Raw genomic sequence first — 57,671 nt, forward strand, 5'->3', positions numbered from 1 at the left:
ACTGCTAATTATTTTATAAACACATTTAAGAGCAAAGAATACGGACTAAAAATACTTTTAGATTTAGAAACTTATGCAAATAACAACCCTGAAGTATTAAAAGCCATAGCCTATAAGTATCAAGAATTAAAATTACACAAAGAAGCTGTTGGTATTTATAAAAAATTGATGGTAATTAGACCTAAACATGCTCAGTCTTTTAGAGATCTTGCAAATGCATTTACACATGCAAATGAATACAAAAATGCTTGGAAAATATATCTTTACTATCTCAGAAAAGGATTCGAGATTAAGGAAAATGGAATAGGAGAGATTTTTAATACCGAAATGCAAGCAATATATGTTCAAAGAAAACAGAAAGATAATATTAAAGAAAAATTGGCTTTTAAAAACAATGATTCTTTGATTAAAAATGATATTCGATTGGTGTTTGAATGGAATACTTCCGAAGCAGAGTTTATATTCGAGTTTGTAAATCCAAACAAGCAGTCTTTTAAAGTAAACCACACATTGTCTGAAAATAGCCAACAAATATTAGATGAAAAATTAATGGGCTATAACTCTAAAGAGTTTTTAATTGAAGAAGTTGGAAACGGTGATTGGCTAATAAATCTTACATATTTAGGAAATAAAAAATATATACCCACATTTTTAAAAGCAACTACTTATTATAATTGGGGAAAATCAAATCAAAGAGAAGAGATTAAAGTATACGAATTAACTTTAAAAAATGTTAAAGCGAAACTACTAAGTCTTAATGCTGGTATGCTTTATAACTAGTCTTAAGATATAAAAATCCCAATTAAATAGACTCGAAAATTTCATTAGAAAAACATATTATTATTTTATCTTTTAGTGTTTATATTGACTAAAATAGCAAACAGTAAAATAAATCAATATTTGATTAAAAACGAAAGTGAACTCAAAAACTAGCTAACTAAAAACCTACCTAATGGATACTATCGGATTATTTAATATGCATCTACATCAATAATAAAACGAATTGGTCTAAAATCTTTTACAGCTTCAAACGTATTTTTAATTTTACTTAATTGATTTTTTGCACTTACTAGGTTTTGTTTTGGCGGAATTTTAATAACAATATTTTTAATATACTGATTTCTAATTCTTGAAACAGCTGGTGCAGTTGGTCCTAAAACATGTTCTCCAAAAGAATTATAAAGCGCTTTAAATAACCAATTAACTCCGCTATCAACTTTGTTGTAATCTCTATGTTTTAGTGTAATTTTTATCAACCTGTAATAGGGCGGATATTTATATTGCCAACGTTCTTGCAACTGTTCTTTATACATTTCTGTATAATTTGTAGTTGAAACTTGTTGTAATATTTGATGAAATGGATTGTAGGTTTGTATGGCGACATTTCCTTGTTTTTTACTTCTTCCTGCCCTACCGGAAACTTGCACCATCATTTGATATGCTCGCTCATGCGCTCTAAAATCAGGAAAATTCAACATCGTATCAGCATTTAGAACACCAACCAAAGAAACATTCTCAAAATCTAGACCTTTTGAAAGCATTTGTGTCCCTACTAAAACATCAATTTCTCTTGCTTCAAAAGCACCAATTATTTTTTGATATCCATATTTTCCACGAGTGGTATCTAAATCCATTCTTCCGATTTTAAAATCTGGAAATAATTTTTTTAATTCTAACTCAATTTGTTCAGTTCCAAAACCTTTATTATCTAAAGTATTACTTCCACAAGCACCACAACTATTAGGCATTGCTCTTTGATAATTGCAATAATGACAACGTAACTCGTATTTAAATTTATGGAAAGTTAAGGAAACATCACAATTTGGGCATTGAGGGGAAATTCCACAAGTTTTGCATTCAACAACTGGTGAAAATCCTCGTCTATTTTGAAACAAAATAACTTGTTCTTTTTGATCTAAAGCTTCTTGAATTAATTTTAACAACCTATCGGAAAAATGACCATTCATTTCCTTTTTTCTCTGCTTCTCTTTAACATCAATCAATTCAATTTTGGGCAATTGAACATTTCCATAACGTCTTTTGATTTCTACAAAACCATATTTATTTTGCTGTGCATTAAAGTAACTCTCCAAAGAGGGAGTTGCCGAACCTAACAATATTTTTGCTTTGTGAATTTTTGCCAAAACAATTGCAGCATCACGTGCGTTATATCTTGGTGAAGGTTCAAATTGCTTATAAGAAGTTTCATGCTCTTCATCCACTAAAATTAATCCTAAATTAGAAAATGGTAAAAATATTGAAGACCTCGCACCTAAAATAATTCTGGCTTTTGTTTTGTTTCCTAAAACATTATTCCAAACTTCCACCCGCTCATTCATGGAATATTTTGAGTGAAAAACCGAAATTTGTTCTCCAAAATAAAACTGTAAACGTGATATAATCTGAGTAGTTAAAGCAATTTCTGGCAATAAAAACAATACTTGTTTACCCTCATCTAAAACCTCTTGTATTAACTTTGTATAAACCTCTGTTTTACCAGAGCTTGTAATTCCATGTAATAAAGTTACGTCTCTATCTTTGAAAGATTCTTTAATCTCTAAAAGCGCTTTTTCTTGAAATTCGTTCAATAATTTCAGAGAATTTGTATCACCTTTAAATTGAATTCTATCCGTTTGAATATTATAGAATTCAAAAATATTTTTATCTACCAAAGATTTTAAAATCATTGAAGAAACAGCTGCTTTTTCCTCTAAGTCTTTAGCCTTTATTGGATTTTTGGTTGATGATAATTGAAAAAATGTTAAAACCGCTTCTCGTTGTTTTTTTGCTCTTGATAATTCTTGTAATAATTTAGCTAAAGAATCATCCGAGTTATAATTTGAATGCAAACGAACATATTTCTCCAACTTTGGTTTATATTGTTCGTAAATTTCTTCCTTTATTGTAATAGCCGATTTTTTAATCAATTCATTTACAATTGGCATTACATTTTTCTTACCTAAAATATCGGCAACTTGATGAATAGTTAATTGCGATTGATGTTGCAAGGCCTCATAGATTAGAAACTCATCATCAGTCAAAGCTGAGTCCTCTAAAAATCTCTCATTTTTGTAAATAACAGTTTCACTTTCTAATAAAAAAGCAGATGGCAAAGAGGCTCTATAAACATCACCTAAAGAACACATGTAATAATTGGCAATCCATTGCCAATGTTTTAATTGTAATTCATTTACCAATGGAATTTTATCTAAAATTTGATGAATTTCTTTCGCTTCATATAGCGCAGGTGCAATTTGATGAATATTAAAAACTAACCCCGTATATATTTTTGTTTTACCAAAAGAAACTGCTACACGCATTCCTGTTTGAAGAAAATTAGCTTCTTCTTCAGTTACAGAATAAGTGAACGTTTTCTGAAGTGGAATCGGTAATATGATATCTATAAAATTAATTTTATTAAAATTTAATGTTAAAAAGTTCAAAATTAATTAAAAATGATTATATTTATATCATAATTTTAATTAATCCCCCAGAAAATTATGACTACATTAAATTGGAAGGATAGAGGAACATTCTATTCAGTATCAAACAAAAAAATTTTTGTCATTGATGAAGGTACGTCAAAAGACGTATTAGTAATCTTACACGGTTACCCAACTTCATCATTTGATTATGAAAAAATTTTACCAGAATTAAGTAAACATTACAGAGTAATAATTCATGATCACCCAGGTTTTGGTTTTTCTGACAAACCTGATTCTTTAACTTACTCTCTCATAGATCAAGCTGATTTTGCTTTACAATTATGGTATAAAATGGGTTTGAAAGAAGTCACCATTTTAGCTCATGATTATGGCACTTCTGTAGCAAAAGAAATTTTAGCTCGAAAAAACCACAACCAAATTACTATTAAAATTAAAAAAGTATTTCTATGCAATAGCAGTAAGAGACTTGAGTACTTTCATTTAAGAAACATGGACCAACTTTTAAAAAATAAAAGATTGGGGAGTTTTATTGCGCAACTCGAAGCTAATGGAGTTCGTAAAATTAAGAAAAAAATAACTATTGAAAATCAACCTAAAAATGATATTCAAAAAGTTTGGAATAATCTAAATTCAGATGAAGGCAAGAAAGAAGTTCACTTATTAAGTAATTTTATAAATCAACATTACACATTTTGGCATAGATGGGCGCAAGCTTTAAAAGAATCTAAAATACCAATAAAAATAATTTGGGAAAGAAATGACCCTTCAGCGGTTAAAGAAATTGCCATAGTTTTAGCAACAGAGAACGGTAATCATAATTTAGAATGGTTGGAAAACACCCGACATTATTCTATATTAGATACCCCAAAGCATTGGTTAAAGCTTGTTTTTAAATTTAATTGTGCTGCGATGTATTAATGATATTTAGAATGACGAACAATGATGAATTTATTTCTTCTTTAGATTGGCAAAAAAAAGGTTTTTTAATACCGGTTCATAATAAAAATATTTTTACAATTGATACAGGTGGCGAACATGAAAATTGTTTGGTAATTCTTCATGGATATTTAACATCGTCTTATGATTATAGAAAGGTTTTACCTGAATTATGCAAACATTACAGAGTTATCATTCAAGATTTAATTGGGTTTGGTTTCTCTGACAAAATAGAAAACAAATATTTTACAATTACGGAACAAACTGATTATGTTTTGGAATTATGGAACATATTAGAATTAAGAAACTTTACTTTAGTTTCTCATGATTACGGGAATCTAATTACTAAAGAAATTTTAGCAAGAAAAAACTCTTACAGCACAAAAATTGAAATAAATAAGATATATTTTTCTAACGGAAGCGCGCCAATAAATCACCATGATTATTCAGAAATACATAAACCTGATGAAGATGATGTTTCTAAAGAAATGATTTCTATGCTAACGTCTTTTGGCGTCTATAAAAAAATAATGAAAGAGAGTTTTTACGATGAAAATAAAATTACGGACGAAGAACTGAGGGAAATGTGGACTCAACTTCACTATAACAATGGTAGAAATATTATTAATTTTGTCTATAATTACGTAAGGGAACGTAAAATATTCTGGGGTAGATGGGTTAACGCATTAAAAGAAACGGAAATACCAATTGAACTTGTTTGGGGAAGAGAAGATAAAATTACAGATCATTGTTTACCCAATTTACGGGATAACAAATTTGCTAATCAGAATATTTCTTGGATAGAAAATACTGCTCATTTCCCAATGTTAGAAAGTCCAGAAAAATGGTTGCAAAGCATTTTAAAAGCATAAGAATTTAATTTGTTTTAATTTTACTATTCGTTAATGATTATTAAAAAAGTAAAAATGAATAGTTTAAATTGGCAAAATAAAGGAGAAATTATATCTGTTAATAACAGAAATATATTTGTTATAGACACTATAAATATTAATTTAAATACAATAGAAAATCAAAAGAAAACGCTTGTTATTCTTCATGGGTATCCAACTTCTTCTTTCGATTATTATAAAGTTTTACCAGAATTAAGTAAACATTATAGAGTTGTTATTCACGATCATTTAGGTTTTGGATTTTCGGATAAACCTTTAAAATACTCCTATTCTTTAATTGAGCAAGCAGATATTGCACTTCAATTATGGAAGCAATTGAGTTTAACAAATGTTACTTTGCTCGCTCACGATTATGGAACAAGTATTGCCACAGAAATCTTAGCAAGACAAAACAAAAAACAAATTAATTTACAAATTGATGAACTCATTCTATGCAATGGGTCTATGCATATTGAGTTGTCTAAACTACGTACAATTCAAAAATTGTTAAAAAATAAAATTACTGGTAAATGGGTTGCAAAATTAACAAACTATACTATTTTCAAGAAAAATATGCGCAATGTTTATTTTGACAAAACAAAAGCTACAGAAGCAGAACTTAAAGAAATGTGGTTACAATTAGAGCAAAACAACGGCCGAAAAATAATTCACTTTTTATCCAATTACATCAACGAGCGCTATTATTTTTGGCATAGATGGATTGGTGCTTTAAAAGAAACTAATATAAAAACTAAGATTATTTGGGCAAAAAATGATCCGGTTGCTGTAGCTGCAATTGCAAATTTACTAGCTACAGAAATTGCAAATAATAATTTATATTGGATTAAAAATTGTGGACATTTCCCAATGTTGGAAAAACCAGAAGAATGGATTGAAAAAATTTTATCTGACTAAATACTTCCAAAAATTAATTCAGAACTATTTCATGTTTAAACCTATAAATTAAATCGAACTTACTTTAGTAAAAATTCCTAAACCTATAATTCATCATCAATCATTTCGAATTACAAAATGGTTATGAATAGCTCATGAAATTTCTTAAAAAAAACATTTTTTTCTAAGATTTTAATCCAATCCTCAAAATTACATAAAAAACTAATCTTCCGGCTCAGAATCAGCATTCGTCTTTATATCTATTTCTCCTTTGCGATCCTTAATCTTACGCGATCCTTCATACAACTCATATTTTACAAACTTACAATCTAAGTCTGCATTTTTCAATGCAATTCGTTTTGATGTTCTTAAACCTACCGATTTTAAAGCATCTGTATCTGAGGTAATTAACCATGCTGTTGAATTTGGATAATTATGTTTTAGTGTATCCCCGATTTTTTTATAAAATTCTTCAACATCTATGTTTAAACGTTCTCCATATGGTGGATTAAACAAGATAGTTGTATTACCAAAAACTTCTTTTGTTGAGTTAAAAAAGTTAACATGATGTACGCCAATAAACTCATCTAAATTAGCATTTTCTACATTGGCTTTTGCTTTTTCTACTGCTGAAGGTGCTTTGTCAAATCCCATGATTTTAAAATGAGATGAACGTATTTTCTTTAACAGTGATTCTTGAATTGTAAAATACAAATCCTCATCATAGTCTTTCCAATTTTCAAAAGCAAACAATTTTCTGTTGATATTTGCAGGAATATTATTTGCTATCATTGCTGCTTCAATTAAAATAGTTCCCGAACCACACATAGGATCAATAAAATTTTCGTCACCTGTATAGCCAGATAACAAAACCATACCTGCAGCCAAGACTTCATTAATTGGTGCTATATTAGTTGCTGTTCTATAACCACGTTTGTGCAAAGAATCTCCAGAAGAATCTAAAGAGACAGTTAACCACTCTTTTTGAAGGTGAATATGAATCTTTACATCTGGATATTTTAAATCTACATTTGGCCTTTTGTGATATTTATGCCTAAAATAATCTGCAATTGCATCTTTAGATTTTAAAGAAATATAATGTGAGTTTGATGTAAAATTCTTGGAATTTACAACAGCACCAATGGCAAAAGTACCTTCTGCATCCAAAAAATTTTCCCATTTAATTTTCTGAATCGCTTCATATAAATCTTCCTCATCATAAACCTTACAAACTTTTATAGGTTTTAAAATTCGAACAGCGGTTCTTAAGGCAATATTTGCTTTATACATAAAACCTTTATCGCCTCTAAAAGAAACGCTTCTTACCGCTTCTTTTATATCTTGCGCTCCTAAATTTTTAAGCTCTTCCGCTAAAACACTTTCCAATCCAAAAAGTGTTGTTGCTGTCATTTTAAAATCTCTTTCCATACTTGTAAAATTGACCACAAAAATACTATTTAAAAATAGGTTTTATACTAATTACGAAATTCATTTTTATAAACGTTAGATTTGGTTACTTTTACATCCTTAAATTACTTATGAAAACAAAAGATTGGTTTACAGATTGGTTTAATACTTCATACTATCATACATTATACAAAGATAGAAATGATGTAGAAGCGCAGTTATTTATGAAAAATATAACTGCTTTTTTAGCATTACCAAAGACCACTCATATTTTAGATTTACCTTGCGGAAAAGGACGTCATGCTGTATTTTTAAATTCTCTAGGCTACAAAGTTACTGGAGCTGATTTAGCAGAAAACAGTATTCAAATTGCTCAAAAATTTGAAAATAATTCTTTAAAATTTAAAGTACATGACATGCGTCAACCTTTAAAAAATCAATATGATGCCATCTTTAATTTATTTACTAGCTTTGGGTACTTTGAGGAAGACAAGGAAGACCTTTTAATTCTTGAAAATATTAAAAACGGATTAAACAAAGACGGTTTTTTTGTTTTCGATTTTTTAAATGCTGATTTTGTAAAAGCAACTTTAGTTGCCAAAGAAACTAAAATTATTGATAATATTACATTTCATATTACACGAGAAATAAAAGATGGTTTTATCCTAAAAAATATTACTTTTTTTGCGGATAATAAAGATCACGTTTATACAGAGAGCGTAAAATATTTAGATATAAATAAAATGAAAGCTTATTTTGAAAAAGTAGGTTTTAGAATCACCAATATTTTTGGAGATTATAATTTATCTAATTTTAACGTTGAAACTTCAAACAGATTAATATTGGTTGCAAAGTGAATTACATCTTACTAATTTTTCCTGTTTTAGTTGGTTCTATGTTGGTTTTTGTAATAAAACCGAGCAATAGAATCGTGCGGCTTTTGCTCGCTTTTAGCGGTGCATACCTTTTATCTGTCACTATTTTACATTTATTACCAGATGTATATTCTGAATCACAAAATCACAAAAGAATAGGCGTATTTATTTTAATAGGGATTATTTTACAATCTGTTTTGGAGTCTTTTTCTAAAGGTGCGGAACATGGTCATATTCATATTCATTCTGATGGAAAACGGTTTCCAACCTTGCTGTTTATAAGCTTATGTATACATGCTTTTTCTGAAGGATTGCCAATTCATAATACTGATTATAATTTATTATGGGCAATCGTTGTTCATAAAATACCCATTGCAATAGTCTTAACTACCTTTTTAATTCATACAAAACATACAAAAAAAACTGTTTTTATTTTTCTGTTCTTCTTTGGCTTAATGAGTCCTTTAGGAGTTTTAGTCGGTAATAAATTTCAGTTTTTTACAATTTATGGAACAGAAATTACTGCTTTCATTATTGGTGTTTTCTTGCATATTTCTACAATTATTCTTTTTGAGAGCTCTGAAAACCACAAATTTAATTTACAAAAGTTTACTGCTATTCTTTTCGGGATTATATTAACCATCCTTACTTTGTAATTTTTTTTATTGATAAACTTAAAAATAAAGAATGTGATACTACTTTTTTTGAAAAGTATTTTTGTTTAATAAAAACTCATTAATAGTTGTTAGAAAACATGCTCAATAAGTATCCGTAACTTCTATAAATAAGTTGAATTAATGGGTTATAAATAAGAACTAAAAACTTTAATTAGCCACTTCATTAATAAATTTAATTCGCATTAAACGAAGCTCATCTTCATCATAATCACCATCAAATTCATTTAAAGCTTCTTGTATACTATCAGTCTCAGCTTCCATAAAGTACTCATGAATCTCTTCTTGTTGATCCTCATCTAACAAATCATCGATTGCATAATCTATGTTCAGTTTTGTCCCAGAGAAAATAATAACTTCCATCTCTTTAATTAGCTCCTTCATATCCAAACCCTTGGACTTAGATATATCTTCTAAAGGTAATTTTCTGTCAGTATTTTGAATAATGTATAGCTTTAGTCCAGAATTTATACCTGTACTTTTCACAATTAAATCATCAGGTCTCAAAACTTCATTATCTTCTACATATTTCGAAATTAATTTGACAAAATCTTTTCCAAATTTTCTGGCCTTACCTTCTCCTACACCATGCACTTTGGAGAGCTCTTCTAGATTAACTGGATATTTTAGAGCCATATCGTCTAGAGAGGGATCTTGAAAAACTGCAAACGGAGGAACATCCGATTTTGTAGCCACTTTCTTTCTTAAATCCTTTAACAATTTCACAAGTTTCTCATCTGAAGAACCTCCTGCCAATTTTGCTTTAATTAATATCGAATTATCATTTTCTTCATTATACAAATGATCTTCCGTCATCATAAAAGAAGAAGGATTATTAATATAATCGATTCCTACTTCGGTTAATTTTACAACTCCATACTGTTCTATCTCTTTCTTGATAAAATTTACTACTAAAACTTGACGTATTAGTGCCATCCAATAAGAAGCTACTTTGTCTTTACCAATTCCGAAGAATGGTTGTAAGTGAGTTTTATGAGAAGTAAGCAAAGCATTTTCTTTACCAATTATAGTGTTTACAACTTCTTTAGACTTATATTGTTGTAAAGTATCTTTTATTACTTTTAAAAGTTTTATTACATCCTCTTGAGCTTCATGTTTTTTCTTTGGATTTCTCGAATTATCGTCCATATCAGCGCCATTGCCGTTTATAGCATCAAACTCTTCACCAAAATAATGTAACAAATATTTACGCCTGTTCATTGAAGTTTCTGCGTATCCTACAACCTCTTGTAACAACGCATGCCCAATTTCTTGCTCAGCGACGGGCTTACTCGCCATAAATTTTTCTAGCTTTTCTATATCCTTGTATGCATAAAAAGCCAAACAATATCCTTCTCCGTCATCCCTACCTGCTCTACCCGTTTCTTGATAATAGCTTTCTAAACTTTTTGGTATATCATGATGTATTACAAAACGCACATCTGGTTTGTCTATTCCCATTCCAAACGCAATAGTTGCAACAACAACATCACAATCTTCCATCAAGAACATATCTTGATGTCTAACTCTTGTTTTAGCATCTAACCCTGCATGATAAGGTACAGCCTTAATACCATTAACTTGTAAAATTTGAGCAATCTCTTCAACCTTTTTCCTACTTAAACAATAGATAATTCCAGATTTTCCGTCTCTTTGTTTTACAAAACGAATGATATCTTTTTCAACTTCTTTTGTTTTTGGTCTCACTTCATAAAACAAATTGGCCCTATTAAAAGAAGCTTTAAATCTGTTTGCATCTGTTATTCCTAACGTTTTTAAAATATCTTCTTGTACTTTTTCTGTTGCTGTTGCTGTTAAACAAATAACAGGAACGTTATCTATCGCTTTAATAATATGCTTTAAATTTCTGTATTCTGGTCTAAAGTCATGACCCCATTCAGAAATACAATGCGCTTCATCTATGGCCACGAAAGAAATTGTTTGAGTTCTTAAAAAAGTAACATATTCTTCTTTTATTAATGATTCTGGAGCTACATATAACAGTTTTGTAATTCCGCTTGCAATATCTTCTTTAACCTGATTTACTTCTGTTTTGTTTAAAGAAGAATTTAAAACATGTGCAACTCCATGTTGTTCAGAAATACCTCTAATAGCATCTACTTGATTTTTCATCAATGCAATCAAAGGAGAAACTACAATTGCAGTGCCTTCTGCCATTAATGCTGGCAATTGATAACAGAGAGATTTACCACCACCAGTAGGCATAATCACAAAAGTATTTTGGTCATTAACAATACTTTTTATAACCTGTTCTTGTAATCCTTTAAACTTATTAAATCCAAAAAACTTTTTTAAAGGACTATGTAAATCCATATGTATAATTATTCATTTATTGTTAAAGAAATAGTAAACCTATTCCTATATAGTTTCAAGAAACTTTTTTTTGTAGTAAATTTGTTCTTTTCTATATATAAAGATATAACTTTTTTTATTCTGATAAAAACATAAAGCTTGAAAGATAACTCTAACATTATTGCAAATGCAAAAAAAACAATTTTAACAGAAAGTAAAGCAATAGCCAATTTAGCCAATTTTATAGATTCAGCTTTTGAAGAAGCTGTTGAATTTATATACAATTCAAAAGGAAGAGTAATTGTCACCGGTATTGGCAAGAGCGCAAATATTGCTACGAAAATTGTTGCAACTTTTAATTCTACTGGCACTCCTGCAGTTTTTATGCATGCTGCCGATGCCATTCACGGAGATCTAGGAAATGTTTTAGAAGATGATGTTGTTATTTGCATTTCTAAAAGTGGTAATACTCCTGAAATAAAAGTATTAGTTCCATTAATAAAAAATTACGGAAATAAAATTATTGCGATTACCGGAAATATAGCTTCTTTCTTAGGTGAAAACGCTGATTTTCCTTTAAATACTTTTGTAGAAAAAGAAGCTTGCCCAAACAATTTAGCACCAACAACGAGTACAACTGCGCAGTTAGTGATGGGCGATGCTTTAGCAGTTTGTTTATTAGAATTAAAAGAATTTACAAGTAAAGACTTTGCAAAATACCATCCAGGAGGTGCTTTAGGAAAACGCTTGTATTTAAGAGTCTCTGATTTAATAAAAAATAATGAATTACCCCGGGTATCAGAAAATGATTCCGTTGTTAAAGTAATTGTTGAGATTTCAGAAAAACGTTTAGGAGTTACCGCCGTTATTAAAAATGATAAAATTATTGGTATAATTACTGATGGCGACCTTAGAAGGATGTTAAGTAAAACTACTGAAATTAATAATTTTACAGCAAAAGATATTATGGGTAATAACCCAAAAACAATAAATGAAAATGCTATGGCTATTGAAGCGTTAGATGCTTTAGAAAACAATAGCATTACTCAAATTTTAGTAACAGATGATACTAATAGATATGCAGGAGTTGTACATTTGCATGATTTAATTAAAGAAGGGATTTTCTAATGGCAGAGCAACAAAAAGAAATGTCATTTTTAGGGCATTTAGAAGAACTACGATGGCATTTAGTAAGAAGTGCAGGTGCTATTTTCATATTGGCTATCGTACTTTTTGTGTTTGATAAACAAGTTTACGATCATTTTTTATTAGCACATATTCAACCAGACTTTATCACGTATCAACTATTTTGTGATTTCTTTAATTTGTTTGGCATAGATAGCTCCTTTTGTAATGTGAATTTTGCAGATAAAAAACTCCAAAGTATAAAAGTTACATCACAATTAATGAATTCTATTTGGTCTTCATTAATATTAGGAGTTATCGTTTCTTTCCCTTATATTTTATGGGAGATTTGGCGTTTTGTATCTCCTGGTTTAACAAAAAAGGAAATTATAAAATCGAGAGGATTTATATTTATAGCATCACTGCTTTTCTTTATTGGAGTGTTGTTTAGTTTTTATGTAATAGCACCAATATCTGTTCATTTCTTATATAATTATCAGATTACAGATGCCATTGAAAATAGTTTCACTTTAGAGTCTCATATAGGGTTAATAACAAATATGTTATTAGGTGTTTCAATATTATTTGAGTTACCAGTTTTAATTTTCTTTTTAACAAAAATCGGATTAATTACTCCAGAATTTTTAAAGAAATACAGAAAACATTCCTTAGTTTTTGTGTTAATTTTGGCCGCGATCATTACACCTCCAGATGTTGCAAGTCAAGTTATAGTGGCAATACCCATTCTTATTTTGTATGAAATAGGTATAATCGTTTCAAGAAGAGTTATTAAAAAACAACAAAAAGATGTCTAAAAAAGTACAAGAGTTTAATGAGTATCGTCAAAAAATGAACGATAAAATCTTAGCTTCTGATAATAAAGTTATTAAACGAATTTTTAATTTAGATACCAATGCTTTTAAAGAAGGTCACCTTCCAGTAAAAACAAAAGAGTTATTAGGTCTAGTGGCATCCACAGTTTTAAGGTGTGATGATTGTGTGCAATATCATTTAGAAGCAGCAATGAAAAATGGGGTTTCAAAAGAAGAAATGATGGAAACTATGTCTATTGCTAATTTAATTGGTGGCACAATTGTAATTCCACATTTAAGAAGAGCTGTTGAGTATTGGGAAGCACTTGAAAGTTAGGTTTAATTCTTTGTTCATGTAAATGTTTAAGAATGTTTTTAGTATCTTAAACACTATATTGATTACTTTTACACAGTTCTACAATTCTAAAATTGCACATTTCAAAAAAATATGATTTTAAGAGCAGAAAACATTCAAAAAATTTACGGAAGTAGAAAAGTTGTACAAGACATTTCTTTAGAAGTTAAGCAGGGTGAAATTATTGGACTTTTAGGTCCAAATGGAGCAGGAAAAACAACCTCTTTTTATATGATTGTTGGTATGGTAAAACCAAATGCTGGTCATATTTACTTAAATGACGAAGAAATTACTGGTGATGCCATGTACAAACGTGCACAAAAAGGAATTGGTTATTTAGCCCAGGAAGCGTCTGTTTTTAGAAAGTTATCTGTAGAAGATAATATTAAGTCTGTTTTACAATTCACAAACTTATCTAAAAAAGAACAAAAAATAAAGTTAGAATCTTTAATTGAAGAATTTAATATTGGTCATGTTCGTAAAAATAGAGGAGATTTACTTTCTGGAGGAGAAAGGCGTAGAACAGAAATTGCACGTTGTTTAGCATCTGACCCTAATTTTATTTTATTAGACGAACCTTTTGCTGGTGTTGACCCTATTGCTGTTGAAGATATCCAAAGTATTGTTGCTCAATTAAAAAACAAAAATATTGGTATTCTAATTACAGATCATGATGTGCAAGCAACGCTAGCAATTACAGACAAAACTTACTTAATGTATAATGGAAGTATCCTAAAAGAGGGAACCCCAGAAGAATTAGCGGCCGATGAAATGGTGCGTAAGGTTTATTTAGGTAAAGATTTTGAACTTAAAAAGAAGAAAACATTTAAACCTTAAACTTTAATTAATTACTATCTCTTTTTGACAAGTTAAAATGAAAACAAACTCCTTTTTTGTATTCCTCTCGGTGCTTTAATTCTATTTTTCCTCCAAGCCTTTTTATGATAGATTTTACAGTAGTTAATCCTATGCCCGTATTGTTGTTACCTCTATTATCTAAAGTTTCAAACATTTTAAAAACTTTATTCCAATATTGCTCCTGAATTCCTGGACCATTATCTTCATAAACAAAATGATAACTATCTAGATCTTCTTTACACCTTATAGAAATTATTACATTTTCTTCATCAGAAAATTTTCTTGAATTAGAAATTAAATTTTGAAAGATTTGCAAAAGACCAATTTTTGAGCTGCATACTTCAATATCTAAAAGCTCAGAATTAATTAACAACTTATTTTCAAAATCAATGTTAATTCTAATACTATCTACTAGATCCTTTACATTAAATTTTTCATAGATAATATTTTCGCTTGCTACTTTAGAATCTTTTAAAATTTTAGTAACTAAATTATCCCTATATAAAATTCTGTTAGAAATTAAACTGACATACTCTTCTGCTTTTGTGTTTTTAAAAAGTTCAAAATGATCTTCTTTTAAAACATCCAACAAAAAATTCACCCCATTAATCGGTGATTTTAAATCATGAGTTAACCTATATGCAAAATCGTTTAATTGTTCATTTAACTTTAAATTTTGCTTATTTGACTCGGCTAATTCTGTGTTTTTTTTCTTAATTCTAAAAGAGTAACCACTTGTTTCGCTAATAAACTTAAGCTTTCTTTTTGAGTATTGTTCAATTTTTTTGGCTCATTATCAATAACACATAAAGTTCCTAAAGAATAACCCTCTGAACTATTTAATGGAGCACCAGCATAAAAAACTACATTAGGATCACTGGTGATTAATGAACTATCAAAAAAACGTTTGTCTTTGCGTGCATCATTAATGATAAATAATTCATCTGGCTGCAAAATACTATGAGCACAAAAAGAAAATTCTCTAGGAGTTTCTGTCGCATTTAAGCCATGTTTGGACTTAAACCACTGCCTACTTTCATCAATAATAGAAATAAGTGCAATAGGAGTATTACAAATAACAGAAGCTATTTTTGTGATAGCGTCGTACTCTTCTTACGGTAGCGTATCTAAAATATGATAACTTTTTAAATTCTCTAACCTTTTAGCTTCATTTTGGGGGATATTAGCCGGTTTCATTATTGATTATTTTTTTTGGGAAATACTTTTTTAATTAAGGATAAAAGCACATAAATTACAATAATAATTGGTATCGATAAAAAGTGAATAGTTCCAATTAATATGATAGAAATTGAAAGAAAAATATATTTAATACTGTTATTTTTTATAGAATAATCTTTAAATTTTAAAGAAAATAAATGCAATTCTGCATGCATCAAATAAATTAAAACAAAGGTTACACCAATTAAAAAATAATTGTTCATAATTAAATCTTTCACAAAATCAACATCACTATATTCTGTAATTAAAGGTAATGAAAGAACAAACAAAGACATTGCCGGGGTTGGTAAACCAATAAAGGAGTCTGATTGTCTGGTATCAATATTAAATTTTGCCAATCTAAAACCTGCTGCTAATGTTAGTAGCATACCAAATAAAGGGATATCGAATATTTGTACCGCTGAATTCATAATATTTGGTTTATCTATTAAATTATCTTGCAATAATTTATACATAATAATACCTGGTACAACACCACTTGTAACCATGTCAGCTAAAGAATCTAATTGTTTACCTAATTCTCCAGAAACTTTTAGCAATCGGGCTACAAAACCATCAAAAAAATCAAAAATAATTCCAATACAAACAAATAATGCTGCCATTTTGTAATCTCCTTCTACCGCAAAAATTACAGCCACAGTTCCTGAAAGAAGATTGCCTAATGTAATAAAATTTGGAATTTGTTTACCTATGTTCATTTATAGATTATAATTTAAAAGCTAAAGTAAGAAATCAAAATTTGTTTGTTTTCTAATTCGTTAAATTTTTGTCATATTTGTAAAAATAAAAAGGTCTATGCCAGTTTTTACATCAAATTTCTTACCTACAATACCGTTTCGAAATGGTCATTTTAACACTATGTACAGGCCCCTTTTCATGAAAGATACTGCAACGTACACAAGAAAAAGAGTTTCAACATGGGATCATGATTTTATTGATTTGGATTTTTCTTTTGTAGGTTCTGAAACTTTGATTTTATTAATTCATGGTTTAGAAGGAAGCTCAAATTCTAAATATATAGCAGCCAACACTAACCATTTAAATTGCAAGGGATTAGATACCGTTTGTTTTAATCTAAGAGGTTGTAGTGGTGAAGATAATTTACAACTTGCAACCTATCATAGTGGTAAAACTGAAGATGTAAGTTTTGTTGTAGATTATTTATTAGAAAATTATAATTACAAAAACATTGTAATTGTTGGATTTAGTTTAGGAGGAAATTTAACCTTAAAATATATAGGCGAAAAAGGTGAAAGTATTTCTTCAATAATCAAAGGTGGAATTGCAGTTTCTGTTCCTATAGATATTGCTTCTGCAGAATTAGAAATGGATAAATTAAAAAACAAATTATATATCGAAATGTTTTTTAAAACAATGAAAAACAAAGTTTTAGAAAAAGCTTTCAAATTCCCAGAATATAAATTAGATCAAGAGAAACTTTTTAAAGCAACCAAATTTAAACATTTAGAGTATTTATATACAGTACCTGTTTTTGGTTTTAAAAGTCCTGAGGACTACTGGGAAAAAGCAAGTTCCAAACCTTACCTTTCTAAAATTAGAAAACCAACTTTATTAATCAATGCAAAAGATGACACTTTTTTATCAAGGGAATGTTATCCTTATCAAGAAGCAAAAAACTCAAAATTTTTCTTTTTTGAAGAAACAAAATTTGGCGGACATGTTGGCTTTATGACCTCTTTTAAACCCGAAGAGAATAAATGGTTAGAATTTAGAATTGAACGTTTTATAAAGGAAAATATTGAATTAGATATTTTGTAAACAATATCTACAAAAAACTATAGTTATTTTAATAGGTTTTAAGATATTTGTTATACTTAACTTTCAATACTTGTGAAGTACAAAATATTTATTTATTTATTTGTTTTACCGCTTCTTCTAAATGCGCAAACTTTTAGAAATTATTCCAATGAATTTTTAAACATTGGAGTAGATGCAGCGGCTTTAGGGATGAGTAAAACAGTTGTAGCAACTACAAATAATGTAAATGCCATATACTGGAACCCTGCAGGACTAGTGGGTATAGAAGACTACCAAGGCTCTTTAATGCACGCTTCTTATTTTGCAGGAATTGCTAATTACAATCATGCCGCTTTTGCAATGCCCATAGATGCTAAAAGTGCTTTGGGAATTTCAATAATTCGTTTTGGAGTCGATGATATTTTAAATACAACAGAATTAATTGATAATCAGGGAAATATAGATTTTAACAGAATTAGTTTATTTTCTTCCGCAGATTATGCTTTTAATTTTTCTTATGCTCGAAATTTACTTTTTAAGGATGTTAATTTTGGAGTAAATGCAAAAATAGTAAGAAGAATTATTGGAGATTTTGCTTCTTCTTGGGGTTTTGGTTTTGATGCAGGTATTCAGTTTGAAAGAAATAATTGGAAATTCGGAATCATGGCAAGAGACATTACAACCACTTTTAATAGTTGGGCAATTAATGAAGAGGAATTCAATAAGATTAAAGATGCCATTCCCGGTCAAAATCAAGAATTACCAGAATCCACAGAAATTACAAAACCAAAAATACAATTAGGTATTGCAAAAGAATTTAGAATTGGACGATTTTTCAACCTTCAAACAGAAGTAGATTTAAATATTCGTTTTGAACAAACTAATGATATTTTCTCATCAAATGTTGGAAGTATAGATCCGGCTGTTGGGTTTCAATTAGATTACGATAAACTTGTATATTTACGTCTAGGAGTTGGCAATTTTCAATATATCACAGAATTCAACAATTCAAAATCACTTTCTTTACAACCAAATTTTGGAGTTGGCTTTACCTATCAAGGTATTCAAATAGATTATGCCTTAACAAATATTGGTAGTGTCGGTAATGCTTTATTTTCAAATATTTTTTCAATAACTATTGATTATAGCTTTTTTAGACGCTAAAAATTATGAAAAAAAACTACTTACTACTATTCTTTTTCTTTCTACTTACAAAATCACTTGTTGCACAAATAAACCTTTCTGTTTATTCTGAAGTTAGTATTATTACCGCCGGTCCAGGAATAGAATTGTATGAAGCTTTTGGTCATTCTGCAATAAGAATTAAAGATCCTGTTTTAAGATTAGATTTAATTTATAATTATGGGATGTTTGATTTTAACGCTCCTAATTTTGAATTAAATTTCACTAAAGGAAATTTGATTTATAGCATGGGGCGCTATAACTTTAGAGACTTTTTAGCAGGTTACAAAAGAGACAAACGTTGGGTAAAACAACAAGTTTTAAATTTAACCCAAGAAGAACGACAATCTTTTTTTATCTATTTAGAAAATAATGCTTTACCAGAAAATAAAAATTATAATTATGATCCGTACTTTGATAATTGTGCCACAAAATTAAGAGACATTACCACTGTTATTTTAGGTGACAAAGTTGTTTTAAGTAATAAAAATATAAATGAAAGACGTTCTTTTAGACAACTAATGGATAGAGAAATTCCTTGGAACACTTGGGGAAGTTTTGGAATAAATTTAGCTTTAGGAAGTAAATTAGATCAAAAGGCAAATTTCACACAATACATGTACCTGCCTGATTATGTATATTCTATATTTAAAAACAGTGCTATATTTATTGAAAATCAGCCTAAAAAATTGATTAAAAGGGAAGATGTTTTATTAGAGTTCAAGGAATTAAAGCAAGAAATTTCATTATTTAATCCATTTCTAATATTTAGTGTCATTTCTTTCATTGGCATCTTCGTTACTTTTTCTGATTTTAAGAACAAAAAAAGATCAAAATGGATGGATTTCATAGTACTATTCATTACTGGACTCATAGGATGTGTGATTTGTTTTCTTTGGTTTTTTACCGACCATTCTACAGCACCTAATAACTTCAATTTTTTATGGGCATTTGCTCCTAATTTAATAATCGCATTTTTAATGCTCAAGGTTCATCAAAAAAAATGGTTGAAATCTTATTTTAGATTTTCATTTTTTCTGCTGTTTATCATTCCAATACTTTGGGTTTTAGGAGTTCAATTATTTCCAATTGCTATCATTCCATTCTTAATTTTACTTTTGTTTAGATATGCCTATTTATCAAAAACATTGAATTAGTATATTACTTTTCATTTTTTAATAAAAATTTTAGATTTCTTTAGGTGAAAATTTTACATTTGATAAAAATTCACCAAACATGCATAGACAACTTATAGAATGCGTACCTAATATTAGTGAAGGTAGAGACATCAATAAAATACATACGATTGCTAATATCGTAAAAACTGTAGAAGGTGTAAAACTGCTTGATATAGATCCTGGAAAAGCGACTAACAGAACTGTAATCACCTTTGTTGGCGAACCAGAAAAGGTAATTGAAGCTGCTTTTAGGTTGATAAGAAAAGCATCAAAATTGATTGACATGAGCAAACAAACCGGAGAACATCCACGTTTTGGAGCTACCGATGTTTGTCCTTTAGTTCCAATTGCAAATATTTCTATGGAAGAAACTGCAAAGTATGCGCATCAATTAGGAAAAAGAGTTGGTGAAGAATTAGGCATTTCTGGTTATTTTTATGAAAATGCAGCAACTTCTAATGAGCGTAAAAACCTAGCTACAGTTCGTTCTGGAGAATATGAAGGTTTAAAAGAAAAGTTATCTAAAGCGAATTGGAAACCAGATTTTGGCCCAACTCAATACAATGAACAAATTGTTTCATCTGGAGTAACGGCCATTTCTGCCCGTGATTTCTTGATTGCTTACAATGTAAATTTAAATTCAACATCCACAAGACGTGCAAATGCCATTGCTTTTGACATCCGTGAAAATGGAAGAGCTAAATTAGTTGAAGGAAAAAAAGTATTAGACAAAGACGGTAACCCTGAGAGAATTCCCGGTAAATTAAAAGCTGTAAAAGGTATTGGTTGGTTTATTGAGGAATATGGAATTGCGCAAATTTCGTATAACCTAACCAATATTACAATCACTTCTATGCATGAAGCTTTTTATGAGACTGATGTCGCGGCAACAAAACGTGGTTTGCGGGTAACAGGTTCAGAATTGGTAGGTTTAGTTCCTTTGCAAGCAATGTTAGATGCTGCAGATTTTTATCTTAAAAAACAAGAACGCTCTTTGGGTATAAGTGACAATGAGAAAATAAAAATTGCTATTAAGTCTCTAGGCTTAGATGATTTAAAGCCTTTTAACCCACAAGAAAGAATCATTGAATATGTGATGAATGCTGATGCGGAAAAAAAGTTAATTGACTTTAGCGTTAAAGATTTTGCTGAAGAAACTGCATCCGAATCTATGGCTCCTGGAGGCGGCAGTATTGCTGCTTACGTAGGTACTCTAGGTGTTTCTTTAGGGGCTATGGTTGCAAATTTATCTGCACACAAACCTGGTTGGGATTCTAAATGGGAGTATTTCTCTAATTGGGCAGAAAAAGGGCAACAATACAAAAATGATTTGTTATTCTTAGTTGATGAAGACACCAATGCTTTTAATAAAATTATTGATGGCTTTAGAATGCCAAAAACCAATAATGAAGAAATTGAAATCAGAAAACAAGCAATTGAAGATGCAACAAAATATGCCACTGAAATTCCTTTTAAAGTTATGGAAACTGCCTGTAATTCTATAGAAGTGATGTTGGAAATGATGAAAAATGGATTGCAGAATTCACTTTCAGATGGTGGTGTTGGCGTTTTGTGTGCTAAAACAGCTGTTACCGGGGCCTATTTTAACGTTCGTATAAATGCAAAAGATATTAAAGACAGAAAATTTGCGGAAACTATTTTAGCAAAAGCAGAAGATATCTATCAACAAACGATTGGTTTAGAAAACGAAATGATGCAAATTATAAACTCAAAAATTTAATTTATTTTTGGCACTCTTTTCTGCACTGAAACTGAAAAATTTTAGTGCAGAAAAGTCGAGCTTTTTGTTTCAATCTTTTTATGTGTACTACATATTTTTATTTTTCCGTTATCACTTCAAAATAAAAACTAAAACTGACATAAATAAGGATTTTCACTTCAATCCCTAATGCAAACTTATATACTATGAAAATAGAAAATCTAGAGATTATAGCGTACCAACCTCAATTGGCAATTCATTTTTATAAGTTAAATGTGGAGTGGCTGGAAAAATATTTTTATGTAGAGCCTTATGATCAAAAGGTTTTAAGCAATCCAAAAAAATATGTAATTGATCCTGGAGGCTTTATCTTTTTTGCAAAATATAACAGTGAAATTATTGGTGTAGTGGCTTTAATCAATCAAAAAACATTTTTTGAGTTGAGTAAAATGGCGGTTTCACCAAAATACCAAGGCTTAAAAATTGGTCAAAAATTAATGACTTTCTGTATAGAATTTGCTCAAAATCAAGAATGGAAAAGCATCACTTTATATTCTCATAGAAAATTAGTTCCTGCAATAAACTTGTATAGAAAAATTGGTTTTAAAGAGGTTACTTTGGAAGAAAATTCTCATTATGAGCGTTCAAGTATTAAAATGCTTTTAAAATTATAAGAAACTCTGGACGGCCAACTCATATCCTTTTAACCCAAATCCGAACAGAACACCTTTTGCTGCAGGAGCAATAAAACTATGATGTCTAAACTCTTCACGAGCATGTACATTAGAAATATGCAGTTCAACAACTGGCGCATGTATGCCTTTAACGGCATCTCCAATACCAACAGAAGTATGTGTGTATGCCGCTGCATTTAAAATTATCCCATCATAATCAAAACCAACTTCATGTAATTTATCAATAATTTCTCCTTCTATATTAGATTGAAAATAAGACAATTCAACATCTTTAAATTTTAATTGCAGAGCTCTAAAGAAATCTTCAAAAGTTTGTAATCCATAAATTTCTGGTTCTCTTTTTCCTAATAAATTTAAATTAGGTCCGTTTATGATGATAATTTTCATATTGCTAAAATATAACAAATAAAAAAAAAACTGTATTTTAAAAAGTAAATAATTCATTTATAGTAATTTTCAGGTTTTGGTCTTTGTAATACAATAAATTTAATACCTTGTGATTATGAAATGGCAAAACGCGATTAGAGATTATCAATTGTTTTTAAAAATTGAAAGAGGTTTATCTCAAAACACTATTGATAGTTATTCTAGAGACTTGGATAAATTAACCTTGTTTTTGGAAGAAAATGAAATCAATCTCTCTCCTATTTCTATTACTGAAACTAATATTCAACAATTTATTTATAATGTTGCTAAAAAAGTAAACCCAAGAAGTCAAGCAAGAATAATTTCTGGTTTACGAAGTTTTTTTGATTATTTAATTTTTGAGGATTATAGAAAAACAAATCCAACAGACTTAATAGAAGCTCCAAAAATTGGAAGAAAATTACCAGATACATTGTCTGAAGATGAAATAAATGAACTTATTACTGCAGTTGATTTAAGTCATCCTCAAGGAGAAAGAAATAGAACAATTTTAGAAACAATGTATAGTTGTGGTTTGCGTGTTAGCGAGCTCATCACCTTAAAAATTTCTGATTTATTCTTTGAAGAAGGTTTTATAAAAGTAACTGGAAAAGGCAATAAAGAACGTTTTGTACCGATTCATTATCGTGCTCAAAAATATATTTCTATGTATATTACTGAAATTAGAAGTCATCTAAAAACGACTAAAGGCTTTGAAGACACGCTCTTTTTAAACAGACGTGGTAAAGGTTTAACTCGTCAAATGATATTTACTATTTTAAAAGATTTAACTATTAAAATCAATTTAAATAAAAAAATAAGTCCGCATACTTTACGTCATTCTTTCGCAACTCATTTATTAAAAAATGGTGCAGACTTAAGAGCGATACAGCAAATGCTTGGACATGAAAGCATCACTACTACTGAAGTATATGTTCATTTAGACAATAGTTATTTAAAAGAAGTTGTAGAAACTTTTCATCCTAGAAAGATCCTTCCTGAGCTTTAGATTTTGTGAGTACCTAATATAAAGCAGAAAAGATGTTCTTACTCATAAAGAAATTTTGAACTAAAAAAAAATTCCTACTTCAAAAGCAGGAATTTATTAAAAATATAAGTTTAAGTATTTACTCTTCCCTAAGAAAAAAATAATAGTAACTACTTAGCAACATTTACAGCTCTTGTTTCTCTAATTACAGTTACTTTTACTTGACCTGGGTACGTCATATCATTTTGAATTTTTTGTGAAATATTAAATGATAATTCAGCGGCTTTCGTATCATTAACTTTACCACTTTCTACCATAACACGTAATTCACGACCAGCCTGAATAGCATAAGCCTTTTGAACACCTGTAAAGCCAAAAGCAATTTCTTCTAAATCTTTTAAACGTTGGATGTAAGAATCCAATACTTGACGCCTTGCCCCTGGTCTTGCCCCTGAAATCGCATCACAAACTTGCACAATTGGAGACAATAAACTCTTCATTTCTATTTCATCATGATGGGCTCCAATTGCATTACAAACCTCTTCTTTTTCTCCATATTTTTCAGCCCATTGCATTCCTAAAAGTGCATGAGGAAGTTCACTTTCTGATTCTGGCACTTTACCTATATCATGCAAAAGACCAGCTCTTTTTGCCAATTTTGAGTTTAAGCCCATTTCAGAAGCCATAATTCCACAAAGGTTTGAAACTTCACGCGAGTGCTGTAACAAGTTTTGACCATAAGAAGAGCGGTATTTCATTCGTCCAACAGTTTTAATCAATTCTGGATGTAAACCATGAATACCTAAATCTATAACTGTTCTTTTACCCACTTCTATAATTTCTTGAGTAATTTGCTTTTCAGTCTTTTTAACAATTTCTTCAATTCTAGCCGGGTGAATTCGACCATCAGTAACCAATTTATGCATTGCTAAACGCGCAATTTCTCTTCGAACAGGATCAAAACAAGACAAAATAATTGCTTCTGGAGTATCATCAACAATAATTTCTACACCCGTTGCAGCTTCTAAAGCTCTAATATTACGACCTTCTCTACCAATAATTCGCCCTTTAACATCATCAGATTCAAGATTAAATACAGATACGCAATTTTCTACTGCTTGCTCAACACCTACCCTTTGTATAGTGCCTAAAATAATTTTTCTTGCCTCTTGTTCTGCTGTTAATTTTGACTCTTCTATAGACGTCTGTACAAAAGCCATTGCTTCTGACTTAGCTTCTTCTTTCAAAGAAGATACAAGCTCCTTTTTTGCCTCATCTGCAGATAAACCAGAAATTTGTTCTAGCATGTCTACATGACGTTTATGCATTTTATCAAGATCACTTTCCTTATTCTCTAAGAAATCTAACTTAAAATTATAATCTTTTTCTTTTTGCTCTAAAGATTGATTTAACCGTTTATTTTTATCAACTTCTGAAGCCACTTTAGATTCTCTATCTCGAATTCTTTTCTCTACATCTGAAATCTTTTTTTCTCTAGATAAAATTACTTTTTCATGTTCCGATTTCAGTTCAATAAATTTTTCTTTTGCTTGTAATATTTTATCTTTTTTAACTGATTCTGCGTCTATTTTTGCTTCCTTTAAAATAGTTGCAGCTTCTTTTTTAGTAACGTCAAGTATCTTTTTTCCTTTCGATTTTTCCATCAATCTAAAGATTATAAAACCTATTACTGCTCCTGCTAAAACTCCCATAATAATGGGAAGTATCATATCATCCATAATTTAAATTTAATATAAAAAAAAGCCTACACTAGTTGGGTTTTTAAACTCCAAAATGACATTTATAGGACTAACTAACCGTTCAAGACTCCATTTAAATATTAAATAAATTCAATATTAATGGCATGCTTTTGCAGTTAAGACTCATCCTTCATAATAGAATAGTGTTGAGTTTAATAAACAATTACTAACGTAGGCAGTGTGTTGTTAATGTATTTTAATGAACTTACTTTAAATGAGAACTTACCAATTTAGTAAGTTCACTTATTTTTTCTATTTCTTCTTTTTTTGTGTGGTTTTTATCCAAAGATAATATTTCTAATTTAGATGCAAATTGCAGCGCAGACATTGCTAAAACATCTTGTTTATCGCTAACGGCGTAATTTTGCTCATACATAGAAATTAGATTATTAATTGCTATTGCAGCTTTACGCATCCCCTCTTCTTCTTTAATGTTATTAACGCTTAAAGGATAAGTTCTGCCTGCAATTACAATATTAATCTTTAGTTTTTCCACAATGTAAAGAACTTTATTCTTGTAACTGAATAATACACTTATCAATTTCTCTAATCAATGTATTTATTTTCAGTTTTGTATCTTTAGTATTTATACTACTGCCTTCAATAGTTTTAGCAATTTTCAGCATATCAAATTCTTTTTTTTGCGCTACTAAATTTTGCTCTTTTTCTAAAAGTTGATGTTGTAATTTTGTGTTATTTTGAAGCAATATTTGATTTTCACTTTTTAAAAACTCATAATTAGAAAGTAGTATTTTTAACTTATCTTCCAGTAAATGAATTGCTTCTATCGTATTACTCATCTTACATTTTAGAATAATCTATCTCTACAAAGTTAACATTCTGTTTTATACTTTACAACATTTTATCACTTTTTTACTAATTCACTGAAATTAAACAAATTATAAAAACAATGATTTTCACTATTTTTACCGAAATAATAAATGCATTTTGAAAAAACTACTAGTTCCCTCCATTTTATTGCTTCATTTTTTATGTTTTTCTCAAGAAAAATATCCAAAGAATTATTTTATGAACCCTTTAGATATACCAATTCTTTTATCTGGTTCATTTGGTGAATTACGCAGCAATCATTTTCATGCAGGTTTAGATATTAAAACGCTAGGAAAGGAAGGCTTACATGTTTTTGCTGCGGCAAATGGTTATGTTTCCCGAATAAAAGTGCAGCAGTTTGGCTATGGAAAAGCGATTTACATTACACATCCAAATGGATATACAACTGTCTATGGTCATCTAAGCAAATTTACTGATGCAATTGAACAATATGTAAAATCAATTCAATATAAGAAAGAAAATTATGCTACTGGAAACTTATATTTTAAAAAAGATAAATTCCCTATAAAAAAAGGAGAAATAATTGCTTATTCTGGTGATACTGGTGGCTCTGGAGGACCACATTTACATTATGAGATTAGAAATACTGCTACAGAACATGTTATAAACCCGCTCTTATTTGGCTTGAAAGTTGAAGACACAAAAGCTCCTGTTTTTCAAGCCCTCAAAGTGTATGCTTTAAGTTCAGATGCAAGAATCAACCAACAAAGAAAAAGCTACCAAATCCCCATTAAAAGTATTGGTAAAGGCAAATATACTGCTGGTAGAATTACTGCAAGTGCTCTGATTGGTTTTGGGGTTAGTGTTTTTGATCGATTTAACAAAGCACCAAATAAAAATGGAATCTATAGTTTAGAAATGCTGGTAAATGGTAAACGTTTTTACTATCATGATGTAGAAACTTTTTCATTTGCAGAAAGTAAATTTTTAAATTTACATATTGACTATGAACATTTTAAAAAATACAAAAGACGATATCAAAAAACACATAAAGCAACTTCAAATGCTTTATCTACGTATGAAGACTTGATAAATAATGGGAAAATCAACATCCAAAAAAATTTAAACTATGCAATAGAAATTATTGCAAAAGATTTTGAAGGAAATCTAAGTTCCCTTAAAATTCCTGTTGCGGGAAAAGAAAGCAACGCTATTTTCACGAAACAAAAAGATACAACAGCTTATAATGTGATTACTAAGAATTTTAATAAGTTCACACAACAAAATGTAACGGTTGCTTTTCCTAAAAACACTTTTTATGAAGATGTGTATTTAGATTTTAATGTTGATAAAGAAATCGCAAAAATTCATACACCAACAATTCCTTTAGATAAAAGTTTTACATTAACGTTTAATGTTTCTAAGTATTCTGAAGCTGAAAAACAATCCTTATATATTGCAAACGTTGAATATCCAAAATACCCAAGATATCAATATACCAGAAAAAAAGACAGTACTTTTTTTATTACAACAAAAATTTTAGGCAATTACACCTTACTTTCAGACACTATAAAACCTACCATTAAATTGTTATACCTCCAAGATCAACAATGGATTTCAAATGCTAAAACACTAAAAGTTAAAATTGCTGATATTGATTCTGGTATTAAAAACTACCGAGCAACTATTGATGGAGAATGGATTTTAATGCAATACAATCATAAAAAAAGAATTTTAACCTATAATTTTAGTGATAAAAAATTGGTTGGTAGCAAACATATCTTTAAAATTGTAGTCTCAGACAATGTAGGAAATACGAATGAGCTTTCTGCAACGTTCTTTAAGAAACAAATAAACTAACTTTTGTGAAAAAAATATGCTTCTTTTTGTTACTATTACCAAGTTTTCTAGTAGCCCAAAAAACCACAATCTTAAAAGGTACTGTTAAAAATAATCAGAGAGCACCTATAGAAAAAGTGTCTATAAAGTTTGGAAATACTGGAACTGTAAGTGACAAAGCTGGAAATTATCAACTAAGAATTCCTTTTAAAGAAGAAATTACTTTAGTCTTTAGTCACGTTTCTTATCGAACTTTTACAAAAAAATTTACTGCAAACAGCAGAAATACCGTTCGCTTCTCCCCTACTTTAACTTTAAAAACTGAACAACTAGATGAAATTATTATTAAAGATAATAGAAAAATAGCTTCAGGAATTACCAATATTGATATTAAAAAAGCTAAAAATATTATTGGCCCAAACGCAGGTGTAGAAAACGTTTTAATGACTTTACCTGGGGTAAGTAATAACAACGAATTAAGCACTCAATACAATGTTAGAGGTGGTAATTTTGATGAAAACCTTGTATATGTAAATGGAATTGAGATCTACAGACCTTTTCTAATTAGATCTGGTCAGCAAGAAGGTTTAAGTTTTATCAATTCGAATATGGTGCAAAATATTAATTTTTCTGCGGGTGGATTTCAAGCAAAATATGGCGATAAATTATCATCCGTTTTAGACATTACGTATAGAAAACCAAAAGAAACTGCCACCACCATAGATGCAAGTTTGCTAGGTGCAAGTGTAACTTTTGAAGGTCAGTTTTTTAAAAATAAACTGAATACAATTACTGGTGTTCGATATAGAGACAATAGTTTATTTGTAAATAGCAAAAAAATTGAAACCAATTTTAGACCAAAATTTACAGACCTACAAACCTTTTTAACCTATAAATTTTCAGAAAAATTTTCACTTAATTTTTTAGGTAACTTTTCTTTAAACAATTACGATTACCAACCATTATCAAGAAGAACACGTTTTGGAACAGTAGCGAATCCATTAGAGTTGATAGTTTTTTATTCTGGACAAGAAAAAGATAAGTATTTAACAATGTTTGGCGCTTTATCTGCTGATTATAAAGTAAATAAAAATTTTACTTTAACAACTACAGCTTCTAGATACAATACCCAAGAAGAAGAACATTTTGATATTGCTGCAGCGTATAGTTTAGGTGAAGTTGATGCCAATATTGGTTCTCAAAATTTTGGCGAAGTAAATTTTTCTCAAGGAATTGGCTCACAACTAAATCATGCACGTAATGATTTAGATGCTTTAATTTCTAATCTTCAAGTTAGAGGAACCATTAAAAAAGGGAAAAATCAATGGAATTTTGGAGCTAAATATCAAAAAGAAGAGATTAAAGATAGAATTAGAGAATGGGAAATTATTGACTCTTTAGGGTTTTCTATTAGACCTCCTTATCATGTAGCAAACGATCAACCATATGAGCCTTTTGAAGGAGAAATTACGCCGTATCAAAATATAAGAAAAGACAATAATGTTGCAATAAATAGAGTTTCTGGCTTTGCACAATTCAACCAACGTTCTTTTTGGAATGAGCATGAAATTTTTTATAATATAGGTATTAGAGCTCATAATTGGTCTGTTACAGGAAATGGAATAAAATCTAAAAGTCAAACTATTATTAGTCCAAGAGCACAATTCTCTATCAAGCCAAATTGGCAAAAAGATATGTTGTTTAGAGTTTCTGGTGGTTTATATGCACAACCGCCATCGTATAGAGAATTAAGAAATTTTAATGGTGATATAAATGTAGATGTAAAAGCACAAAAATCAATTCATTTTGTTGCAGGAATGGATTACAGTTTTCAAATGTGGGATAGACCTTTTAAACTGACGACAGAAGTTTATTTTAAAGATTTATCTGATGTTAATGCGTATTCGATTGATAACGTAAGAATACGTTATAGAGCTGATAATGTTACTACTGCTTTTGCAAACGGAATTGATGTACGTTTAAATGGAGAGTTTGTGCCTGGAAGTGAAAGTTGGGTAAGTTTAGGATATCTAAAAACCGAAGAAAATATAAATAATAGAGGAGTTATTGCTAGGCCTTCTGATCAACGTATAAAATTTGGAATTTTGTTTCAAGATTACATGCCAAATTTACCTGATTTAAAAGTATACTTAAATTTAGTTTATAATACTGGAGTTCCTGGAGGTGCTCCTGCGTATTCAGATGTATATCAATTTCAAGAACGTTTAAGAGATTACAAAAGAGCAGATTTAGGTGTTTCTTACATTTTTGTGGATGCCAGTAAAAAATATACTACCGGTTGGCTTTCTAAATTCAAAGAATTAACCGCTGGTTTAGAGCTCTTTAATATGTTTGATATTCAGAATTCAATAACAAATACGTGGGTAAGAGATGTATACTCTAAAACACAATTCGGAATACCTAATTACATGACCTCTAGAATTTTAAATTTTAAAGTTGGCATGAAATTTTAAATATAAAAAAGAGTTAACTTTCATTAACTCTTTTGTATATTTCGATGTATGCAGAGATTTTAACCCAAAATCTGAGCAGCATGTGCTTTTGTTTTCACTTTTAAAATAATGTCTTCAATAACTCCATTTTCGTCAATAACAAAGGTAGTTCTGTGAATTCCGTCATATTCTTTTCCCATAAATTTCTTTGGTCCCCAAACATTAAAAGCTTCTATAACAGCTTTATCTTCATCTGCTAACAAAGGAAATGGTAACTCGTGTTTATTTATCCAATTCTGTTGTCTTTTGGCAGAATCTGCACTTACCCCTAAAACGTCATATCCTTTCGCTAAAAAAGTTTGATAATTATCTCTTAAATCACATGCTTCATTAGTACAGCCAGGCGTACTTGCCTTTGGATAAAAGAATAACACTAACTTTTTACCTGCGTAATCAGTTAGTTTAATTGTATTTCCAACATTGTCTTTTGCTTCAAATTGTGGAGCATTATCTCCTATTTTTAGTGATGTCATATTCTTAATAGTTTTTAAAGTTTAAAAGTACAAAGTTTATAAAGTTCTTTCAAGTTTATTCTTGAAAAAATAAATTTTTAAAACAGTCTACTTTACTTTCAACTTTTTAACTTTACAACTTTATAACTCATTTTATGACGAAGCAAGAAAAAGTTCAATTTGTAATTGACACACTTGAAGAAAAATATCCAGAAATTCCAATTCCTTTAGATCATAAAGATCCATATACTTTGTTAATTGCTGTTTTATTATCTGCACAATGTACAGATGTGAGAGTGAATAAAATAACACCTTTATTATTCGCTAAAGCGGATAATCCTTTTGACATGATAAAAATGTCTGTGGAAGAAATTAAGGCAATTATTAGACCTTGTGGATTATCGCCAATGAAAAGCAAAGGAATATATGGTTTATCGAAAATTTTGATTGAAAAATATAACGGAGAAGTTCCGCAAAGTTTTGAAGGTTTAGAAGAATTGCCTGCTGTTGGTCATAAAACGGCAAGTGTGGTTATGAGTCAAGCTTTTGGTATTCCGGCATTTCCTGTAGATACTCATATTCACAGATTACTATTTCGCTGGAATTTAACAAACGGAAAAAATGTTACACAAACAGAAAAAGATGCAAAACGTTTGTTTCCAAAAGAATTGTGGAATGATTTGCACTTACAAATTATTTGGTATGGCAGAGAATACTCTCCTGCACGAGGGTGGAATTTAGACCAGGATATCATTACCAAAACCATTGGAAGAAAATCAGTTTTGGAGGAATATTATAAAAAAATAAAGCAATAAAAAAAGCCTCAACGTTAGTTGAAGCTTTTTCCACTCTTAATTCAAATTCAATTCAATGAAATTTTTTGATTTAATTTTCGCAATAGTTAGCGATTTGGAAAAATTAATCAAAAATTGAACTGTTTCTTGTTTAGGTTGCATCTGTAAATTGGATGACTTTCTTGTGTAAAGTTTCATCATATATTTTATTTAATCTACTGGTTATAAAATATTAACGACACTTTTTTACTTTTATTATTAGTTTACTAAAATAATTTCATGTTTTTCTATTAATTTTCTCATATTTATTAAAGCATATCGCATTCTGCCCAATGCTGTATTAATACTAACACCAGTATTCTCGCTTATTTCTTTAAAACTCATGTCTTTATACATGCGCATTATTAAAACCTCTTTTTGTTCTTCTGGCAATTCTTTCACTAAATCTCTTACATCACTATAGATCTGCTCTTGGATAATTTTTTTTTCAGCATTCAAACTCCCATCACCTAAAACAGAAAAAATATCAAATTCATCAGTATTTTTAAATGTTGGCATTCTATTAGATTTTCTAAAATGATCAATAACTAAATTATGAGAGATACGCATCACCCAAGGTAAAAATTTACCTTCTTCATTATAATTTCCTTTTTTCAGCGTTCTAATGACCTTAATGAAGGTATCCTGAAAAACATCTTCAGTAATATCTCTATCCTGAATTTTACTATAAATAAAGCTGTATAATCTTTGCTGATGTCTTTTAATTAGGATTTCTAAAGAAAATTCATTCCCTTCGATGTAACTCTTTACTAAATTGCTGTCTGTTTCTTTTTTATTACGCATCATAACTACTTTTTTGAAGAAAGAAAAGTATCTCTCTTATTTATTATTTATCAATAATTTAAAAGTAATTTTTAGCTATATGCGTTTTTTAAGAAGGTTATTATAACCTCAAATATAAAGGTTATTTTTAAATTTTACAACTATTTTTACAAATACTTTAACAAATTCAATGCTATTATTATTTTAAATTCGATGAAAATAGTGGTATTTTTATAGCATATTTTAAGATTAAATGAAGATTGATATTTCTACTGTAAACCCTAAAGAAAACATCATAATTAAAGGTGCGAAACTGCATAATTTAAAAAATATTGATGTCGTTATTCCAAGAAAAAAATTAGTAGTCATTACAGGTCTTTCTGGGTCTGGAAAATCTTCTTTAGCTTTTGATACCTTATATGCTGAAGGTCAAAGAAGATATGTAGAGAGTTTAAGTTCTTATGCGCGTCAGTTTTTAGGTAAATTGCACAAACCAAAAGTAGATTATATTAAAGGCATTGCACCTGCGATTGCCATTGAGCAAAAAGTAAATTCTACAAATCCACGTTCAACAGTGGGAACATCAACAGAAATTTACGATTACATAAAACTTTTGTTTGCAAGAATTGGTAGAACCTTCTCTCCTATTTCTGGTAAAGAAGTAAAAAAAGATACTGTTTCTGATGTCGTGAAATTCGTTAAAGAGTTTCAAGAAAAAACGAAACTACTTTTATTAGCACCAATTATTATCGATGAAAATCGAGATTTAAAGACTGTCTTGCAGGTTTTAGAACAACAAGGTTATGCCCGTTTAAAGTGGAATCATAAAGTATACAGAATTGCAGATTTCCCACAAAAAGATTTTAAAAATGAAGCCTTATTTTTAGTGGTTGATAGAATTATTACGAAAGATAATGAAGATTTTTACCACAGATTGGCAGATGCAATTCAAACTACTTTTTTTGAAGGAAAAGGAATTTGTTTTATTGAAAATTTAGAAGACAACCAGGTGGCAGAGTTTAGTAATAAGTTCGATTTAGATGGCATGTCTTTTCTAGAGCCCAATACACACTTGTTCAGTTTTAACAATCCTTATGGCGCTTGTCCAACTTGCGAAGGTTATGGAAATGTAGTTGGAATTGATGAAGCATTAGTGATACCAAATACTGGGTTATCAATTTTTGAAGACTGTATTTTTCCTTTTAAGACACCTTCTTATTTGCATTATAAAGAAGACTTAATTGATGTTGCCTATCAATTTGATATCCCGATCCATAAACCTTGGTTCGAGCTCACTGAAATCCAAAAGGAATTGGTTTGGAGTGGAAACAAAAACTTCAAAGGAATTCAACATTTTTTTACTGTTTTAGAAGAAAAAAGTTATAAAATTCAAAATAGAGTAATGCTTTCGCGTTATCGTGGAAAAACAAAATGTACTTCTTGCCATGGAAAACGATTACGGAAAGAAACCGATTTTGTAAAAATAAATGATCATACCATTTCTGATTTGGTTACGCTTCCTTTAGATGAATTAACGCTCTTTTTTAAAAACATAAAACTAGATAAGTACGAAGCAAAAATTGGAAAACGTTTACTTACTGAAATTAATAATCGTTTGCAATTTTTAACCGATGTAGGCCTGTCTTACTTGACGATTAACAGAACCTCAAATACTCTTTCTGGTGGTGAAAGTCAGCGTATAAATTTAGCAACTTCTCTAGGTAGTTCTCTAGTTGGCTCTATGTATATATTAGATGAACCAAGCATTGGCTTGCATCCAAAAGATACAGAACGTTTAATAGGAGTGTTAAAAGATTTACGTGATTTAGGAAACACCGTTGTTGTTGTAGAGCATGATGAAGACATCATGAAAGAAGCTGATTACATCATTGATATTGGACCAGAGGCGGGAACTTTTGGTGGTCATGTGGTTGCAGAAGGAACTTTTAAAAAAATTTTAAAATCAGACTCTTTAACAGCAAAATATTTAAATGAAGAGTTAAAAATTGAAGTCCCTACAAAACGTAGAACTTCAAAAAATAGTATACAAATTATTGGAGCAAGAGAGCATAATCTCCAAAATATTGATGTTACATTCCCTTTAAACTGTTTATCTGTAATTACAGGAGTTTCAGGTTCCGGGAAAAGCACATTAGTCAAAAATATTTTATATCCATCAATGCAAAAAAAGTTGATTGGCTATGGAGATAAAATTGGACAGCATACAGATATAAAAGGAAATTTCGAAAATTTAAAACACGTAGAATTTATAGATCAAAATCCTATTGGGCGTTCTTCACGCTCAAATCCGGTAACCTATATTAAGGCCTATGATGATATTAGAATGTTATATTCTAATCAAAAATTGTCAAATATTAGAAATTATAAACCAAAGCATTTTTCTTTTAATGTTGAAGGTGGTCGCTGCGAGGTTTGCAAAGGTGAAGGTGAAGTAACTATTGAAATGCAATTTATGGCAGATGTGCATTTAGAGTGCGACGTTTGTAATGGAAAGCGTTTTAAGAAAGAAGTTTTAGAAGTAAAATTTGATGGAAAATCTATTGACGATATTTTAAGCTTAACTATCGATGATGCTGTTGCATTTTTCTCTGAAAACTTAGTGCCTAAAATTGCCAATAAATTAAAACCTTTACAAGATGTTGGTTTGGGTTATGTAAAATTAGGGCAATCCTCTTCTACCCTTTCTGGTGGTGAAGCCCAAAGAATTAAACTAGCATCGTTTTTAGTAAAAGGAAATTCCAAAGACAAAGCTTTATTTATTTTTGACGAGCCCACAACAGGTCTACACTTTCATGATATTAAAAAATTATTAGGCTCTTTTAATGCCTTAATTGATAAAGGACATTCGATTATTGTAATTGAACATAATATTGAACTCATAAAATGTGCCGATTATATTATTGATTTAGGTTTAGATGGTGGTAAAAAAGGTGGAAATCTCATTTTCCAAGGAACTCCTGAACAATTAGCAAGAAATAAAAAATCGTATACTGCTAAATATTTAGCAGAAAAGCTAACTTTCTAAGAATACAAAAACTCTAATTATAGTTTTAGTAGGAATATTTGAAGCAATCTTTAAATCAGGAGTTAGTGGAGACTTTGAGGTACGATTGCTTCTTTTGAAATTCTAAAATTCCATAATATTTAAATTTAATCCTATATACATTTTAAAAACAAAAAAAGTCTTCTCTAAATAGAGAAGACTTTGTCTTTTGGGTGGAAGACGGGACTCGAACCCGCGACACTCGGTACCACAAACCGATACTCTAACCAACTGAGCTACAACCACCATATAATTGCGGATGCAAATATAATTGTTTTTTCTTTTTCTAAGAAAGAAAAAATCAAATTAATTTATCTAAATTTTCTACGGCAACATAACGTTCTGTAGTAAAGCCTTCTGCGTATTCCACATTAATTAATCGCCCTAAATCTCTAGCTCTATAATTAATACTATCAATAAAATTTTTACTAGTTATTGGCGTTTCTGGTTCTTTACTATTTTGGTCATAAAATTGAGATGAGTATGTTGATACAGCATCAATTTTTTTTTCAACAAAACCAGTAACGTCAACTACAAAATCCGGTTCAATATTTTTCCATTGAATATAATGATAGACTTTTTTTGGTCTCCATTTTTCTTGATTTTTACCTTCTACAGAGGTGTTAATTTTTACTAATCCGCTTAAAAAACAAGCATCAGAAACCAAACTACTTCCTTTAGGATGGTCTATATGCCTATCATCAATAGCATTACACAAAACAATTTCTGGTTGATATTTACGAATCATTTTAATAATTTCTAACTGATGTCTATTATCATTTATAAAAAACCCATCAGCAAAGCGCAAATTTTCACGCACTGATATTCCTAAAATATCCCCTGCGCTTTTAGCTTCGAGATCTCTTAAATTTGCAGAACCCCGAGTACCTAACTCACCTCTTGTTAAATCTACAATCCCTACCTTTTTACCTAAAAAAATTTCTTTGGCAATGGTTGCTCCACAACCTAATTCTACATCATCTGGATGTGCCCCAAAAGCTAAAATATCTAATTTCATAAATTATTCTTTTTTAAAAATCATCTTCTTTTTGGATCAAAAAAATATTTAAAACGAAAAAAATGTCATGATTTTATTTTAATAGTATCCTATAATTGAGCAATATTAAATAAACAATCCCTTAAAGTAACTAAATTAAAGAAATTATTTAAAAAAGAGATATTTCTATTTCGTTTTCGTGGATGCATTTTAATAAAATTAAGCATTGTTTTTTATCATAATCATAAAAATTAAAAGAGTTTTAAAATGATGACATTTGTCATAAAAATCAGCCAACAATGCCCTAATTTTACCTTCTTAAAGAAAGAGAAATATTTAATAAAAATTAGATAATTATGGTTTTAATGCTCGTTATTTTAACAATTACAATTGGTGTGTTTATTTGGGGAAAATACTCTCCAGATGTCGTTGCCCTAGTATCCATGCTAAGCTTATTTTTATGTGGAATTTTAAATCTAAATGAAACTTTAAGTGGTTTTAGCAATCCTACCGTAATTATGATCGCTGCTTTGTTTATCATTGGTGAAGGTTTATCACAAACAGGATGGACCGCCTTAGCAGGGAGAAAACTAATTGATTTAGCAGGGAAAAGTGTTCCTAAACTATTAGTGATTATTACTCTAGGTTCTGGAGTTTTATCTGGTTTTGTTAGTAATACAGGTACAGTAGCTACTTTATTACCTGCCACAATATCTTCCGCTTGGAGTATTGGTACATTACCTTCAAAAATATTAATTCCTGTTGCTTTTGGATCTAATACTGGTGGTTTGCTAACATTAACGGGAACTCCACCAAATATTATTGTAAACAATAGTTTAATTGAAGCTGGTTTTGAAGGTTTTTCTTTCTTTGAATTTGGATTGATTGGTTTGCCTCTTTTAATCATTGCCATTTTATATTTTAGATATATAGGTTTTAAACTTTTACCTAAAAACAAAACCAACAACAAACCAATTAATATAGATTCTACGCTCCATGAATGGATTGAAGTCTATAAAATTGAAAATGATTATTACAGACTAAGAATAAGATCTGTATCTCCATTAATCAATACAAAAATTAGTAATTGGGATTTAGAAAATAAGTATAAAATAAATATTATTCGTTTAAAGAGAAGACACCCAAATCGATTAAAAGGAACACAACCTTTTATTGAAATGCCTAAGGAAAATACCGAATTGCGATATCATGATATTATTACTGTAAAAGGTACCACTGAAGATATTAATAAATTGATGATTAATTTTAGATTAGGACTTTTAGCAAAAGAGTCCGCTGAAAGCGAATTAAGAAACAATTTAATAAGTCAAGAGGTAGGAATGTCTGAGGTTTTGGTTACACCTAATTCGCGATTAGTGGGAAGAGAAATTAAATTACATGAATATTTTAAAAGATATGACATTCAGTTATTAGCTACTTCTAGACACAGAAAACCGTATTTAGAAGATTTAATTACTGTAAAATCTGGAGATAGTTTTATTATTAGAGGTCCTTGGAGAAATATAGAAAAGTTAAAAAATCAACACGAAAATTTAGTTGTAGTTGGAAGTCCAGAAGAAATGTTAAAAGATGTAGATGATTTAACTCCTAAATCATACATAGCATTAGGTGCTTTAATATTAATGATTGTGATGTTAGTTTTTAAAGTTGTTCCAGGTTCTATTGCTGCTTTAATTTCTTCAGGAATTGTACTATTTGCTGGCTGCATACCTTTTTCTAAAGCATACAAAGCTATTAGTTGGACGAGTGTGGTAATGATTGCTGCTATGATTCCTATGGGGGTTGCAATACAAAAAACTGGTGCTGCAGTAATGATTTCTAATGCTATTATTGATTTACTAGGAAAAGAAAATCCGACTTTATTATTGGCAGGAATCTTTTTACTAACTACAACATTTAGTCAATTTATAAATAATTCTGCAACAGCTGTTTTAATGGCTCCAATTGTATTATTAACTGCGAGCATCTTGCAAGTAAATCCTGAACCACTTTTAATTACTATTGCCATTAGTGCATCAACCGCATTTTTAACCCCTATAGGAACGACCACAAATGCAATGGTTATGAGCTCTGGTAATTATAAGTTCATGGATTATTTTAAAGTAGGCTTGCCGCTTTTAATCATCTTTTTAATAACTACAATTATTCTTGTACCAATTATTTGGCCTTTTTAATCAATAAAGCTAATTACTTAAAAAATATATAATCTCGATAAGGCTCTTAATTTAAGCTTAAAAAACTTAATCATTTTAGACTTAGACATTATGAAAACAAGAATATTTTACATATTATTATTCATTTCAATTATTAGATTACATGCACAAAGCACGAACAAAGGTGAAAATTCTTTAGGAACTTGGTATGCAGTTACCACCTCTAGCAAAGTTTCTGATAAATTTAGTATTAGCGGTTCTTTAACGAATTGGAATTATAAAATTGTAGACAATCAGCACTTATTATTAGCTATTATTGGATTAAATTATAAGGTTAATAATGCTGTATCTTTTGGAATTGGATATGGATATGGAAGTATAGATACAAGTTTCGAAGAAACAGGTGATCCGTACTTAATAGAGAATAGGACTATTGAGCAAATTAGTGTAAAATATAAAGTGTATAAATTTTCATTATCTCATAGATTTAAATTAGAGCAACGTTTTATTGAATATGAAACACAGTATAAATTTAAAAATAGAATTCGTTATCGTTTTAAAAGTTCATTTCCAATTAATAAAAGATTGTCCATTACTTTTTATGATGAAATTCATTACCATTTAATAAACGGGTTAGATTTTCATCAAAACAGAGCGTATGCAGGTTTAGGTGTCAAAATTAATAAAAACATGAATTTCCAATTTGGGTATGCAAGACATAGCTACAAAACAAAAAGTTTTAACAGACTATCTGCACAACTTAATCTAAAGTTTGATTTCAGAAAAGCAAAGATTTAATTCTTTGCTTTTTTTATTGCTTGTTCTATATCAGCAATTAAATCTTCTGTTTCTTCAATACCTACAGAAAACCTTATTAAGCCATCTTTAATTCCTCTCTCTAAACGTTCTTCTTCATTTAATAAAGCATGTGTAGTTTGCGTAGGACTTACAGTTGTACTCTCTACACCAGCCAAACTCATAGAGGGTTTTATCAATTGTAAACTGTTTTGAAATTTCATTGCATCAATTCCTTTATTTAATTCAAAAGATAACATGGCGCCAAAACCTTTCATTTGTTTTTTTGCAATTTCATACTGTAGATGACTCTTTAATCCTGGATAATATACCTTATCAATATTGGGATTACCCTCAAAATATTCAGCCATAATTTGAGCATTTTTTGTTTGCTCTTTTACACGCAAATTCATGGTTTTTAAACTTCTTTCTAATAACCAAACAGTTTGATCGCTCAAATTACCACCAAAATTAATAGCAGTTTTCCATATCTGTTCTATATGTTTTTTGGATGCTGCTACTGCACCAGCAGAAATATCAGAATGACCGCCCATATATTTTGTAGCAGAATGTAAAATGATATCAATTCCAAAATCAACAGGGTTTTGATTGATCGGTGAGGCAAATGTATTATCCATCATCGTTATGATCTCATGCTGTTTTGCTAAAACAGAAATTGCTTTCATATCTGTAATGCCTAATAACGGATTTGAAGGCGTTTCTATATAAAGAATCTTCGTGTTTTTTCTGATTAAGCTTTTAAAATCATCCACTTTATCACTTTCTGTAAAAGAATATTCTATTCCGTATTTATCAAATTCAGCAACCACAAAGTTATATGTACCTCCATAAATTACTTGTTGAATAATTACGTGATCTCCTTTTTGTAAAAAAGCTAACATGGCATTCGAAATTGCAGCCATTCCTGAACTAAAAATCAAAGCATCTTCTGAATGTTCTAAAGCCGCAATTTTTTTACACAACATTTCTTGATTTGGTGTGTTTAAATATCGAGGATAGCGCTTCACATCTACTCCATCAAAAGCATAAGAAGTAGACATGTAGATTGGAGAAATTGCTCCCTTAAATTGCTCATCTTTTACTTCACCAACATGAACGCAAGTTGAGTTTATTCCTAATTTTTTACTTTTATCCATTTCAGAAAATTTATATTGCTAATTTAAGAAAACCTATTGATTAGTTTCTACAAAAAAACAATATCTTCGTTTTATGATATCAGTTTTACTTGTTGGAAATGGAAATGTTGCTGCACATTTACACACTGCTTTTTTAAATGCTCCTGCTATAAATGTTACTCATGTAAGTTCTAGAGATTTAGAAATCATTCCGCAAGCGGATATTACGATCATTGCTGTTTCAGATGATGCCATTGCGGAAGTTTCATCCAAAATTAAGAACCATTTTGTAGTTCATACATCAGGAAGTGTGGCCATGAATGGTTTAAAAAACACCACAAGAAAGGGTGTTTTTTATATGTTACAAACTTTCTCTAAAGATAAAATAGTAGATTTTTCTGAAGTTCCTTTTTGTTTAGAATCTGAAAATGAAAATGATTATAATTTATTGGAAAAACTTGCAAAGTCAATTGGAAAAAAAATGTATGCTATAAATTCAGAACAGCGTAAAACAATCCATTTAGCTGCAGTTTTTGTAAATAACTTTACGAATCATCTGTATAAAATTGGGAACGATATTTGTAAGGAAAATAACGTGCCTTTTGAAATTTTACAACCCTTAATTAAAGAAACAGCCTCAAAAATTGAGGAATTATCTCCAAAAAAAGCACAAACAGGACCAGCTATAAGAAATGATGAAAAAACAATAAAAAATCATTTAAATTTGCTAGATAAAAAGCAACAAAAAATCTATAAAATCTTTACAAAATCAATCCAAAATGGAGATAAGCTATAAACAGTTATTACCCAATATAAATACCTTAATTTTTGATGTAGATGGAGTTCTTACAAATGGCATAGTTACTATAATGCCAGATGGTGAATTAGTAAGACACATGAGTATTAAAGATGGATATGCCCTAAAAACCGCTGTGGATCAAGGTTTTAATATTTGTATTATTTCTGGTGGAAATAATGAAGGGGTAAGAACACGTTTAGCTAACTTAGGTATTAAAGACATTTATTTAGGTGCGCATGATAAAATAAAGCAATATCAAGAATTAGTTCATAAATATCAATTACAACCAGAAAACGTTTTGTATATGGGTGATGATATCCCTGATTTTCCGGTAATGAAATTGGTAGGATTGCCTTGTTGCCCAAACGATGCAGTTCAAGAAATTCAAAGCATATCTAAATACATTTCATACAAAAAAGGTGGTGAAGGTTGCGTTCGAGATATTATTGAGCAAATTTTGCGAGTTCAAGGAAAATGGGACAATAATTTTAATGCTAAATATGACTAATATAAATTTATGAAAAAAATACTTATTTCTTTCACGTTCTTGATAATTACTGCGTCTATAAACGCACAAAATATTTTCGGAAAATGGCATTCAACCAATGAAAATACCGGAGAAGTTGATTCTGTAATAGAGGTCTATAAAAAAGATGGAAAAGCTTTTGCAAAAGTTGTTGATATTAAAGATGCTGCAAGAAAAGATGCTGTTTGCGAAAAATGTGAAGATGAAAACAAAAACAGGCCTATCTTAGGCTTAAACATTCTTACAGGATTAGAAAAAGACGGAGAAGAATGGTCTGGAGGTAATATTTTAGATCCCAGAAATGGAAAAATTTATAAATGCTATATCAAATTAATAAAACCAAATAAATTGAAACTGCGAGGTTATATTGGCCTTGCTCTATTTGGAAAAACAGCCTATTGGGAAAGAGCTGAGTAAAATTAGAAAATCATAAAAACACGAAAACTATTCGGCCTAATTTTTTTCTTCTAACATGGGTACAAAAGCAAAATCTCCTAATTCATGCTTTTCAAATTCTTTATAAGATTTTCTAATAAACAAAGTCATAATTTGAGTTGTATCTCCCACGGGAATCAATAACATTCCGCCTATTTTTAGTTGCCCTAACAATGGTTTTGGAACAAATGGTGCGCCAGCAGTTACTATAATTTTATCAAATGGAGCTTGTTCTGGCAGACCTTTGTAACCATCACCAAAAATAAATTTCTTTGGTTTATAACCTAATTTTGGCAAAAATAAAGAAGTTCTTTTGAATAATTCGTGTTGTCTTTCTATGGAATAAACTTCTGCCTTTAATTCTAATAAAACTGCTGTTTGATACCCAGATCCTGTTCCAATTTCTAAAACTTTATCTCCATTTTTTATGGTCAAAGTTTGCGATTGAAACGCAACTGTATAAGGTTGAGAAATTGTCTGTTCTGCAGCAATAGGAAAAGCTTTATCCTGATACGCATGAGATTCAAAACTAGAATCAATAAACAAATGACGTGGAATACTTTTAATCGCTTTTAATACATTTTTATCTGTAATACCTTTTGCCTTTAATACGGTAACTAATTGATTTCTAAGTCCTTGATGTTTTGCTGTGTCTTTCAATTCTTGTTAAGTTTCTAAAGGCTAAAAATACTAATAAATCTAAATAGATTCTTATAAAATTGTATCTTTGTTATTATCCAATTTTAAAATTGGAAAATACTAAATAAATGTCTCTAATTTTAAGAATAACAAAGTAATATTTCTGTTATAAAATTAATTTACTTTATTCTCAAAAACAAAAAAAATATTTATGTTAAAAGTTGGCGTTTTAGGTGCCGGTCATCTTGGAAAAATTCATCTTCGTTTATTACAAGAATCTGAAAAATATGAATTAATTGGTTTTTTTGATCCATTAACAAAAAATGCACAAAAAGTAGCTACTGAATTTGGCTATAATTTGTTTAATTCTATTGATGAATTGATTGAGGCTGTAGATGTTGTAGACATCGTTACCCCCACTTTATCTCATTTTGAATGTGCTAAAAAATCAATCGAAAAGGGACGTCACATATTTATTGAAAAACCAATAGCAAAAACTGTTTTGGAAGCAGAAGCAATTAGAACTTTGGCAAGCCAATATCACGTTATAGGTCAAGTTGGCCATGTAGAAAGATTCAATCCTGCATTTATTGCCGCTAAAGGTATGATTGATAACCCAATGTTTATAGAAACGCACAGATTAGCAGAATTTAATCCAAGAGGAACAGATGTGCCTGTAGTTTTAGATTTAATGATACATGATATCGATATTATTCTTTCTGTAGTAAAATCTAAAGTTATAAATGTGCATGCTAGTGGCATCTCTGTTATTTCTGAAACTCCTGATATTGCAAACGCGAGAATTGAGTTCGAAAATGGTTGTGTAGCAAATTTAACAGCGAGTAGAATCTCTATGAAAAACATGCGTAAAACGCGCTTTTTTCAAAAGGACGCCTATATTTCTGTGAACTTTTTAAGTAAAGAATCTGAAATTGTAAGAATTCAGGACGCTCCAAAAAACCCAGATGAATTTGCAATGATTCTACAAAATGATGAAGGTGTTAAAAAACAAATTTATTTTGAAAATCCAGAAGTTGTAAATAATAACGCTATTTTAGATGAGTTGGAAACTTTTGCTGATGCAATTGTTCACAACACAACACCTATTGTAACTTTGCATAATGGAACTGAAGCATTAAGAATTGCACAATGGATAATTGACTGTTTTAAAACTGGAGATAAACATTAAAATCTCTTTTCGATAAAAAATAGTGTAATACCAAATGTTAAAAGATTCAATATTGATCTACTTTATTTGTTATAACTATAAATTTTTAAATAAATATTCATGAAAAATTTAGCGGTAATTGGTGCTGGAACTATGGGAAATGGAATTGCGCATACGTTCGCACAATTTGATTATAAAGTTCAATTGATTGATATTTCTGAGACTGCACTTAAAAAAGGAATGGCAACTATCACCAAAAATTTAGATAGAATGGTAGCTAAAGAAAAAATTTCTGAAGCTGATAAAGAAAAAACATTAAGTAATATTTCTACTTTTACTTCCATTCAAGAAGGTGTTAAAAATACAAGTTTAGTTATTGAAGCGGCTACTGAAAATGCAGTTTTAAAAGCTAAAATATTCAAAGAATTAGATGAAGTTTGCGCTAAAGAAACCATTTTAGCTACAAATACTTCTTCAATTTCTATTACTCAAATTGCAGCTGTTACCAACAGACCTCAAAAAGTAATTGGAATGCATTTTATGAATCCTGTGCCAGTGATGAAGTTGGTTGAGATTATTAGAGGCTACAATACTTCTGACGAGGTAATGCGCTTTACAGTTGCTTTAAGTAAAAAAATTAATAAAATTCCGGTTGAGGTTAATGATTATCCTGGTTTTGTTGCTAACAGAATTTTAATGCCAATGATCAACGAATCGATTGAAACTTTATACAATGATGTTGCTGGTGTTGCAGAAATTGATACGGTTATGAAGTTAGGTATGGCGCATCCAATGGGGCCTTTACAATTGGCTGATTTTATTGGTTTAGATGTTTGTTTGTCTATTTTAAATGTAATGTATGATGGATTTAAAAACCCTAAATATGCGCCTTGTCCTTTATTAGTAAATATGGTGAATGCCGGGAAATTGGGCATAAAATCTGGTGAAGGTTTTTATGATTATTCAGAAAACAGAAAAGCTGAAAAAGTTGCTAAAATGTTTAGTTAACTCAAAACAATGAAAAACAAGTTCTTAAGTTTTTTTTCACTCTTTATTGTGATGACTTCTTTTAGCCAAGAGAGAAATAAATCTATTCTAAAACCTTATAAACTTGGTTTTTTATATAATTTTAGTTCAAATGAAAACTTCATTTTTGATGATGTAGATTATACATATATTACAAATACTTATAAAGCTCAGGTATTTTATAAACTTGGAAAATGGAAAAATATTAATCTAGAATTAATTGTGCAACCTCAGGTTCAATTTTTAAAACATCAACTAATTAATGAGCAATTTATAACACCTGATCAAGAAAATTATTTAGAAAAAAGAACTGAATTTACGAAAGTCAAAATGATGAATTTATATGGTTTAGAATTTGGTTTTGGAGCAAAAAAAGAAATAACAGAAAAATTAAATTTACAAGGCACAATAAGTTTAGGTTTATCTTTTATTGATACAAGAACAGAACGATTAACAAAAGGATTTACGTTTATAGAAAACTTCTCTTTAGGATTTTCATATAAAATAGTTAAAAATAGCTATCTATATATTGGAACTAACTTTGGACATGTTTCAAATTTAAATTTCCAAAAACCAAATGATGGATATAATGTTTTGGGTATAGAAATTGGATATTCTTATGTTTTAGAATAGATAAAAACATCATTCTGAAAACGAATTTACAGCCACTTTTTCACCATCAATATCATGAGAAATATTCGTTCCTGCCAGGACAGAACCTAAACGCACATAATCTTCAAAATTATGCAAATGCTTGCCTTGAAAAGTTAAAATGTGTTCTGATATTTCATCTATTTAACATTATAATCTGTTTGCAAGACCCCAAACTTTAAGTGTAATCAATAGAAAATTTTACCTATTATATTTTAATACAAACCTCATAAAATTTTATAATTCATTTAAAACAAGCTAATCAACCATTTATTTTTTTTAGCTAAATATTTAAGTTGGTTTATGTCTAAATCTAAATATTTATGATCATTTATTACTAGTTTTTATTTTCTAAATTAGAATTAACTTAAAATATTATCATTAAACTATAATTAATATTGATAGTTTTAATATCTTTATCAGAAAATCTTATTATAATGACCATTACCCAATTAAAATACGTTTTATCAGTTGCAGAGTATCAAAATTTCACGGTGGCCGCGCAACATAGTTTTGTTACTCAACCAACTTTAAGTATGCAAATTCAAAAGTTAGAAGATGAATTAAGTATTCAAATATTTAATCGCTCTAAAAAACCGATTGAATTGACTGAAGTTGGTAAAAAGATTGTTGAGCAAGCTAAAGTTATTGTTGATGAAAGTAACCGAATTTTAGATATTGTACACCAACAAAAAGGTTTCATTGGTGGTGAATTTAAATTAGGAATTATCCCAACGATAATGCCTACTTTATTGCCTATGTTTTTGCAAAATTTCACTAAAAAATATCCAAAAGTAAAGTTAATTATTGAAGAATTAACGACTGAAGAAATTGTTAGAAAATTATCTGATGGTCATATAGATGTTGCAATTGCGGCAACCCCTTTAGAAAATGAAGCAATTAGAGAAAGGCCTTTATATTATGAACCTTTTGTTTGCTTAATTCCTCAAAATCATAGATTATATAAAAACAAAACTATTACTGCTGATGAGTTAGAAATGGAAGATATTCTTTTGTTGGAAGATGGACATTGCTTTAAAGACAGTGTGATTAATTTGTGTAGAACTCATAAGATTGATAATAAAAAAGGGTTTCAGTTACAAAGTGGTAGTTTTGATACATTGATTAAACTTTCTAAAGAAGGTTTAGGAATGACTCTTCTACCCTATTTACATACATTAGAATTAAATGAAGTTGATAGAACACTTTTACGTGAATTTACAACTCCCCCCCCGCAAGAGAAGTCAGCTTAATTTATCATAAATCACAACTAAAAATGCAATTAATTGAAGCTTTAAATAAAACGATTGATGGCGTTATTAGAGGTGCAATTTCTTTTTCTGATGTAAAAATTATTAGTCCTTTAAAAAAGAAATAAAATTAGTTAAAGAATTTAAAGAGTAATATTTAGAGAACAATTAAAAACCTAATCTAAAGCAATATGCATTTTAAATTAGGTTTTTGAATTTATCAGTAATTCGTAAAAAATGTTACTATTTTTTATGAGTACATTTTTTCACGTAATTCTTTAATTTTTGGATCTGACAAATATTCATCAAAAGAAGTGTGTCTGTCGATAACACCTTTTGGCGTTAATTCTATAACTCTATTCGCTACAGTTTGCGCAAACTCATGATCATGCGTTGTAAACAAAACTGTTCCCTTAAAATTGATTAACGAATTGTTTAAGGCTTGAATCGATTCTAAATCTAAGTGATTTGTTGGTTCATCTAGCACTAAAATATTGGCTCTTTTCATCATCATCCTAGATAACATACAACGCACTTTTTCTCCTCCAGAAAGCACATTACTTTTCTTTAAAGCCTCTTCACCAGAAAAAATCATTTTCCCTAAAAATCCTCTTAAGAAAACTTCTTCACGCTCTTCTTCAGTTTGTGCGTATTGCCTCAACCAATCAACTAAATTCAATTCTCCATCTTGGAAAAAAGAAGAATTATCTAGAGGTAAATAAGACTGTGTTGTAGTAATACCCCATGAAAACTTACCAGTATCTTGCTTTTCATTAGCAGTGATAATCTGATAAAACGCAGTAACTGCCCTTGAATTTTTTGAAATAACTGCAATTTTATCCCCTCTATTTAGATTGATATGTACATCATCAAAAAGCTTTTCTCCTTCAAATTCCTTAGATAAACCTTCTACATTCAAAATCTGATCTCCAGCCTCCCTATCTCTGTCAAATATAATAGCTGGGTAACGTCTACTTGAAGGTTTAATTTCATCAACATTTAATTTCTCTATCATTTTTTTACGAGAAGTTGCTTGTTTTGACTTTGCCATGTTTGCAGAAAATCGTCGAATAAATTCTTCTAACTCCTTCTTTTTCTCTTCTGCCTTTTTATTCTGCTGCGCTCTTTGTCTTGAAGCCAGCTGACTAGATTCATACCAGAAGGTATAATTCCCAGAATAATTATTTATTTTACCAAAATCAATATCAGAAATATGTGTACAAACTGCATCTAAAAAGTGTCTATCATGTGAAACTACAATTACACAATTATCAAAATTTGCAATAAAGTTTTCTAACCAAGCAATTGTTTCAAAATCTAAATCATTAGTAGGTTCATCCATGATTAAAACATCTGGATTTCCAAAAAGTGCTTGTGCAATTAATACACGAACTTTTTGTTTACCATCTAAATCTCTCATGAGCGTATAATGTACATCTTCAGAAATACCTAAATTAGATAACATGGCAGCAGCATCAGAATCTGCATTCCAACCATTCATTTCTTCAAAAATTATTTGAAGCTCACCAATCTTTTCTGCGTTTTCATCTGTATAATCAGCATATAAATCATCGATTTGCTTTTTAATTTTAAATAACTCTTTGTTACCCATAACAACAGTCTCTAAGACAGGGTACTCATCAAAAGCATAATGATCTTGAGTTAAAACAGACATTCTCTTCCCTTTCTCTAAATGAACTTGACCAGAAGTTGGTTCTTGAACACCAGAAATAATCTTTAAAAAAGTAGATTTTCCTGCACCATTTGCACCAATAATTCCGTAACAATTTCCTTGCTGAAACTTCGTATTAACTTCGTCAAACAAAATTCGTTTACCGAACTGAACAGATAAATTAGAAACTGATAACATAATATTATTTTAAATTTCTGCAAAAGTAGTAAATTGATTTCTCTTTTCCCACCTGATTTTTAATGGTTTTTATAAAAAAACATAGTTAATAGGTATTTACTTTAGAATATTTTTAACAACGTATTAACAACTGTCATTCCCTTGAATACTTAAATTTGTAATCAGGTTTTCCTAGACCAATAATATGATAAATAAAGTTATAACTTTTTTACAAATTTTACTCTTAATCGGTTTAATTAGCTGTAAATCAGAAAATAATAAAAGAGCAACTTATTTTGGTGGTAAAATTATCAATCCAAAATCTAACCATGTTGTTCTTTTTTCAATGGACAAAGCCATTGACACTTTTTACTTAGATAAAACGAATAGATTTATTGGGAAATTAGATAGTATCGATGAAGGTTTGTATTCTTTTTTTCATGGAAATGAAAGTCAATATATATACTTAGAGCCCAAAGACAGCTTAATGTTGCGTCTAAATACTTGGGCTTTTGACGAATCTCTAGTCTTTGCTGGTGAAGGTGCTGAAAGAAATAACATTTTAATTGATTGTTTTTTAGAGGATGAAAAAGAGAAAAAAGAATTTTACAATCAAAATAAATTAGAGCCGACAAAATTCAAAGAAAAAATGGACTCTTTATTTGTTTTAAAATTGAAAACTTACATTACTTATTTAGAGAATCATCCGAATGAAACAAAAGGATTTAGTGAAGTTTTAAAAATATCCCTTACATACCCCTTGCTGGCGAGAATTGAAAAATACCCAATAATGTATGCTAAATATTCGAAAACTAGGAATTTTCCAGAATTAGATAAATCTTTTTTTAACTTCAGAAACAATATCAAAATTGACAGGGATTTATTAATGTATTATCCTCCTTATTATAGATATGTTAAAAATTATTTATATAACGAAACTTATTCTTTAGGCCATCCTCCTGTAAAAAATACGTATTCAGCAAAATTTACGTTTGATTTATTAAATACAATTGACAAAAAAATTGTTAGTGAAAAGTCAAGAAATGCTCTTTTAAAAGAAACTTTTATTAGTCATTTTTATAATAAATCAAGTTGTAACATAAATAAAGACCCACTCAATAAATTTTTTGAACTTAGCACTAGTGAAAAAGATAAAAAACTTATTCAAAAAATAGTCAATGACGCTAAAGCTGTAGTTAAGAATCAAAAAATTCAAGATTTTGATGTTATTGATTATTCCGATTCGAAAAAATCAATTAAAGATATTATAAAAGGTAAAAGTGCCATGCTTTTATTTTGGAATCCAGAATATTATTCTGAAAGCTATATTGTTTCAAGAGTAAATTACTTATCAACATCATATCCAAACATAAAATTTATTCAAATAAAAATTGATGGAAATGATTCAGATAGAATAAAAAAACTTGATATCAAAGATCAATTCTACCTTGATAAAAATAGTGAAGCTCAAACTTTTTTAACTAGTAAAATGCCTCGATGTATTTTAGTGAATAAAGTAGGAAAAGTTACAAATGGATATGCTTCATTCTCTTCTTATAACATAAATCCATATCTTAAATTACTAAATGAGATTAATTAATTGGGTTTTAATCCAATATCTATTAATTTTACAGTACTTTTGCACGGTTTTATTTTTGAGTGTAACTCATTAAAAACCAAGTCGAATTTTATAATCGGGTTTGCAGCAGGGCGTTCTGTGAATCCAAAAAAACACAGAAATGTCAACATTTTTAGAATTAGGTTTAAAAGAACCTATAGTTAAAGCATTAACAGATTTAGGTTACGAAAAACCAACTGTTATTCAAGAAAAAGCAATACCACAAATTATTTCATCTACAGACGATTTAAAAGCATTTGCACAAACGGGTACAGGTAAAACTGCCGCTTTTAGCTTACCAATATTAGAACTTTTAGATGCCTCTAACGGTAATGTGCAAGCAATTATTTTATCACCAACAAGAGAACTAGCCGTTCAAATTGGTAATAATATTAAAGATTTTTGTAAATACTTAAAAGACGTTAAAGTAACAACTGTTTATGGAGGTTCTAGTATGGAAGATCAAATTAGATCTTTAAAAAGAGGCTCTCAAATTGTTGTTGGAACTCCTGGTAGAACAGTAGATTTAATTAACAGAAGAGCATTAAAATTAGGAAACGTTCAATGGTTAGTCTTAGACGAAGCTGATGAAATGTTAAATATGGGATTCAAAGATGAATTAGATAAAGTACTAGAAGCAACTCCAGACACTAAGCAAACCTTGTTGTTTTCTGCAACTTTCCCAAGAGAAGTTGAAGCTATAGCAAGAAATTACATGACCAAACCAGTCGAAATTACTTCTGGTCAAAAGAATGCAGGATCTGAAAATGTAAGTCATGAATATTATGCAGTAACAGAAAGAACACGATACCCTGCTTTAAAAAGAATTGCAGATTTAAACCCTGACATCTACGCAATTATTTTTTGTAGAACTCGTAGGGAAACTCAAGAAGTTGCAGACAACTTAATTAAAGATGGCTACAGTGCAGATTCTTTGCATGGAGATCTATCTCAAGCACAGAGAGATTCTGTAATGGGAAAATTCCGTAAAAAATCAATTCAAATATTAGTAGCTACAGATGTTGCGGCTCGTGGATTAGATGTAACAGAATTAACACATGTAATTAATCATAAATTACCAGATCAAATAGAAAACTACACACACAGAAGTGGTAGAACAGGTAGGGCTGGTAATAAGGGAATCTCTATTGTTTTAGTAAATGGAAAAGAGAAAGGAAAATTACGTCCTATCGAAAAAATTATTCAAAAGAAATTTATAGAAGGTAAAGTTCCTTCTGGAAAAGAAATTTGTCAAAATCAATTAATGAATTTAATTGATAAAGTTCAAAATATCGAAGTAAACGAAACTCAAATTAATGAGTTTTTGCCAAGTATTTATGAAAAACTAGAAGGATTAGATAGAGAGGAATTAATCAAAAAATTTGTTTCATTAGAGTTTAATACAATGTTAGCTTATTATGAAAATGCTAAAGATTTAAATAACTTATCAAAAGAAACTTCTAGGTCAAGAGCAACGGCAGATAATATGACTCGTTTTTTCATCAATATAGGAAGAAAAGATAGTTTGAATCCTGCTAAATTAATTGGCTTAATTAACGACCAAAATATTGGTGATAAAATAGAAATTGGTGCTATTGATATTTTAGACACATTTTCTTTCTTTGAAATTGATAAAAACTTCCAAGAAAAGACTTTAGAGGCTTTTTCTTCTAATCAACCAGATTTTGATGGACGCTCTGTAAATGTAGAAATTACAAAAAAAGAACGTTCTGGTGGTGGAAGCGGTTCAAGAAGAGGTGGTAAAAAGCCTTTTGGTAATAAAGATGGTGGATTTGGAAGACGTAGAAGTGATGATAGGGGAAAAAGAAGATCAGAAAACCGTTCTTCTGATAGACCTGATAGAAATTCTGGAGACAGACAATCTGGTGGTTTTGGAAGAAGACGTAGAGAAAGATAATCTACCTCAACACAATATAAAGCCTCACATTTTGTGAGGCTTTTTTTTTACTTAAAAAATAAAAGTAATTATAACAGATGATGTTTCAGTATTTAAGGGTAATAGAAACAATTAAGAAAGCTTTCCCAGCACGATAGGAGATTGATGATGCTAATAAAGTGACAATTAATGCCATTAAAAAAAAATATTACTTAAATTATATTTTAAAAAAAACTGTTCAATAATAAAAACATTAATTTTTCTGTTTTCTTAGATATTCAAAAACAGCTTTTCTAATATCAAAAGCCAATTCGTTTTTTTCAGGTTTATATACTGATAATACTTCTTTATTTTCTATTGATAAAAAAGGAATATCAAAACCTTTTAACAAATAATCAGAAAAAGCAACTGTATACGTTTTTCTATTATTTAACTCTTTGTTCTGAATCATCCACTTCTCTCCTATTTTTCGAGCATTAAAACGTTGCAAATAAGCTCCTGTTCCCGCAGCTAAAACACCATAATCCAAAACACGTTTTAATAATCTTCCTTTAATTTCTACTTTTAAAACAGCGCCTCCATAAGGTAAAATTCTAAAAACATCAACTGCATTAATATCTCCTTCTAATTGATCATCAATTCTAATAGAACCGCCATTTACCAAAGCACAATCAACTTGATCATCAAAAGAAAAAGACATAGCCTTTGTTATAATTTGACCTAAATTAGTCTGAACACTTCTAATTGGTGTATCTCTACCATCTAAAGGAGTTTTTGCCGTATAGATTATTTCTTCTGGATTTGGAATAAGTTCTTTAATTTTTATTTTTAATGTTTTTTGCCATTTAGTTACAACTTCACCAACTTTATCATCAGGTTTAATTGAAGAATTTATTTCTTTTAATTCTGATTTTATAATCGTTTTTTTTGTCTTTTTATCAAATGAAATTCTATGAATATAAGCTGTCTTAGCATTGGCGTCAGCCTTAGATATTATTACATTTCCAATTTTATTATATGAATTTGTGTGCTCGTGCCCTCCCATTATTAACGGTAAATCTGGAATTAACTTTGCAATTCTTTTATCATTTGTAATTTTAACATGTGTTAAACCAAAAACAACATCAACTGAATCTTTAATGGCAGCATAAGAAGCTCTTGCTTTTACAAACATATTGCCATATTCTACATAATCTTTTGGATTTGAGGGTATACAAACACTTATAAAACCTACTTTTATTTTTGTACCATCTTCATCAGAAAATTCTTTAATAAATGTTTCTTTTAGAGGATTTTTTTTTCCTTCTTTTTCTTTATAAAAAGGAATCGATTTTTCTTTTGTCTTTAGTTTTACATTGGCAGAAATCCAAGGAAAATTACTTTCGTTTAAGCGTTGCTGCAAGTCTTTTTGTGATACATCAAATTCATGATTTCCAAAAGCTACTAAATCTATATTCATAGCGTTTAGCACTTCAATCATTTGTTTTCCGCGAACTCTTTCTCCATCAACCTTTATGGTTCCTATTAAGGAAGGGTTTAAAAAATCGCCCGCTAAAAGCAACATTGTATTTTTATTTTCTTCTAATAACCCTTTATGCACTGTTTCTACTCGTGCCATTCCTCCATATTCTCCACCTTGGATTGGCGAAATTTCATAGACATCATTAATTTGCAAGAAAGTGAAATCAATTTTTCCATCATCTTTTTTACAAGAAAAGAAAAGAGAAATTGATAAAATATAGCATGCTAATTTTGTGATTTTCATTTTATTTTTTTTTAGATTTCTGTTTTACAGTTATAAGTACACTTTGAACTTAAACAAAAAGCTCCAAAGCTTTATTGTAAGCAGTATCAAAACTCATTGACTTTATATTTGTATCCACATTTTCAGCTCTAAAATAACTCAATAATTTTTCTGTAGGCATATTACCTGTCAACTCGTCTTTTGCCATCGGGCAACCTCCATAACCTTTTATTGCGCCATCAAAACGATTACAGCCAGCCTTGAATGCTGAAGCTACTTTTTCTAACCATTCATCTGGTGTTGTGTGTAAATGTGCACCAAATTCAATTTCTGGATATTTAGGAATTAAATTTGAAAATAAATAAGTGATATCTTTTGGAGTTGAACTCCCAATTGTATCTGAAAGTGATAAAATTTTTACACCCATTTTAGAGAGCTTTTCAGTCCAGTTTCCAACAATATCAACATTCCAAGGGTCTCCATAAGGATTTCCAAAACCCATCGATAAATAAGCAACAACTTCCTTTTTTGATTTATCAGCAATCTCTAAAATCTGTTCTAAAGTTTCTATTGATTCAGCAATTGTTTTATGTGTATTACGCATTTGAAAATTTTCTGAGATCGAAAAAGGATATCCTAAATAATCTATTTCTTCGAATTGAACTGCATCATTTGCCCCTCTAACATTAGCAATAATTGCTAATAATTTACTTTGCGTTTTAGATAATTCTAACTTCTCTAAAACGGCTGCTGTATCTCTCATTTGAGGTATCGCTTTTGGAGAAACAAAACTGCCAAAATCTATCGTATCAAAGCCAACTTTCAATAAAGAATTAATATATGATGCCTTTTTCTCAGTAGAAATAAAATGAGATTTTATTCCTTGCATTGCATCTCTAGGACATTCTATGATTTTGACTTTTTTCATTGAAATCAAATATACAATTGAAATTTCATTTTTAAAGCTATATTAGTTTAATAAAAATAGTTCGTGAAAAAAAAATTGAAATGTACTCTGCTATTTCTTTTACTATTTTACTTAAAATATTCATCTGAAAATGATCTTTAACAATTTTATTAATGTATTCAGCATTTTTATGTATTTGCATTTCATTAAACCAATTGATTATGCAACTCTTTTTGGTAAATTCGCTTTATAAATGAGCAAGTCAAAAACTATATTACCAATCATTGTTATTTCACAATTTTGCTGCACTTCTCTGTGGTTTGCAGGAAATGGAGTAATGAGCAATCTTTTAGAAACCTTTAACCTAAAACAAAATGCCTTAGGATACTTAACTTCTTCTGTTCAATTTGGATTTATAATAGGTACTCTCGTATTTGCTTTATTTACAATTGCCGATCGTTTTTCACCATCAAAAGTATTTTTCTTTAGTGCAATTTTAGGAGCTTTTTTTAATCTTGGGTTTATATTTGAAAATCAGTCTTTAGTTAGTTTGATAAGTTTACGTTTTTTTACAGGTTTTTTCTTGGCAGGAATTTATCCTATAGGTATGAAAATAGCCACAGATTATTATCAGAAAGGATTAGGAAAATCCTTGGGGTATATAGTTGCTGCTTTAGTTTTAGGGACAGCTTTACCTCATCTATTAAAAGATGTTTTAAACAATTTTTCTTGGAAGAGTGTCTTAATTACGACTTCTTCGCTCGCATTTTTTGGTGGTTTATTAATGGTACTCTTTGTGAAAAATGGTCCTTATCGTAAAGCAAGTAAAACTTTAGATATATCTATTTGCTTTAAAGTTTTTAAAAATATAAAGTTTAGAAAAGCCGCTTTTGGATATTTTGGACATATGTGGGAATTATATGCTTTTTGGGCGTTTATTCCTGTTTTACTAATCAAATACCAAAAATTACACTCTGAAATTATTCTTAATATTCCTGTTTTATCTTTTTTAATTATTGCCGCTGGTAGTGTATCTTGTGTATTAGGAGGATATATTTCTCAGAAATTCGACATAAAAAAAACTGCTTTAGGTTTTCTTTTATTCTCTTGTTTGTGTTGTCTTGCTTCTCCATTTATGTTTCAACTATCAAATAAAAATATCTTTATTACTTTCTTGCTTTTTTGGGGAATGGTCGTAATCGCAGATTCGCCCCTATTTTCAACACTAGTTGCTCAAAATGCACCATCAAAAGATAAAGGAACTGCATTAACCATTGTAAATTGTATTGGTTTTACAATTACTATTATTAGCATACAAATTATAAGCAGTGTCCTAAATGCGACTAATTCTAATTTAATATTTTCAATTTTAGCTATTGGGCCAATTTTTGGATTGATTAATTTGAGAAAGAACTTAAACTAAAATAAATACGGCAATTAATACAAAAACTACAATTTGAGTCCATTTTAGATAAAGTGCTATGTTTTTGTTTTCCTTTATTTTTTCCGCTATTACGCTTGCCAAAATTGCTATTGCAGAAAATATAATGAGTGAAACTAACATGAAAATTATGCCTAAAATATAAAATTGAATTACAGTAGAGATACTATCCGAAAATAAAAAACCTGGAAAAAAAGCTAAAAAGAAAATAGAAACTTTTGGGTTTAACACATTCATTATAAATCCTTGTTTAAATAATTGTGCGGTCGTTTTATTTTCGACATTACCTTTTACTAAAATAATAGAGGCATCTGATTGATACACTTTAAAAGCCAAGTATAGTAAATAAATTGCTCCAAATAATTTAATTGTAAAAAATAAATTCTCCGATTGTTTTATAATAGCTGATACTCCAAAAGCTAATAAAGTGGTGTGGACTAAACATCCTGAAATTAGGCCAAAAACAGTCGCTAAACCAAACTTTTTTCCGTTAACGATACTTTGCGTGAGTACAAAAATATTATCTGGCCCAGGTGAGAAAGATAAAATTACTGTTGCTAAAACAAAAGATAAAAGGGTTTCTAACATTAAAATAAAATTATATATTCTTTAATTACAAACAGAACTGCCATTTCTTAAAAATAAAGTCCCTCTTTATTCTTCGGTTTAATATCTATAAGTCTTTCAAAATAGCCTTGTTGATTCTTTTCACCAAACTTGGTCCTTCATAAATAAATCCAGTATAAATTTGTACTAAATCAGCACCTGCATTTATTTTTTCTAATGCATCTTTTTCTGAATGAATACCTCCTACTCCAATAATAGGAAATGAT

Annotated in this window: 51 protein-coding genes, 1 tRNA gene and 1 pseudogene (2 of these 53 running past the window's edge); 32 read left to right on the forward strand and 21 right to left on the reverse strand. The window is 29.5% G+C overall.

Annotation, left to right across the window (positions count from 1 at the left end):
- Nucleotides 1-780 carry the final stretch of a carboxypeptidase-like regulatory domain-containing protein gene (locus BLT88_RS08355; protein WP_091954143.1) on the forward strand. Its footprint begins 963 nt before the window's first position, so the window shows 780 of its 1,743 coding nt (coding positions 964-1,743); its start codon lies off the left edge, out of view; its stop codon occupies nucleotides 778-780.
- A gap of 191 nt (nucleotides 781-971) precedes the next feature.
- Here BLT88_RS08355 and priA read toward each other — a convergent pair whose 3' ends face one another.
- On the reverse strand, nucleotides 972-3,443 hold the full coding sequence (gene priA / locus BLT88_RS08360; RefSeq protein WP_231959944.1) for a primosomal protein N': 2,472 nt from the start codon (nucleotides 3,441-3,443) through the stop codon (nucleotides 972-974).
- Between the two features lie 57 nt (nucleotides 3,444-3,500).
- Between priA and BLT88_RS08365 the strand changes: the two genes are divergently transcribed.
- Genes BLT88_RS08365 through BLT88_RS08375 form a run of 3 tightly spaced genes read left to right on the forward strand, consistent with a single transcriptional unit; the run spans nucleotide 3,501 to nucleotide 6,187 of the window.
- Entirely contained in the window at nucleotides 3,501-4,364 is an 864-nt protein-coding gene (locus BLT88_RS08365; protein ID WP_091954144.1) for an alpha/beta fold hydrolase, read from the forward strand.
- 11 nt (nucleotides 4,365-4,375) lie between these two features.
- On the forward strand, nucleotides 4,376-5,254 hold the full coding sequence (locus BLT88_RS08370) for an alpha/beta fold hydrolase (RefSeq protein WP_157691168.1): 879 nt from the start codon (nucleotides 4,376-4,378) through the stop codon (nucleotides 5,252-5,254).
- A 54-nt stretch (nucleotides 5,255-5,308) separates the two neighbouring features.
- On the forward strand, nucleotides 5,309-6,187 hold the full coding sequence (locus tag BLT88_RS08375) for an alpha/beta fold hydrolase (RefSeq protein WP_157691170.1): 879 nt from the start codon (nucleotides 5,309-5,311) through the stop codon (nucleotides 6,185-6,187).
- Nucleotides 6,188-6,388: 201 nt separating this feature from the next.
- Here the strand turns inward: BLT88_RS08375 and BLT88_RS08380 are convergent, their stop codons facing one another.
- Complete coding sequence (locus BLT88_RS08380) at nucleotides 6,389-7,594, reverse strand: class I SAM-dependent RNA methyltransferase (RefSeq protein WP_091954149.1); 1,206 nt, start codon at nucleotides 7,592-7,594, stop codon at nucleotides 6,389-6,391.
- Nucleotides 7,595-7,704: 110 nt separating this feature from the next.
- Between BLT88_RS08380 and BLT88_RS08385 the strand changes: the two genes are divergently transcribed.
- Both BLT88_RS08385 and BLT88_RS08390 read left to right on the forward strand, forming a co-directional pair.
- Nucleotides 7,705-8,430 (forward strand): class I SAM-dependent methyltransferase, encoded by a 726-nt coding sequence (locus BLT88_RS08385; protein ID WP_091954150.1) that lies wholly within the window; start codon nucleotides 7,705-7,707, stop codon nucleotides 8,428-8,430.
- Nucleotides 8,427-9,104 (forward strand): ZIP family metal transporter, encoded by a 678-nt coding sequence (locus tag BLT88_RS08390; RefSeq protein ID WP_091954152.1) that lies wholly within the window; start codon nucleotides 8,427-8,429, stop codon nucleotides 9,102-9,104. The genes BLT88_RS08385 and BLT88_RS08390 overlap by 4 nt, the downstream gene beginning before the upstream one ends.
- Nucleotides 9,105-9,272: 168 nt before the next feature.
- Here the strand turns inward: BLT88_RS08390 and BLT88_RS08395 are convergent, their stop codons facing one another.
- Nucleotides 9,273-11,456: an ATP-dependent DNA helicase RecQ gene (locus BLT88_RS08395; RefSeq protein WP_091954153.1), complete on the reverse strand. Its 2,184-nt coding sequence runs from the start codon at nucleotides 11,454-11,456 to the stop codon at nucleotides 9,273-9,275.
- Between the two features lie 138 nt (nucleotides 11,457-11,594).
- Here BLT88_RS08395 and BLT88_RS08400 point away from each other — a divergent pair, with 138 nt between their 5' ends.
- The 4 genes from BLT88_RS08400 to lptB all read left to right on the forward strand — a co-directional run bounded on the left by BLT88_RS08400 (nucleotide 11,595) and on the right by lptB (nucleotide 14,564).
- A complete protein-coding gene (locus tag BLT88_RS08400) occupies nucleotides 11,595-12,563 on the forward strand; it encodes an SIS domain-containing protein (protein WP_091954155.1) in 969 nt (322 codons plus the stop codon).
- On the forward strand, nucleotides 12,563-13,375 hold the full coding sequence (gene tatC, locus BLT88_RS08405) for a twin-arginine translocase subunit TatC (RefSeq protein ID WP_091954156.1): 813 nt from the start codon (nucleotides 12,563-12,565) through the stop codon (nucleotides 13,373-13,375). Before BLT88_RS08400 ends, tatC begins: the two co-directional genes overlap by 1 nt.
- Complete coding sequence (locus tag BLT88_RS08410; protein WP_091954158.1) at nucleotides 13,368-13,709, forward strand: carboxymuconolactone decarboxylase family protein; 342 nt, start codon at nucleotides 13,368-13,370, stop codon at nucleotides 13,707-13,709. The genes tatC and BLT88_RS08410 overlap by 8 nt, the downstream gene beginning before the upstream one ends.
- A gap of 111 nt (nucleotides 13,710-13,820) precedes the next feature.
- Entirely contained in the window at nucleotides 13,821-14,564 is a 744-nt protein-coding gene (gene lptB / locus BLT88_RS08415) for an LPS export ABC transporter ATP-binding protein (RefSeq protein ID WP_036786610.1), read from the forward strand.
- Nucleotides 14,565-14,571: 7 nt separating this feature from the next.
- Here lptB and BLT88_RS14360 read toward each other — a convergent pair whose 3' ends face one another.
- The 3 genes from BLT88_RS14360 to BLT88_RS08425 form a co-directional block, all read right to left on the reverse strand.
- Nucleotides 14,572-15,186, reverse strand: coding sequence for an ATP-binding protein (locus tag BLT88_RS14360; RefSeq protein ID WP_231959946.1), 615 nt, complete (start codon nucleotides 15,184-15,186; stop codon nucleotides 14,572-14,574).
- Nucleotides 15,187-15,278: 92 nt separating this feature from the next.
- Nucleotides 15,279-15,683 carry a GAF domain-containing protein gene (locus BLT88_RS14520; protein ID WP_368086555.1) on the reverse strand — a complete coding sequence of 135 codons (405 nt, stop codon included), beginning with the start codon at nucleotides 15,681-15,683 and terminating at the stop codon, nucleotides 15,279-15,281.
- A 98-nt stretch (nucleotides 15,684-15,781) separates the two neighbouring features.
- Entirely contained in the window at nucleotides 15,782-16,522 is a 741-nt protein-coding gene (locus BLT88_RS08425; protein ID WP_172824286.1) for a phosphatidylcholine/phosphatidylserine synthase, read from the reverse strand.
- 178 nt (nucleotides 16,523-16,700) lie between these two features.
- Between BLT88_RS08425 and BLT88_RS08430 the strand changes: the two genes are divergently transcribed.
- From BLT88_RS08430 to BLT88_RS08450, 5 genes are all read left to right on the forward strand, one after another.
- Nucleotides 16,701-17,603, forward strand: coding sequence for a YheT family hydrolase (locus tag BLT88_RS08430; RefSeq protein ID WP_231959949.1), 903 nt, complete (start codon nucleotides 16,701-16,703; stop codon nucleotides 17,601-17,603).
- A 72-nt stretch (nucleotides 17,604-17,675) separates the two neighbouring features.
- Nucleotides 17,676-18,746 carry a PorV/PorQ family protein gene (locus tag BLT88_RS08435; protein WP_091954161.1) on the forward strand — a complete coding sequence of 357 codons (1,071 nt, stop codon included), beginning with the start codon at nucleotides 17,676-17,678 and terminating at the stop codon, nucleotides 18,744-18,746.
- Between the two features lie 5 nt (nucleotides 18,747-18,751).
- A complete protein-coding gene (locus BLT88_RS08440; protein ID WP_091954163.1) occupies nucleotides 18,752-19,921 on the forward strand; it encodes a DUF4105 domain-containing protein in 1,170 nt (389 codons plus the stop codon).
- A gap of 79 nt (nucleotides 19,922-20,000) precedes the next feature.
- Nucleotides 20,001-21,683: a glutamate formimidoyltransferase gene (ftcD, locus tag BLT88_RS08445; RefSeq protein ID WP_091954164.1), complete on the forward strand. Its 1,683-nt coding sequence runs from the start codon at nucleotides 20,001-20,003 to the stop codon at nucleotides 21,681-21,683.
- Nucleotides 21,684-21,868: 185 nt separating this feature from the next.
- On the forward strand, nucleotides 21,869-22,336 hold the full coding sequence (locus tag BLT88_RS08450) for a GNAT family N-acetyltransferase (RefSeq protein ID WP_091954166.1): 468 nt from the start codon (nucleotides 21,869-21,871) through the stop codon (nucleotides 22,334-22,336).
- Here BLT88_RS08450 and aroQ read toward each other — a convergent pair.
- Entirely contained in the window at nucleotides 22,331-22,744 is a 414-nt protein-coding gene (aroQ, locus tag BLT88_RS08455; protein WP_091954167.1) for a type II 3-dehydroquinate dehydratase, read from the reverse strand. The two genes, BLT88_RS08450 and aroQ, sit on opposite strands and share 6 nt — an antisense overlap.
- Nucleotides 22,745-22,859: 115 nt before the next feature.
- Here aroQ and xerD point away from each other — a divergent pair, with 115 nt between their 5' ends.
- A complete protein-coding gene (gene xerD / locus BLT88_RS08460; RefSeq protein WP_091954169.1) occupies nucleotides 22,860-23,771 on the forward strand; it encodes a site-specific tyrosine recombinase XerD in 912 nt (303 codons plus the stop codon).
- A gap of 149 nt (nucleotides 23,772-23,920) precedes the next feature.
- On the opposite strand, the gene rny is transcribed toward xerD, so the two are convergent.
- The 3 genes from rny to BLT88_RS08475 form a co-directional block, all read right to left on the reverse strand.
- Entirely contained in the window at nucleotides 23,921-25,489 is a 1,569-nt protein-coding gene (gene rny / locus BLT88_RS08465; protein WP_091954170.1) for a ribonuclease Y, read from the reverse strand.
- Nucleotides 25,490-25,715: 226 nt separating this feature from the next.
- Nucleotides 25,716-26,006 carry a cell division protein ZapA gene (locus tag BLT88_RS08470; RefSeq protein ID WP_036786630.1) on the reverse strand — a complete coding sequence of 97 codons (291 nt, stop codon included), beginning with the start codon at nucleotides 26,004-26,006 and terminating at the stop codon, nucleotides 25,716-25,718.
- A 13-nt stretch (nucleotides 26,007-26,019) separates the two neighbouring features.
- The gene (locus BLT88_RS08475) at nucleotides 26,020-26,310 is read right to left on the reverse strand and encodes a hypothetical protein (RefSeq protein ID WP_091954172.1); all 291 of its coding nucleotides are present in this window, start codon (nucleotides 26,308-26,310) and stop codon (nucleotides 26,020-26,022) included.
- 229 nt (nucleotides 26,311-26,539) lie between these two features.
- On the opposite strand from BLT88_RS08475, the gene BLT88_RS08480 reads away from it, so the two are divergent.
- Together BLT88_RS08480 and BLT88_RS08485 are read left to right on the forward strand one after the other, a co-directional pair.
- Nucleotides 26,540-28,162 (forward strand): M23 family metallopeptidase, encoded by a 1,623-nt coding sequence (locus BLT88_RS08480; RefSeq protein WP_231959951.1) that lies wholly within the window; start codon nucleotides 26,540-26,542, stop codon nucleotides 28,160-28,162.
- 5 nt (nucleotides 28,163-28,167) lie between these two features.
- Nucleotides 28,168-30,615, forward strand: a complete 2,448-nt coding sequence (locus tag BLT88_RS08485; protein WP_091954175.1) for a carboxypeptidase-like regulatory domain-containing protein — start codon at nucleotides 28,168-28,170, stop codon at nucleotides 30,613-30,615.
- 59 nt (nucleotides 30,616-30,674) lie between these two features.
- Here the strand turns inward: BLT88_RS08485 and bcp are convergent, their stop codons facing one another.
- Nucleotides 30,675-31,127: a thioredoxin-dependent thiol peroxidase gene (gene bcp, locus BLT88_RS08490; RefSeq protein ID WP_091954176.1), complete on the reverse strand. Its 453-nt coding sequence runs from the start codon at nucleotides 31,125-31,127 to the stop codon at nucleotides 30,675-30,677.
- Between the two features lie 134 nt (nucleotides 31,128-31,261).
- On the opposite strand from bcp, the gene nth reads away from it, so the two are divergent.
- A complete protein-coding gene (nth, locus tag BLT88_RS08495; protein ID WP_036786640.1) occupies nucleotides 31,262-31,921 on the forward strand; it encodes an endonuclease III in 660 nt (219 codons plus the stop codon).
- Between the two features lie 237 nt (nucleotides 31,922-32,158).
- On the opposite strand, the gene BLT88_RS08500 is transcribed toward nth, so the two are convergent.
- Nucleotides 32,159-32,743 carry an RNA polymerase sigma factor gene (locus BLT88_RS08500; protein WP_091955738.1) on the reverse strand — a complete coding sequence of 195 codons (585 nt, stop codon included), beginning with the start codon at nucleotides 32,741-32,743 and terminating at the stop codon, nucleotides 32,159-32,161.
- Between the two features lie 232 nt (nucleotides 32,744-32,975).
- On the opposite strand from BLT88_RS08500, the gene uvrA reads away from it, so the two are divergent.
- A complete protein-coding gene (uvrA, locus tag BLT88_RS08505; RefSeq protein ID WP_091954178.1) occupies nucleotides 32,976-35,768 on the forward strand; it encodes an excinuclease ABC subunit UvrA in 2,793 nt (930 codons plus the stop codon).
- A 189-nt stretch (nucleotides 35,769-35,957) separates the two neighbouring features.
- Here the strand turns inward: uvrA and BLT88_RS08510 are convergent.
- Both BLT88_RS08510 and bshB1 read right to left on the reverse strand, forming a co-directional pair.
- Nucleotides 35,958-36,033: transfer RNA gene (locus BLT88_RS08510), tRNA-His, on the reverse strand.
- Nucleotides 36,034-36,087: 54 nt separating this feature from the next.
- Nucleotides 36,088-36,804, reverse strand: a complete 717-nt coding sequence (gene bshB1, locus BLT88_RS08515) for a bacillithiol biosynthesis deacetylase BshB1 (RefSeq protein ID WP_091954179.1) — start codon at nucleotides 36,802-36,804, stop codon at nucleotides 36,088-36,090.
- A 344-nt stretch (nucleotides 36,805-37,148) separates the two neighbouring features.
- On the opposite strand from bshB1, the gene BLT88_RS08520 reads away from it, so the two are divergent.
- A complete protein-coding gene (locus tag BLT88_RS08520) occupies nucleotides 37,149-38,978 on the forward strand; it encodes an SLC13 family permease (RefSeq protein WP_231959953.1) in 1,830 nt (609 codons plus the stop codon).
- 90 nt (nucleotides 38,979-39,068) lie between these two features.
- Nucleotides 39,069-39,755: a DUF2490 domain-containing protein gene (locus BLT88_RS08525; RefSeq protein ID WP_091954182.1), complete on the forward strand. Its 687-nt coding sequence runs from the start codon at nucleotides 39,069-39,071 to the stop codon at nucleotides 39,753-39,755.
- Here BLT88_RS08525 and BLT88_RS08530 read toward each other — a convergent pair.
- Nucleotides 39,752-40,909 carry a PLP-dependent aspartate aminotransferase family protein gene (locus BLT88_RS08530; RefSeq protein WP_091954184.1) on the reverse strand — a complete coding sequence of 386 codons (1,158 nt, stop codon included), beginning with the start codon at nucleotides 40,907-40,909 and terminating at the stop codon, nucleotides 39,752-39,754. The two genes, BLT88_RS08525 and BLT88_RS08530, sit on opposite strands and share 4 nt — an antisense overlap.
- Nucleotides 40,910-40,982: 73 nt before the next feature.
- Here BLT88_RS08530 and BLT88_RS08535 point away from each other — a divergent pair, with 73 nt between their 5' ends.
- The 3 genes from BLT88_RS08535 to BLT88_RS08545 are packed head-to-tail and all read left to right on the forward strand — an operon-like array spanning nucleotide 40,983 to nucleotide 42,630.
- Nucleotides 40,983-41,684, forward strand: a complete 702-nt coding sequence (locus BLT88_RS08535) for a Rossmann-like and DUF2520 domain-containing protein (RefSeq protein ID WP_091954185.1) — start codon at nucleotides 40,983-40,985, stop codon at nucleotides 41,682-41,684.
- The gene (locus BLT88_RS08540; RefSeq protein WP_091954187.1) at nucleotides 41,668-42,195 is read left to right on the forward strand and encodes an HAD family hydrolase; all 528 of its coding nucleotides are present in this window, start codon (nucleotides 41,668-41,670) and stop codon (nucleotides 42,193-42,195) included. Before BLT88_RS08535 ends, BLT88_RS08540 begins: the two co-directional genes overlap by 17 nt.
- Before the next feature lie 9 nt (nucleotides 42,196-42,204).
- Entirely contained in the window at nucleotides 42,205-42,630 is a 426-nt protein-coding gene (locus BLT88_RS08545; protein ID WP_091954189.1) for a DUF2147 domain-containing protein, read from the forward strand.
- A 36-nt stretch (nucleotides 42,631-42,666) separates the two neighbouring features.
- On the opposite strand, the gene BLT88_RS08550 is transcribed toward BLT88_RS08545, so the two are convergent.
- Nucleotides 42,667-43,308 (reverse strand): protein-L-isoaspartate(D-aspartate) O-methyltransferase, encoded by a 642-nt coding sequence (locus BLT88_RS08550; protein ID WP_091954190.1) that lies wholly within the window; start codon nucleotides 43,306-43,308, stop codon nucleotides 42,667-42,669.
- A 190-nt stretch (nucleotides 43,309-43,498) separates the two neighbouring features.
- Here BLT88_RS08550 and BLT88_RS08555 point away from each other — a divergent pair, with 190 nt between their 5' ends.
- The 4 genes and pseudogenes from BLT88_RS08555 to BLT88_RS08570 all read left to right on the forward strand — a co-directional run bounded on the left by BLT88_RS08555 (nucleotide 43,499) and on the right by BLT88_RS08570 (nucleotide 47,510).
- Entirely contained in the window at nucleotides 43,499-44,476 is a 978-nt protein-coding gene (locus tag BLT88_RS08555; protein ID WP_091954192.1) for a Gfo/Idh/MocA family protein, read from the forward strand.
- Nucleotides 44,477-44,575: 99 nt separating this feature from the next.
- Complete coding sequence (locus BLT88_RS08560; RefSeq protein ID WP_091954193.1) at nucleotides 44,576-45,463, forward strand: 3-hydroxybutyryl-CoA dehydrogenase; 888 nt, start codon at nucleotides 44,576-44,578, stop codon at nucleotides 45,461-45,463.
- 9 nt (nucleotides 45,464-45,472) lie between these two features.
- Complete coding sequence (locus tag BLT88_RS14370) at nucleotides 45,473-46,114, forward strand: acyloxyacyl hydrolase (RefSeq protein ID WP_231959954.1); 642 nt, start codon at nucleotides 45,473-45,475, stop codon at nucleotides 46,112-46,114.
- Nucleotides 46,115-46,569: 455 nt separating this feature from the next.
- A pseudogene (locus BLT88_RS08570) lies at nucleotides 46,570-47,510 on the forward strand (LysR substrate-binding domain-containing protein).
- 122 nt (nucleotides 47,511-47,632) lie between these two features.
- On the opposite strand, the gene BLT88_RS08575 reads toward BLT88_RS08570, so the two are convergent.
- Nucleotides 47,633-49,252 (reverse strand): ABC-F family ATP-binding cassette domain-containing protein, encoded by a 1,620-nt coding sequence (locus BLT88_RS08575; RefSeq protein WP_091954195.1) that lies wholly within the window; start codon nucleotides 49,250-49,252, stop codon nucleotides 47,633-47,635.
- A 184-nt stretch (nucleotides 49,253-49,436) separates the two neighbouring features.
- Here BLT88_RS08575 and BLT88_RS08580 point away from each other — a divergent pair, with 184 nt between their 5' ends.
- Together BLT88_RS08580 and BLT88_RS08585 are read left to right on the forward strand one after the other, a co-directional pair.
- Nucleotides 49,437-50,831: a hypothetical protein gene (locus tag BLT88_RS08580; protein ID WP_091954196.1), complete on the forward strand. Its 1,395-nt coding sequence runs from the start codon at nucleotides 49,437-49,439 to the stop codon at nucleotides 50,829-50,831.
- A gap of 139 nt (nucleotides 50,832-50,970) precedes the next feature.
- Entirely contained in the window at nucleotides 50,971-52,767 is a 1,797-nt protein-coding gene (locus tag BLT88_RS08585) for a DEAD/DEAH box helicase (protein ID WP_091954198.1), read from the forward strand.
- A gap of 232 nt (nucleotides 52,768-52,999) precedes the next feature.
- Here BLT88_RS08585 and BLT88_RS08590 read toward each other — a convergent pair whose 3' ends face one another.
- On the reverse strand, nucleotides 53,000-54,511 hold the full coding sequence (locus BLT88_RS08590; protein ID WP_091954199.1) for a bifunctional UDP-sugar hydrolase/5'-nucleotidase: 1,512 nt from the start codon (nucleotides 54,509-54,511) through the stop codon (nucleotides 53,000-53,002).
- A gap of 49 nt (nucleotides 54,512-54,560) precedes the next feature.
- The gene (locus BLT88_RS08595; protein ID WP_036786676.1) at nucleotides 54,561-55,418 is read right to left on the reverse strand and encodes a hydroxymethylglutaryl-CoA lyase; all 858 of its coding nucleotides are present in this window, start codon (nucleotides 55,416-55,418) and stop codon (nucleotides 54,561-54,563) included.
- A 232-nt stretch (nucleotides 55,419-55,650) separates the two neighbouring features.
- On the opposite strand from BLT88_RS08595, the gene BLT88_RS08600 reads away from it, so the two are divergent.
- Nucleotides 55,651-56,820: a nitrate/nitrite transporter gene (locus tag BLT88_RS08600; protein WP_091954201.1), complete on the forward strand. Its 1,170-nt coding sequence runs from the start codon at nucleotides 55,651-55,653 to the stop codon at nucleotides 56,818-56,820.
- On the opposite strand, the gene BLT88_RS08605 is transcribed toward BLT88_RS08600, so the two are convergent.
- Nucleotides 56,812-57,426 carry a LysE family translocator gene (locus tag BLT88_RS08605; RefSeq protein ID WP_091954203.1) on the reverse strand — a complete coding sequence of 205 codons (615 nt, stop codon included), beginning with the start codon at nucleotides 57,424-57,426 and terminating at the stop codon, nucleotides 56,812-56,814. The genes BLT88_RS08600 and BLT88_RS08605 overlap by 9 nt on opposite strands.
- A gap of 85 nt (nucleotides 57,427-57,511) precedes the next feature.
- A protein-coding gene (locus BLT88_RS08610; protein WP_091954204.1) for a quinone-dependent dihydroorotate dehydrogenase crosses the window boundary here: on the reverse strand, nucleotides 57,512-57,671 show its 3' end. 875 nt of this gene lie beyond the right edge of the window; only the last 160 of its 1,035 coding nucleotides appear in the window; its start codon lies beyond the right edge, outside the window; the stop codon is at nucleotides 57,512-57,514.

The organism is Polaribacter sp. Hel1_33_78, from assembly GCF_900106075.1.
Taxonomy (GTDB): domain Bacteria; phylum Bacteroidota; class Bacteroidia; order Flavobacteriales; family Flavobacteriaceae; genus Polaribacter.

Excerpts from the sequence above, each read along its gene's own strand:
- BLT88_RS08365 (WP_091954144.1), top strand. The coding sequence starts at position 3,501 with ATGACTACATTAAATTGGAAGGATAGAGGAACATTCTATTCAGTATCA.
- BLT88_RS08370 (WP_157691168.1), top strand. The coding sequence starts at position 4,376 with ATGACGAACAATGATGAATTTATTTCTTCTTTAGATTGGCAAAAAAAA.
- BLT88_RS08375 (WP_157691170.1), top strand. The coding sequence starts at position 5,309 with ATGAATAGTTTAAATTGGCAAAATAAAGGAGAAATTATATCTGTTAAT.
- BLT88_RS08380 (WP_091954149.1), bottom strand. The coding sequence starts at position 7,594 with ATGGAAAGAGATTTTAAAATGACAGCAACAACACTTTTTGGATTGGAA.
- BLT88_RS08385 (WP_091954150.1), top strand. The coding sequence starts at position 7,705 with ATGAAAACAAAAGATTGGTTTACAGATTGGTTTAATACTTCATACTAT.
- BLT88_RS08395 (WP_091954153.1), bottom strand. The coding sequence starts at position 11,456 with ATGGATTTACATAGTCCTTTAAAAAAGTTTTTTGGATTTAATAAGTTT.
- tatC (WP_091954156.1), top strand. The coding sequence starts at position 12,563 with ATGGCAGAGCAACAAAAAGAAATGTCATTTTTAGGGCATTTAGAAGAA.
- BLT88_RS08410 (WP_091954158.1), top strand. The coding sequence starts at position 13,368 with ATGTCTAAAAAAGTACAAGAGTTTAATGAGTATCGTCAAAAAATGAAC.
- lptB (WP_036786610.1), top strand. The coding sequence starts at position 13,821 with ATGATTTTAAGAGCAGAAAACATTCAAAAAATTTACGGAAGTAGAAAA.
- BLT88_RS08425 (WP_172824286.1), bottom strand. The coding sequence starts at position 16,522 with ATGAACATAGGTAAACAAATTCCAAATTTTATTACATTAGGCAATCTT.
- BLT88_RS08430 (WP_231959949.1), top strand. The coding sequence starts at position 16,701 with ATGAAAGATACTGCAACGTACACAAGAAAAAGAGTTTCAACATGGGAT.
- BLT88_RS08440 (WP_091954163.1), top strand. The coding sequence starts at position 18,752 with ATGAAAAAAAACTACTTACTACTATTCTTTTTCTTTCTACTTACAAAA.
- ftcD (WP_091954164.1), top strand. The coding sequence starts at position 20,001 with ATGCATAGACAACTTATAGAATGCGTACCTAATATTAGTGAAGGTAGA.
- BLT88_RS08450 (WP_091954166.1), top strand. The coding sequence starts at position 21,869 with ATGAAAATAGAAAATCTAGAGATTATAGCGTACCAACCTCAATTGGCA.
- aroQ (WP_091954167.1), bottom strand. The coding sequence starts at position 22,744 with ATGAAAATTATCATCATAAACGGACCTAATTTAAATTTATTAGGAAAA.
- xerD (WP_091954169.1), top strand. The coding sequence starts at position 22,860 with ATGAAATGGCAAAACGCGATTAGAGATTATCAATTGTTTTTAAAAATT.
- rny (WP_091954170.1), bottom strand. The coding sequence starts at position 25,489 with ATGGATGATATGATACTTCCCATTATTATGGGAGTTTTAGCAGGAGCA.
- BLT88_RS08475 (WP_091954172.1), bottom strand. The coding sequence starts at position 26,310 with ATGAGTAATACGATAGAAGCAATTCATTTACTGGAAGATAAGTTAAAA.
- BLT88_RS08480 (WP_231959951.1), top strand. The coding sequence starts at position 26,540 with ATGAACCCTTTAGATATACCAATTCTTTTATCTGGTTCATTTGGTGAA.
- bcp (WP_091954176.1), bottom strand. The coding sequence starts at position 31,127 with ATGACATCACTAAAAATAGGAGATAATGCTCCACAATTTGAAGCAAAA.
- nth (WP_036786640.1), top strand. The coding sequence starts at position 31,262 with ATGACGAAGCAAGAAAAAGTTCAATTTGTAATTGACACACTTGAAGAA.
- BLT88_RS08500 (WP_091955738.1), bottom strand. The coding sequence starts at position 32,743 with ATGCGTAATAAAAAAGAAACAGACAGCAATTTAGTAAAGAGTTACATC.
- uvrA (WP_091954178.1), top strand. The coding sequence starts at position 32,976 with ATGAAGATTGATATTTCTACTGTAAACCCTAAAGAAAACATCATAATT.
- bshB1 (WP_091954179.1), bottom strand. The coding sequence starts at position 36,804 with ATGAAATTAGATATTTTAGCTTTTGGGGCACATCCAGATGATGTAGAA.
- BLT88_RS08520 (WP_231959953.1), top strand. The coding sequence starts at position 37,149 with ATGCTCGTTATTTTAACAATTACAATTGGTGTGTTTATTTGGGGAAAA.
- BLT88_RS08525 (WP_091954182.1), top strand. The coding sequence starts at position 39,069 with ATGAAAACAAGAATATTTTACATATTATTATTCATTTCAATTATTAGA.
- BLT88_RS08530 (WP_091954184.1), bottom strand. The coding sequence starts at position 40,909 with ATGGATAAAAGTAAAAAATTAGGAATAAACTCAACTTGCGTTCATGTT.
- BLT88_RS08535 (WP_091954185.1), top strand. The coding sequence starts at position 40,983 with ATGATATCAGTTTTACTTGTTGGAAATGGAAATGTTGCTGCACATTTA.
- BLT88_RS08540 (WP_091954187.1), top strand. The coding sequence starts at position 41,668 with ATGGAGATAAGCTATAAACAGTTATTACCCAATATAAATACCTTAATT.
- BLT88_RS08545 (WP_091954189.1), top strand. The coding sequence starts at position 42,205 with ATGAAAAAAATACTTATTTCTTTCACGTTCTTGATAATTACTGCGTCT.
- BLT88_RS08555 (WP_091954192.1), top strand. The coding sequence starts at position 43,499 with ATGTTAAAAGTTGGCGTTTTAGGTGCCGGTCATCTTGGAAAAATTCAT.
- BLT88_RS08560 (WP_091954193.1), top strand. The coding sequence starts at position 44,576 with ATGAAAAATTTAGCGGTAATTGGTGCTGGAACTATGGGAAATGGAATT.
- BLT88_RS14370 (WP_231959954.1), top strand. The coding sequence starts at position 45,473 with ATGAAAAACAAGTTCTTAAGTTTTTTTTCACTCTTTATTGTGATGACT.
- BLT88_RS08575 (WP_091954195.1), bottom strand. The coding sequence starts at position 49,252 with ATGTTATCAGTTTCTAATTTATCTGTTCAGTTCGGTAAACGAATTTTG.
- BLT88_RS08580 (WP_091954196.1), top strand. The coding sequence starts at position 49,437 with ATGATAAATAAAGTTATAACTTTTTTACAAATTTTACTCTTAATCGGT.
- BLT88_RS08585 (WP_091954198.1), top strand. The coding sequence starts at position 50,971 with ATGTCAACATTTTTAGAATTAGGTTTAAAAGAACCTATAGTTAAAGCA.
- BLT88_RS08590 (WP_091954199.1), bottom strand. The coding sequence starts at position 54,511 with ATGAAAATCACAAAATTAGCATGCTATATTTTATCAATTTCTCTTTTC.
- BLT88_RS08595 (WP_036786676.1), bottom strand. The coding sequence starts at position 55,418 with ATGAAAAAAGTCAAAATCATAGAATGTCCTAGAGATGCAATGCAAGGA.
- BLT88_RS08600 (WP_091954201.1), top strand. The coding sequence starts at position 55,651 with ATGAGCAAGTCAAAAACTATATTACCAATCATTGTTATTTCACAATTT.
- BLT88_RS08605 (WP_091954203.1), bottom strand. The coding sequence starts at position 57,426 with ATGTTAGAAACCCTTTTATCTTTTGTTTTAGCAACAGTAATTTTATCT.